Raw genomic sequence first — 57,671 nt, forward strand, 5'->3', positions numbered from 1 at the left:
TCCCGACGCAGCGGCCTGGCTTGCCCGGATTCGGGCCAAAGATGAATTTACCTACAAGCACTCGATGCGTGCTGGCATATGGGCGATTATTTTTGGCCGCCATATCGGCCTCGACCGTCACGAGCTGGTTTTGCTGGGACTTGCCTGCCTCCTGAAAGACGTGGGGAAGCTGCATCTTGATGACCGGGTCCTGCGGGCAGGGCGACGCAATGCCAAGGTCGAGCGTGAGTATCGCCGCTTCGTCGACCACAGCGTGAAACTCCTGTCTGCTGAGCCCCGCCTCGACCCGCAGGTGGTAAATATTGTCCACTGTCACTGCGAGCGCCACGATGGCAGTGGATACCCGCGCGGCCTGCGCGGCGACAATATCCCGGTGCTGGCCCGCATGTGCGGCATCGTCACTTTTTATGACGAAGCCACCAACCCGCGGGGTGAGGCTTTCCCGGTCGCCCCGTCCCGCGCGGTTGCACAGCTTTACGACCTGCGCGGAATAGCTTTTCATGAGCAGCTCGTAGTGGAGTTTATCCAGGCGATCGGCCTGTATCCCACCGGCACGCAAGTGGAGCTGTCCACAGGCGAGGTGGCCGTGGTCGTAGAACAGACTTACCACCATCGCCTGCGGCCGCGGGTAATGGTGGTACTGGATTGTGATGGACAGAAGCTGCCGAAGCCCCGCCTGGTGGACCTGGCTGTAGATGACGACCGCAAGCAGCGCCTGATTGAGCGTGGCAAACTGGGCCCGGGGGACAAGATTACCATCTTGCAGGACCTGGAGCCGAGCAAGTACCCCGATGTGGACGTGGCTGCGGTGCGGGATCGCTACCTGTTGCAAAACCGCGGGATTGGGGCAGCGCTTACCCGGCTGTTCTCACGCTAGGCGAATGCTGGCGGCGGTGTGGGGCAGGCGAGAGCTATCGCCGTGCCGCCGGGGCCAGCATTGCCAGTGCCATTGACCCCGCCACCGCAGTCCCAAGTGCGCCCGCCAGTGGCGCGACCCCGACCCCGGCATCCAGCAATATCCCCACCAGCAACGGCGAGATGGCAGTGGACAGGATCATTGCGCCCTGTGAAACAGCGCGGATCGCACCCAGGTGCCTGGTTCCATAACGCTCCGGCCACATGGCGCCAGCGGCGGTACCGGTTCCCGCCTGGGTGATACCGAGCAGTGTCAGGTAAGCCATGGGTACCCAGGATTTCTCGAAAAATGCCAGCAGCGCCAGCCCCGCTACCATCGGTAGCAGAGCCAGCGGCAGGCTGCGTTGTGCGCCGAACCGGTCCACGAGGCTGCCCGCCAGGAACAGCATCAGCAGGTGACCGGCAGCGTAACCTCCAAAGGCGGAGCCCAGCAGGGTCAGTGACCAGCCTCGCGCCTCGCCGATTGCGCCCTGGTGAAACAGCACTGCGGTGACCACCATCGGTGTCATCAAGGCCGCGGGCAGAAGCAGGTAAAAGCCCGGGTCACGCATCACCTGTCCACGGCTGAATCCCTCACCGGGGTCCCCGTCGCCGGTGCTGTCGCCGGGGGAGCGGCTTTCGGTCCGGGCCAGCCACAGCAGGGCGGGCAACGCGAGGCAGAGCAGGGCCAGCGCGGACGCGAGCCAGGCGCTGCGCCAGCCAAATGCCTCAATCAACCAGGCACCGCCAGTGGGCAGCAGGGCCTCGGCGAGCGGGAAGCCCAGCGCCGCCACGGCGATGACCTTGCCGCGGTTGCTGCTGAAGTAGCGCCCCGCCGTGGTCATGCCCAGGTGCGTCATGAAACCCTGGCCGGCGAAGCGCAGCAGGAAAAAACCCGGCAGCAGCATCAGGGCATGGCTGGCGCTTGCCATCAGTAGGCAGGCCAGCGCCAGCACGGTCACTACAACTGCCGTGATCCGGCGCAGGGGCCAGCGATCCACCAGGCTGCCGCAGGCCAGGAGGCCAATGGCGGAAACCAGGGTGGCAGCGCTGTAGGTGGCACCGTACCAGGCATTGCTGAGGCCGAACTCCTCGCGCAGGGCGCCGCCAAAAATGGAGATAAAGAATGTCTGTCCGAAGCCCGAAGCGGCCACGGCAAGCAGGGCAAAAAATACCAGGTGGGCGCGTTCGCGCATGAATGCGGGAAGCTGGACCATATTCAGTCAATTCTTCTGTGGAGGGATTGGGCCCCGAGTCTGGGCGGGGCCAGTGCGGCAGGTGTCAGACAATATTCCCGAAGTGTCCGCCCATGCGGACCTCGTCTTCCGCTGACAGCGACTCGAGCCAGTTCACCCGATCGGCGCCGAACAGCATGATCACGGTGGAACCCAGCTTGAAGCGCCCCATCTCCTCGCCTTTCTCGAGTTCGACCGGCTTGCTGTCGCGGTAGCTGATGGTTTGCACCCGGCGCTTCAGGGGGGCCACCAGGCCGGCCCAGGTGGTCTCGATACTGGCGACAATCATCGCTCCGACGAGAATCATGGCCATCGGTCCCGCCGCGGTGTCGAAAACACATACAACCCGCTCGTTGCGGGCGAACAGCCGCGGCACATTGTCTGCGGTCACGGTGTTCACGGAAAACAGCTGGCCCGGGACGTAGGTCATGCTGCGCAAGGTGCCGTCCACCGGCATATGCACGCGGTGATAATCCCTGGGCGACAGGTATACGGTGGCAAAGTGGCCGCCGGTAAACTCTGCCGCTAGCTGGGCATCGCCGCCCACCAGCTCCATGAGGCTGTAATCGTGACCCTTGGCCTGGAAGACGCGGCCATTATGGATTTCGCCCAGCTGGCTGATGGCGCCGTCAGCGGGACAGGCGATGCTGTTCTCCCCCTCGACCACCGGGCGTGCACCCTCTTTCAGTGCGCGGGTGAAGAAATCGTTGAAATTCGCATAAGCGGTGCAGTCCGGCTCCCGGGCCTCGCTCATATCGACGCCGTATTTCTCGACAAACCAGCGGGTAAACGGATCCTTGATTGCCTTGATGCGGGTCTCGGCCAGCCAGCCGGCGGCGCGGGACAGGGCGTGTTGCGGCGTCAGGTACTGCAGTGTGGTAAAAACTTTTGGATGCATACAAATTGCCTGAAGGCAGGCTCCTAGCTAAAAAACCCTAAAATAAAACCTGGAATGAGCCAGTGCGCTGGTCATTGCTCCACCGGTGTATCCGGCAGGTTGCCCCACTCGCTCCAGGAGCCGGGGTAGGCACGGATGTCCAGGCCCAGTGATTTGCCCACCAGCCAGGTGAAGCCGGAGCGATGATGGCTCTGGCAATGGGTCACTATCTCCTTGCTGTCATCGATCCCCAGTGCTGCCAGCAGCTCCCGGGCGTCGGTGCGAATCCGCAGGTCGCGCTGTGGGTCCATGAGCCGTGTCCATTCACAGTTGATCGCCCCGGGTATGTGCCCGCCTTTCATTGCCACCACTTTCTCACCACTGTATTCCTGCGGCGAGCGCGCATCCCAGATACAGAAAGCGGGTGAATCGAGATGCCGGAGGATTTCTTCTGCCTCCATGATTGGCGCGGAGTCGATATTGACCGTGACTTCGCTGGGGGTGATTTGCGGGGCATCTGTGGTGAGGGGCAGGCCGGCGCCACGCCATGCGTGCATGCCGCCATTGAGGTAGCTGTAATGCCGGTGGCCGATGACTTCCAGGGTCCACAGAAAGCGGCCGGCCCAGCCGCCGCCCTCGTCGTCAAACGCCACGACATGGTGCTCTGGGCGCAGGCCGATGGCGCTCAATACCTGTGCCAGTCGATCGACGCCCGGCAGTTTGCCCGGTGCCGGCGGCGTGCCCGCCAGCAGGGCCTGGAATGGCAGGTGTACGGCACCGGGAATATGGCCGCTGGCGTAGTTCTGTGGTGAACTCAGGTCCACCAGCAGCAGCTCATCGCGCTCGAGCTGGGCCGCGAGCTGCTCCGGTTCGATAATCAGTGGCAGTGTTGCGGACAAAGTACGTCTCCTCTCATACGGTTACCGGCGAGCCCCTGCCGAGAGGCGCTTCCATAGTGGCTGGCGATCACTCCTCCTGCAGGCTGTTGCGCAGGTGGATAAAGCTGTTCATGCGCCGCTCGCTGATATCGCCACGGGCCAGGGCGGCGTTGATGGCGCATCCGGGCTCTCCCTGGTGGCGACAGTCGCGAAAGCGACAGTGGCCGATAAAGGGGCGAAACTCGATGAAACCCTCGAGCAGGTCCGCCTCGCTCATGTGCCAGAGGCCGAATTCGCGAATGCCGGGGGAGTCTATCAGATCACCGCCGGTGGGCAGGTGAAAGAGTTCCGCTGCGGTGGTGGTATGGGTGCCTTTCTGGGTCGCCTGCGACAGCTCGCCGGTGCGCGCGCCCGCTTCGGGCAGCAGCGCGTTGACCAGGGACGACTTGCCCACGCCCGACTGCCCTACAAATACACTGGTGCCGCGCGCCAGGGTCTGCAGCAGTTCCGGCAGGCCTTCACCGGTCTTGGTGGACAGCCGCAGCACCGGATATCCCAGCTCCGGGTAGGGGGCCAGCAGGTCCTCGAGAGCGGCGCGGTTGCTGTCGTCGATCCGGTCAATCTTGTTGAGTACCAGCAGTGGCGGGATGCCGGTGGTCTCGGCGGCCACCAGGTAGCGGTCGATGGCGTTGGCAAAGGGTTCGGGGTAGGGCGCGACCACGATCAGGATGCGGTCGATATTCGCAGCCACGGTCTTCAGGTCGCCGTAGCGATCTGGTCGCTGCAGCTCTGACTGCCGTGCCAGGCGTGCACCGACGACACCGGTGCCGCCGCTGCCCTCGCCCAGGGCCGGGCGCCAGGCCACGCGATCACCGGTCACGAGGGTGTCGATATTGGCGCGCATATGGCAGCGCTGGCGCAACTCCGAGTCGCTGCTGCTTTCCACCAGTACCTGGGTGCCGTAGTTGGCGATCACCAGGCCGGTCTGCTCCGGTCCCAGGTCGCCCTCCTCGAGGGCGTGCTCGACACCTTCCGCGCGTCTGCGGGCGCGCTCTTCGCGTTCCTGCTGGATTTTTTCAACGCGCCACTTCTGGCGCCGGTTCAGTTTGCGTTTGCTCATCGTGGACAGTCGGGGCCATTGGCGATTCGTCGCGGATTATAGCCCGACTGTACTCGCCGGCGTGGTTTTCTCTGTATAGTTTGCATCCGTCGAGAGTTGCGGTAACTTTCAGCGAGGCAGAGGAGACCCGCATTGGACCAGAACAACCTGATCTGGATCGACCTGGAGATGACCGGACTCGATCCCGAAAAAGAGCGCATCATTGAAATTGCCACCATCGTCACTGATTCACGGCTGAACATACTGGCCGAGGGGCCGTCCATGGCCGTTCACCAGAGTAATGCGCTGCTGGACGCGATGGACGAATGGAATACAGAGCAACACGGCGGTTCCGGTCTGGTGAAGCGGGTGCGCGAGTCCTCCATCTCCGAGCGCGATGCGGAGCGGGAGACCATCGCTTTCCTCAGCCAGTGGGTACCCGAGGGGGCGTCCCCCATGTGCGGCAACTCCATCGGCCAGGACCGCCGCTTCCTGGTGCGCTATATGCCCCGGCTGGAAAGCTATTTTCACTACCGCAACCTGGATGTCAGTTCGGTCAAGGAGCTGGCGCGTCGCTGGCGTCCGGACGTGCTGGAGGGAGTGAAGAAGGAGAGCAGCCACCTGGCGCTGGATGATATTCGCGACTCCATTAACGAGCTGCGCCACTACCGCGATCATTTCTTTCGCATCTAGCACGCCAGCGGAGCTGCAGGCTTCTCCTCATGGGCCACGCCTGATTTTTCTTTTGCGCCGCCGGCCGCTGCGCAGCCGGGCCAGGGCCCACTCGATATGCTCTGCCACCAGGGGGGTGGCTGTCGCCAGCCCTTGTTCCAGTGCCGCGATGACCTCCGGGGACGGGTCGCCGTTACCCAGCGCCACCGCCAGGTTGCGCTGCCAGCGCTCGTAGCCGATGCGGCGAATGGCCGATCCAGCGGTGCGCTCCAGGAATTCCTGCTCGGTCCAGCCGAATAAGGTCAGCAGTCCACCGTCGTCGAGGCCGTGGCGCGGGTGGAAATCCGCCTCGGCGGTGGGGCTCGCGAACTTGTTCCAGGGGCAGATGATCTGGCAGTCGTCGCAGCCGAACACGCGGTTGCCCATGGGCTCGCGGAATTCCTCCGGAATCGATCCCTTGTTCTCGATGGTGAGATAGGAGATACAGCGGCGTGCGTCCAGCTGGTAGGGGCCGACAAAGGCATCCGTGGGGCAGACTTTCAGGCAGGCGGTGCATTCCCCGCACTGGTTCGCCTGGACGCTGTGATCCACCGGCAGGGCCAGGTTGGTGTAAATTTCACCGAGGAAAAACCAGGAGCCGGCACCGCTGTTCAGCACCATGCAATTCTTGCCGATCCAGCCCAGCCCGGCCTTTTCCGCCAGCGCCCGCTCCATTACCGGCGCACTGTCGGTAAAGGCGCGCCCGTGCGCGTCCAGCCCGTTTTCCGCGCAGAAGGCGTCGATCTGTGCCGCGAGCCTGGCCAGCCGCTTGCGGATAAGTTTGTGGTAGTCGCGACCGGTGGCATAGCGGGAAACATAGGCCTTGCCCGGGTCCTTGAGTACCCGTACGGGTTCGGTATCCGGGGGCAGGTAGTCCAGCCGCACGCTGATGGCGCGCAGGGTGCCCGGCTCCAGTAGCTCGGGCCGCCAGCGCTTGGCCCCATGGGCCGCCATCCAGTCCATGTCCCCATGGTGGCCGGCTTCCAGCCACTGTTGCAGGCGCTCGCCGTGGGTTTCCAGCTGGCAGTCGGTAATCCCCACCTGCTGGAAACCCAGCTCGCGCCCCCAGGCCTTGATCCGGGCGGCGAGGTCGGTGAGCAGTCTGTCGGTGGCGTGGTCTTGGCTCATGGGGCTCCGGTCAGCCGGTCCGCATACAGCGGCGAGGTCGTAGGACAAGGGACAAATTATACGCCCGGAAAGGTATACTGCGGGGTGTCCCACGGGGCCGGGAAACGCCCGGCGGCGGCTATTCTGCCACAGATTAAAAATTAACCACACCGGAGACTCCCAGGGAAGCTTAATGGAACTCCCACACCCTCTTTACAGTGCCGACTCGGTTCGTGACCTGGACCGGCGCACCATCGCTGCGCTCAGGATTCCCTCGATTACACTGATGAAACGCGCCGGACGCGCCGCCTTTGCGCAGTTGCTGGCCCGCTGGCCCGAGGCCAGCCGCGTGCAGGTGTTCTGCGGTGGTGGCAACAATGGCGGGGATGGCTATGTGATTGCGGCCCTGGCGGCCGAGAAGCAGATTCCCGTGACGGTCTATGCCTGCGTGGACCCACAGAAGCTCTCCGGCGATGCGCTGGAGGCCTGCCGTTACGCCGAGCGCGAGGGGGTGCATATCGTAACTTCGCTGGCGGAGCTGGACAGTGCCGACGCCAACACGGTGATCGTGGACGCGCTGCTGGGGACCGGTTTTTCCGGGGCGGTGCGCGAGCACATGGCACACGCCATCGAGCGCATCAACCACTCACCCGCGCCGGTACTGGCGGTGGATATGCCGTCGGGGGTGGAGTCTGATAGTGGTGCTGCCGGAACTGCGGTCCAGGCGGACATCACCGTGACATTTATCGGTCGCAAGTTCGGTCTTTTCTGTGGCCGTGGCGCGGCACTCAGCGGCGAAGTGCTATTCGCCGACCTGGGTGCGCCGGGTTCGGTCTATCGGGAGATTGATCCCCTGGCGCGGCGTTATGACGCCGCCAGTGTGCCGCGGTTGCCGCGCCGCCCGGTGGATGCCTACAAGAACCAGTTCGGCCACGTGCTGGTGGTGGGCGGCGACCGTGGATTCGGTGGCGCGGCGATGATGGCCGCGGAATCGGCGGCACGGACCGGGGCCGGACTGGTTTCCCTCGCCACGCGACCGGAGCACCTGCCGGCGGCGCTGACGCGCTGCCCCGAGGTGATGGCCCGCCCGGTGATTTCCGGCCAGGAGCTGGAGCCGTTGCTGGAGGCCCCCAGCGTGATTGCGGTGGGGCCGGGACTGGGGCAGGAGCCCTGGGGAGAACAGCTGCTGGCACGCGCCGCCCGCGCGGAGGTCCCGGTAGTGCTGGATGCGGATGCCCTGAATATCCTCGCCGGCGGCAGGGTGCTGGCAGGGTTCCGCCGCGACGACTGGGTGCTTACTCCCCATGTGGGTGAGGCCGCCCGCCTGCTGGGCTGTGACACGGCCGAGGTTCTCGCGGATCCCCGCGGCGCCGCGCTGGCAATTCAGCAGAAATTCAGCGGTGTGGTGATACTCAAGGGGGCGGGGACCCTGATAGCCCACGATGGCGGGGTCGACCTGGTCAACAGTGGCAACCCGGGTATGGCTTCCGGTGGCATGGGGGACCTGCTTACCGGTGTCGTGGCGGCGCTGGTGGGCCAGCATATGCCGTTGCCAAAAGCAGCGCAGCTGGCAGTCTGGCTCCATGGCGAGGCGGGTAACCGCGCGGCAGCAGACGGCCAGCGGGGGCTGCTCGCTACCGACCTGTTGCCGTGGGTCAGGAAACTGGTGGACTGATGGAACTGAACCGGGAGCTGGTTGACGAAGAAGCCACTGTGGCGGCGGGTGAGGCACTGGGCCGCGCCTGCCTGGCGGTGGGCATGCCTGCCGGGATGACGGTGCACCTGCACGGCCAGCTGGGTGCCGGCAAAACCACGTTCTGCCGTGGCGTGCTGCGTGCCTTCGGGCATCGCGGGGCGGTCAAGAGCCCCACGTACACCCTGGTAGAGCCATACGAAGCAGGGGCGCAGCGTGTATACCACTTTGACCTCTATCGCCTGGGCGATCCCGAGGAGCTGGAGTTTATGGGGGTGCGTGACTACTTCTCCCCCGGCAGCCTCAGCCTGGTGGAATGGCCGGAGCGGGGTGCGGGCGTGCTGCCGCCCGCGGACCTGGTAGTGGAGCTGTCGGTTCCGCAGCGCGGGCGGGCCCTGCATCTGTATACACAGTCAGGGCAGGGGGAGCGTGTGCTGAGCGCAATCGCTCCCCTGTTGGGATAAACTTACCGGCCAGCAAGGCAGGGAAAAGCAGCAACCACCAAGAATAACGTTAACGGGGCTGAACCATGAATCGAGTGTGGCGTCGACTTTGCGACCCGGCGCGTGTGCGGGCAGCGGCACTTTTCCAGCGGCTTTGCGGTTTGCCTCCCCTGCGAGGCGGCCGGCGAGCAGCCGCCCCGCTTGTATTGTCCCTCATCGCAATCATTCTGCTTACCGCCGGTCCTGTGCAGGCTGCGGAGGTGCAGGGGGTGCGCCTGTGGCGGGCCCCGGACCACACCCGTCTCGTGTTTGACCTGAGTGGCCCGGCGGAGCACAAGCTTTTTACCCTGAGTGACCCGCACCGTGTCGTGATCGACGTGAGCGATACCCGCCTGGCTGCGGCCTTTGGTGAGCTGGAACTGGAAAACACACCCATTGAGCAGGTGCGCCATGCCCAGCACAACAAGAAAGACCTGCGCGTGGTGCTGGACCTGAAGCAGGAAACCAAGCCCCGCAGCTTTGCCCTGCGGCGGCTGGAGGAGAAACCTGACCGCCTCGTGATTGATCTCTATGACCATGCCGAGCAGGAGGAGAAATCGCTGCTGGAGGTCAGTCGTGAGCGCGATGTAGTGATTGCCATTGATGCCGGCCACGGCGGCGAGGACCCGGGTGCGTCCGGTCCCGGTGGCCTGCGCGAAAAAGATGTGGTGCTGGCCATCAGCCGCCAGCTGCACAAGGCGATCGACAGCCGTCCGGGCTTTACCGCCAAGCTGGTGCGCACCGGTGATTACTATATTCCGCTGCGTGAGCGGGTGAACAGGGGGCGCAAGATGCGCGCCGACCTCTTTGTGTCCATTCATGCCGACGCCTTTACGCGCAAGGATGCCCGCGGGGCCGGTGTGTACGCGGTATCTTCCCGGGGTGCCACCAGTGAAACGGCGCGCTTCCTGGCGCAACGGGAGAATGAGTCGGACCTGATTGGCGGTGCGGGCAGCCTAAATCTTGGCGACAAGGATGACACCCTGGCCGGGGTGCTGCTGGACCTGTCCATGACAGCAACCATGAATGCCAGCCTGGATGTGGGGGCGAGTGTGTTGTCGCAACTGGGGCAGGTTACCCACCTGCACAAGAAGCAGGTGGAGCAGGCCAACTTTTCTGTGCTGCGTTCACCGGATGTCCCCTCGATCCTGGTGGAAACCGGGTTTATCACCAATCCCCACGAGGCCCGGCGCCTGCGTGACCCATCATTCCAGCGCAAGCTGGCACAAAAACTCAGTGCAGGTATAGTGGCGCACTTCAGCAGCCGCCCGCCTGCCGGTTCCTGGCTCGCGGCCAATATTGGCCCGCAGCGCCAGCACACCATCGCCCGCGGCGATACCCTGTCGGCGATAGCCCTGCGCTACAACGTCTCGGTGGCTGCGCTCAAGCGCGTCAACGGGATCAGAAATTCGGTGATCCGGGTGGGCCAGACGCTGACGATTCCCTCGGGCTGATGCCTCGACACACAACAGACTCTGAAGCACAGCCTGGCAACAGGCCGTCATTGCCGTATATGCACGATAAGATCCAGCAACTCTCACCGCGCCTCGCCAACCAGATCGCCGCCGGCGAGGTGGTGGAGCGCCCCGCGTCCGTGATCAAGGAGTTGCTGGAGAACAGCCTCGATGCGGGTGCCAGCCGCCTGGACGTGGAGATCGACAACGGCGGCATCAAGCGGATCAAGGTACGGGATAACGGCAAGGGCATCGGCAAGGATGACCTGCCCATGGCCCTTGCCCGCCATGCCACCTCCAAGATCCACGCCCTGGAGGACCTGGAGGCGGTGGCCACACTGGGTTTCCGTGGCGAGGCGCTCGCCAGTATCTCCTCGGTCGCGCGCCTGGCACTGACCAGCAGTCGCGACGACAGCGGCAAGGGCTGGCAGGTCAGTGCCGAGGGCCGCGACATGCAGGCGCAGGTGGCTCCGGCCGCGCACCCGCGCGGTACCACGGTCGATGTGCGCGATCTCTTCTTTAATACCCCTGCCCGCCGCAAGTTCCTGCGCACAGAAAAGACCGAGTTCAATCGGGTAGACGACACCATCAAGCGCCTGGCGCTGTCGCGCTTTGACGTTGCCATCACCCTGCGCCACAACGGCAAGGGCGTGCACAACCTGCGCGCGGGTAGTGGTCGGGTGGAGATGGAGCGGCGGGTGTCGCAGGTGTGCGGACCCGCGTTCATGCAAAATGCCCTGCATATCGATGTGGAGCGCAGTGGCCTGCGCCTGTGGGGGTGGGTGGCCGAGCCCGCTTTCTCCCGCTCCCAGGCCGACCTGCAGTTTTTCTACGTCAACGGCCGTGCCATCCGCGACAAGGTGGTCAGCCACGCCGTGCGGCGCGCTTTCGCCGATGTGCTCTACCATGGCCGCCACCCGGCGTTTGTCCTGTACCTGGAGCTGGATCCCGCATCGGTGGACGTCAACGTACACCCCACCAAGCACGAGGTGCGCTTCCGTGACAGCCGCCTGGTACACGATTTCCTCTTCGGCAGCCTGCACCGCGCACTGGCCTCGGTACGCCCGGGGGATCGTGGGGATGGCAATAATGCCGGGGACGCCACGGGGCAGCCCCTACAGCCAACCCCGGCGGCTGCGGTGTCCGGGACCGCGGCGGGGGAGTTTGCCGGCCAGCAGCGGATGCCGCTGTCGTCTGCCCCGTCGCCGGACCGGTTACAGGGGCAGATGCAGGGTTACGGGGCCCTGCACCAGCCATACGCAGGCTCCGCCGGGGTGGCCGAAGCGCCCGCCACCGGCGCGGCGCCGCTGCCACAGGAATTGAACCCGGGCCTGCCGCCTGAAGCTGCTGACAGCGAGGCACCGCCACTGGGCTTTGCCCTGGCGCAGTTGCACGGCATCTATATCCTGGCGCAGAACGAGCAGGGACTCATCGTGGTGGATATGCACGCGGCCCACGAGCGGATCGTCTACGAGCAGATGAAGTCATCGCACGCGGCGGGCGGTATCCAGGCGCAGCCACTGCTGGTGCCGGTGAGCCTGGCGGTGAGCCAGCGCGAGGCGGATTGCTTCGAGGAGCGCAGCGAGGTCTTTACCGCGCTAGGCTTTGTTCTGCAGCGCGCGGGTCCGGAGACCCTGCTGGTGCGCCAGGTGCCCACCATGCTGCACGGTGCCGAGGTGGAGCAGCTGGTGCGGGATGTGCTCTCCGACCTCCTGGCCCAGGGCGGCAGTGACCGGATTGGCGAGCGGGTCAACGAGGTGCTGTCCACCATGGCCTGCCATGGCTCGGTGCGGGCCAATCGCAAATTGACGGTACCGGAGATGAATGCCCTGTTGCGGGATATGGAGCGCACCGAGCGCAGCGGGCAGTGCAACCATGGCCGCCCCACCTGGACCCAGGTGAAGCTCGGGGATATGGACAAGTGGTTTATGCGCGGCCAGTGACGGCGCGACAGGATGACAGCAATTTGAGTGATGCAGCCGCAGGCGGGCGACCGCGCGCAATCTTCCTGATGGGACCGACAGCCTCGGGCAAGACCGACCTGGCCATGGCGATCAGCGACCAGCTACCCGTGGAGTTAATCAGTGTCGATTCGGCCCTGGTCTACCGGGGCCTGGACATCGGTTCCGCCAAGCCCGATGCCGGCGAGCTGGCACGCTATCCCCACCGCCTGATCGATATCTGTGATCCCGCCGAATCCTATTCCGCCGGTGACTTCCGCCGCGACGCCCTGGCAGCGATGGCCGAGATCAGCGCTGCCGGCCGTATCCCGCTACTGGTTGGCGGAACCATGCTCTATTTTCGGGCTCTATGGGAAGGAATGGCTGAGCTGCCGCCGGCGGACCCGGCAGTGCGTGCCGAGATCGAGGCACGTGCGGCGCGGGAGGGCTGGCCGGCCCTGCACGCGGAGCTCGCACAGGTGGACCCGGAGCTGGCTGCGCAGCTGCACCCGAATCACTCGGTACGCATCGAGCGCGGCCTGGAGGTCTACCGGCTTACGGGGCGCCCCCTGTCCGAGCTGCGGCGGGAGCAGGCGCGGGACCCGGTCAGGGATCATTACCGCGTGACCCAGCTGGCACTGCTGCCGCGGGACCGCGCCTTGCTGCACCGGCGTATCGAGCAGCGCTTCCGGCAGATGCTGGCGCGGGGGTTCGTGGATGAGGTGCGCGCCCTGCGGGCGCGGGGCGACCTGCACGGGGACCTGCCGGCGATTCGCGCGGTGGGCTACCGGCAGGTGTGGCAGTACCTGGCCGGTGAACTCGACTATGAGGAAATGGTCGAGGCGGGTATCGCCGCCACCCGGCAACTGGCCAAGCGCCAGCTTACCTGGCTGCGGCGCTGGCCGGACCTGTCGCGGGTTTACCTGCAGGCGCCGGATGGCACATTGCGCAAAAATGACGAAATCTTGGCGGAAGCCTTGAAATTTCTTGCCTGAGCAGCCATAACGTGAGGGTGCCGTCCTCAGGTCGGTATGGATCAGTCAGTCATTATCACAGAGTCCGGCGATTTCCGGCTCATTTTATACGCGTATTCAACCGTAACCGTTCTTTAGTTCGCGGCGTTCGCGAGCGCGATTATGGCCTGTTTACGGCTTCCAGCTTTTGACAAGGAGAAAAAAGATGTCAAAAGGGCACAGCTTACAAGACCCTTACCTCAATGTTCTGCGTAAAGAGCGTATCCCGGTTTCGATCTATCTCGTAAACGGCATCAAGCTTCAGGGGCAAATTGAATCTTTCGACCAGTTCGTGGTGTTGCTGAAGAACACCGTGAGCCAGATGGTATACAAGCACGCCATCTCTACCGTGGTGCCATCCCGCGCAGTGCGGGTGCCGCTGCTCAACCCGGCAGCCCAGGGCGGAGCCGGCGAGGGAGCTGGTGAAGGCGGTGAGCGCGACAGCTTCGCCTGATCCCGTTTCTCCCGAAACACAACGTGTGCCCCGGCCCGCCGGGGCTTTTGCGGTTATGTGCCAGGATAAATGGCGCCTCTGACAAGCCTTATTTTGCCGCGGGTGCGGTGATCGTACCCCTCGGGCAACAGTTGAGAATTCCCATTGTTTTTTGAACGACCGGAGTCCGGTGAGCTGGCGGTGCTGGTGCACCTGGAGCTGTCGGCAGTCGACAGCCCCGAAGATCCACGTGAATTTGAAGAGCTGGCCCTGTCCGCCGGTGCGGACCCGGTCACGTTCATTTTCGGCCAGCGCACCAAGCCTGATCCCCGCACCTTTGTCGGCCGGGGCAAGCTGGAGGAGATCCAGCGGGCAGTCAAGGAGCACGGCGCAGAGCTGGTGATGTTTGATCACAACCTGTCGCCGAGCCAGGAGCGCAATATCGAGCGCGAGCTGGGCTGCCGGGTGCTGGACCGCACCGGCCTGATCCTGGATATCTTCGCCCAGCGCGCCCGCACCCATGAGGGCAAACTGCAGGTGGAGTTGGCGCAGCTACGACATATGGCCACGCGGCTGGTGCGCGGCTGGACCCACCTCGAGCGCCAGAAAGGCGGTATCGGCCTGCGCGGCCCCGGTGAGACGCAGCTGGAGACGGACCGCCGCCTGTTGCGTGCCCGCATCGATTCAATTGAGAAACGGCTGGAAAAAGTCCGTCGGCAGCGCGACCAGGGGCGCCGCGCCCGCACCCGCGCCGAGGTGCCCACGGTGTCCCTGGTGGGCTACACCAATGCGGGCAAGTCAACCCTGTTCAACCGACTTACGGATGCGGGCGTATACGTGAGGGACCAGTTGTTTGCCACCCTTGACCCCACCATGCGGCGGGTTGAGCTGCCGAGTGTGGGCGCGATGATCCTGGCGGATACGGTAGGGTTTGTGTCGCACCTGCCGCACCGGCTGGTTGAGGCGTTTCGCGCCACCCTGGAGGAGGCGGCCAATGCCACACTGCTCTTGCATGTGGTGGATGCAGCTGCCGAGGATCGCCTGCACCTGATGGAGGAGGTGCAGCTGGTACTAGAGGAAATTGACGCCGCTGACTTGCCGCAACTGGTGGTGTACAACAAGATCGACCTGTTGGCGGCTAAAGAGCCGACTATCGATCGCGACGCCAATGGCGTGCCGCGGGCGGTCTGGGTGTCCGCCGCTACCGGTGCCGGTTGCGACCTGCTGGTAGAGGCGATTTCCGAGCGCATCGGTGAGCAGATGGTGCATGGGGAGTTGCTGGTGGCGCCGCGACATGGGCGCTTACGGGCGCAGCTGTATGAAATCAATGCTGTCAGGCATGAGGCCTATTGCGACAACGGTGATTTAAGGCTGGAACTGGTATTGCCCCGCAGCGACCTGCAGAGGCTGCTGGCACCCTACGCCGATGCGGGCGACGGACCGCAGTGGCGGGCGTCAGACTGACGGAAAACTGGTGGCGATCAATGCTAGAATCGCGCCGCTATAAACAAGATTCTCAGAGAGTTGGAGTAAGTCGATGGCCTGGAACGAGCCGGGTGGTAATAACAAGGACCCCTGGGGCGGCGGTGGTGGTAATAACCCCAACGGCGGTCCGCCGGATCTGGATGAGTTGCTGCGCAAGCTGCAGCGCAAGCTGAGCGGCCTGTTTGGTGGCGGTGGTCCCGCTGCCGGCGGGGAGGCCGGGCGCTTTCCGTGGGCGCTGGTGGCCATCGTGGTGGCCGTCCTGTACGGCCTGCTGGGTTTCTACCAGGTCAACGCCAACGAGTCTGCGGTGGTGCTGCGCCTGGGTAAGTACCACACCACCGAAACGTCCGGCCTGCACTGGAATCCGCCGCTGATCGACCACGTCACCAAGGTGAACATGACCGAGGTGCGCACCGAGCGCACCACCGGCCAGATGCTCACCGAGGATGCCAACATCGTCGAGGTGGTGCTTACCGTCCAGTGGCACATCGATGATGCGGAGTCCTATGTGCTGCGCGTTGCCGACCCGCTGAAGAGCCTGCAGGAAGCCACCGACAGTGCCCTGCGCCACGTGGTGGGCTCCGCTACCCTGAACGGGGTCATCTCCCAGAGCCGGACCGAGGTCTCTGCCGATACCCAGTCACGCCTGCAGGAGTACCTGGACCTGTACCAGACCGGTATTCGCGTCGACGTGGTCAACCTGACCGATGCCAAGGCGCCGCGCGAGGTGCAGGATGCCTTCGATGACGTCACCAAGGCCCGCGAGGACGAGGTGCGCTTCAAGAACGAGGCCCAGGCCTATGCCAACCAGGTCATCCCGGTGGCACGGGGTACAGCCCAGCGCAGGATCGAGGAGGCCGAGGCCTACAAGGCGCGTGTCGTAGAGCTGGCCCGTGGTGAGACGGTGCGCTTTGAAAAGCTGCTGGGGGAATACCAGCAGGCCCCGGAGGTGACCCGCGAGCGCCTGTACCTGGATACGATTCAGGAAGTGATGAGCAACACCTCCAAGGTGATGGTGGATGTCGAGGACGGCAATAGCATGATGTACCTGCCACTCGACAAGCTGGCGGAACGCAGCGCCGATGGCGCCACCCAGCGCAAGGGTGTTTCAACCAAGGTCGTGGACGAGGTCTACCAGCGTGTAGTCGATCGCCTGCGCACCGAGGCCGCCAACAATCGTCGCAATCGTGACGTCCGGTAAGGGGGGAGGATTATGAACAACAGAACTCTCGTTATCATTGCCGCGCTGCTGCTGGCCGTGCTGGCGATCTCCTCCAGTGCCTTTGTGGTCAAGGAAACCGAGAAAGCGGTGCTGCTGCGCTTCGGTGAACTGGTGCGTACGGACTATGAGCCGGGCATCTACTTCAAGATCCCGCTGGTTCACGAGCTGCGCAAGTTCGATGCCCGTATCCAGACGGTGGACTCGCAGCCGGTGCGCATGCTCAACTCGGAAAACAAGTTCATGATGGTGGACTCCTACGCGAAGTTCCGCATCTTTGACGTGGGCCGCTTCTACGTCGCCACCCGCGGTGACGAACGCAACGCGGTACGCCTGCTTTCCGAGCAGATCAATAACCGCTTGCGTAACCAGTTCGGTGTACGCGACCTGCACGAGGTGGTGAGTGGCCAGCGCGATGAGCTGATGTCCGAAATCACCACGAACCTCAATGAGGTGGCGCAGACCAACCTGGGCGTGGAGGTGATCGACGTGCGGGTGAAGCGCATCGACCTGCCGCCGGAAGTGTCGGAATCCGTGTTCCAGCGTATGCGCGCCGGCCGGGAGCTGGAGGCCCGCGACCACCGCGCCAAGGGCCAGGAAGCCAGCGAGCGTATCCGTGCGAACGCCGATCGCCAGGTGGTGGAGATCGAGGCTGAGGCCGAGCGCAGGGCCGAGGAGTTGCGCGGTGAGGGCGACGCCACAGCCGCCTCCATTTACGCGGCGGCCTTCAGCAAGGACCCTGAGTTCTATCGCTTTACCCGCAGCCTCAAGGCTTATCGGGAGTCCTTCAACGATCGCGCGGACATGCTGCTGATCGAGCCGGACAGCGAGTTCTTCCGTTATCTCAAGGACAAGGACGCCGGGGGCCGGGACTAGTCCTGTGGCGTCCCTGGCCGGAAAGGGGTAAAGGCAGGCACACAAGCCCGGCCTTTACCCCTACCTTCTGTGCGCCAGTTGATGGTAAAATCACGCAAACCGGGCGTCGCCCGGTTTTTTTGTGGGCTTCCGGCCTGTCAGGCCGGTTCCCGTCGCTTCACAATCAGCGCCTGTTGCAATCATGACCCAACCAGATCGCTGGATGCTGCCGGAAGGCATCGCCGAAATCCTGCCCGCGGACGCCAAGCGCATCGAGACCCTGCGCCGGCGCCTGCTGGACCTCTACCACAGCTGGGGCTACGAACTGGTGATCCCGCCGATGGTGGAGTTTACCGATTCCCTGCTGATCGGCATGGGCCGCGATATCGACCTCAGCACCTTCAAAGTGACCGACCAGTTGTCCGGGCGCACCCTGGGCATCCGCGCCGATATCACGCCCCAGGCCGCGCGCATCGACGCCCACAGTTTTCCGCGCGCCGGTGCCAACCGCCTGTGTTATGCCGGGCAGGTCCTCCACACTCGCCCCCGTACCGCCATGGGCTCGCGGGCGCCGATCCAGATCGGGGCCGAGCTCTACGGGGTGGAGAGCCTGCAGGCCGATATCGAGGTCATCTCACTGATGCTCGAGAGCCTGGTGGCGGCGGGCGTGGGGCAGATACACCTGGACCTGGGCCATGTCGCCATCTACCGCAGCCTGGCGGCGGCGGCGGGGCTGGATACCGAGCAGCAGGGTGAGCTGTTCGGGCTGCTGCAGAGCAAGGCCAGCGCGGATATCCAGGACTGGGTGGCAGGCAATGTCGCGGACAGCCGTATCGCCGGCTGGCTGCGGGCCCTGCCCGGCCTCGCCGGTGGCGACAGCTGCCTGGCCCGCGCACGGGAGCTTTTCGCGCAGGCGCCGCAGGCGCTGCGCGATGCGCTGGAGGACCTGCAGCAGGTGGCCGATGCCCTGGCCCGGCGCTACCCGGCCGTGGAGCTCTTCTTTGACCTGAGTGAGGTGCGTGGCTACGACTACGAGACCGGGCTGGTGTTCGCCGCCTACACGCCGGGACACGGCCAGGCGCTGGCCAACGGGGGCCGCTACAACGGTATCGGGGCGGTGTTCGGCCGCGAGCGCGCCGCCACGGGTTTCAGCACGGACCTGGTGGCCCTGAATACACTGGGCCGGGATTCGGAGCCGGAGCCGGGCGCAATCTTCGCGCCACATGACGAGGGTGACTCCCTATGGCGCAAGGTGGATGCCCTGCGCCGTGCAGGTGAGGTGGTGATTAGCGCCATGCCCGATGTTGGCGCAGGCGAGATGCTTGAGCGCTGCGACCGCGAGCTGGTGGAGCGCGACGGCGAATGGGTGGTGCAGCCGCGGAGCTGAACCGGACTAAGATTATTGAATTTGCAGGGGCGGCCCCCGGTCGTCACTGCGGTATCACGTTGACGCAGAGAATTAGGTAAATGGGCAAGAATGTAGTAGTGCTGGGCACCCAGTGGGGCGACGAGGGCAAAGGCAAGATCGTCGACCTGCTGACCGAGAAAGTCTCGCTGGTAGTGCGCTTCCAGGGCGGGCACAACGCCGGCCACACCCTGGTAATCGACGGTGAGAAAACCGTGCTGCACCTGATCCCCTCGGGCATCCTGCGCCCCAGTGTCACCTGCCTGATTGGCAATGGTGTTGTGCTGTCGCCGGAGGCACTGCTGAAGGAAATGACCGAGCTGGAAGACAAGAGCGTACCGGTGCGCGAGCGCCTGCGCCTGTCCCCGGCCTGTCCGTTGATCCTGCCGGTGCACGTGGCTCTTGACCAGGCCCGGGAAAAAGCGCGCGGTGACAATCCCATCGGCACCACCGGTCGCGGGATCGGTCCTGCCTACGAGGACAAGGTGGCCCGTCGCGGCCTGCGCCTCGGTGACCTGTGCAACTGGGACAGCTTCTGTGCGCAGCTGAAAGAACTGCTGGAGTATCACAACTTCGCCCTGACGCAGTACTACAAGGTCGACCCGGTCAGCTATGACGACATGGTGGCCCAGGCGAGGGAGTGGCGCGACCAGCTGGTGCCGATGATCACGGATGTGGCCGACTGGCTGCACTGCGCCCGGGAGCGGGGTGAGCACATCCTGTTTGAGGGCGCGCAGGGCTCCCTGCTGGATATCGACCACGGTACCTACCCGTTTGTCACCTCCTCCAACACTACCGCCGGCGGTACCGCAACTGGCTCTGGTTTCGGTCCCCTGTACCTGGACTACGTACTGGGTATCACCAAGGCCTATACCACCCGTGTGGGCGGCGGGCCTTTCCCCACCGAGCTGGGCTGCGATGTGGGTCGCCACCTGGGGGTAAAGGGGCATGAGTTCGGTGCCACTACCGGGCGCCAGCGCCGCACCGGCTGGTTCGACGCGGTGGCGGTGCGCCATGCCATCCGCATCAACAGCATCTCCGGCCTGTGCCTGACCAAGCTGGATGTGCTCGACGGCCTGGATGAGGTGAAGATCTGCACCGGCTACCGCAACAGCGCCGGCGAGGAAGTGCCGGTGCCCTTCGATGCCGCCGGCTGGCAGGGTGTCGAGCCGGTCTACGAGACCATGCCCGGCTGGAGCGAGACCACTTTCGGTGTGCGCCGCGAAGCGGAGCTGCCAGCCAATGCGCGCGCTTATATCGCCCGTATCGAGGAACTGGTGGGTGCGCCTATCGATATCGTCTCCACCGGCCCGGACCGCAGTGAGACCATCGTGCGTGAAACCTCGGCGCTGTGCGAGATGGGAATTCACAGCCCCAGCGTGTGATGGGCGGCGCTGGCGCGGCCGGGCCCTGTCCGGTCGCGCATGGCGCGAGCGTGTTTCCTCTCCACCCCCTTCCTGCCAGTTTTGTGGACAGTCGGTCCGGCGTGCCCCTTGCTTTCCCCTGCCTGTCTGTCGATGATGGAACCCGTTTTAAATTTTTGGTCACATCCGAGTGCCATATTCCGGACTTGAGTTTTCAGGGGAGCCCATGTCGTCCAGTACCGCCGTCTCGCGTTACAGTCTCGCCGAGGAAATCGCCAACAGTGTCACCCACGGAATCGGCGCCCTGCTCGCCATCGCCGGGCTCGGGGTCCTGTGTGGCTTTGCCGCTGTCTACGGTGATGCCTGGCATATCGTCAGCTGCAGCATCTACGCAGCGACACTGATTCTCTGTTTCGGTGCCTCGACCCTGTACCACAGTGTGACCCACGAGCGTGCCAAGGAAGTCTTGCGCACGATTGATCACGCCTCCATCTTCCTGCTCATAGCCGGCAGTTACACCCCCTTCACGCTGGTGACCCTGCGCGAGGCGTCCTCACCGGCGGGCTCCTGGGGGTGGTGGCTGTTCGGTATCATCTGGGGCCTGGCGCTGGCAGGGCTGTTGATCCAGTTCACGCCGCTGAAAAAAGTGCGCGCTCTGTCGATCACCCTCAGTGCATTGATGGGCTGGGTGGTGGTGGTGGCGGCCAAGCCACTGCTGGACAACCTGGCCCCCGGCGGCCTGTGGCTGTTGCTGCTGGGCGGGCTCTGCTACACCGGTGGGATCGCTTTTTACCTTTGGCGCAGCCTGCGCTTCCACCATGCAATCTGGCACCTGTTTGTGCTGGCCGGCGGTATCCTGCACTTCTTCGCGGTACTGATTTACGTCATTCCCTGACCGGGCACCCCGGGTGACAGAGTCCACGGTGTCCCGGTCGTTGCTTGACCGCTGTCACGCCTCGCGCGATTCGACTTTCCGTTTGTCGCGGCTGGCTCTACCCTTGGGCGAGGATCTGACTGTCTAAGGAGTTTGCATGTCCAGCCTGCTGTTATCGCGCCGCCGGTTTTTCCTTGCCCCGGTAGTGCTGCTTTCCTGCCTGTTGTTCTCCCTGCCGCTACTGGCCGCTGACGCGGGCTTCCAGCAATGGGTCAGGGAGTTTCGTCAGACCGCCCTGAAAAACGGTATCTCGCCCGAGGTGTTCGACCGTGCCTTCGAGGGCATCGATGCGCCGGACCAGTGGGTGCTGGACAAGGCGAGCTACCAGCCCGAATTCAAGGCACCGGTGTGGCAGTACTTTGACAACCGGGTGCAAAAGCGCGCGATCCGCATGGGGCGCGCCAAAAAAGAGGAGCTGCAGCCATGGCTGGACAAGATCGAGCAACGCTACGGGGTCAATCCCAATGTCCTGCTGGCGATCTGGTCCATCGAGTCAAGCTTCGGGGCCATCCTCGATAACGACAAGGTGATCCGCAGTGTGGTGCGCTCGCTGGCGACGCTGGCTTATGCTGATCCCAAGCGCAGCAGGTTCGGTCGGCAGCAACTGCTGGCGGCACTCAAGATCCTTGAGAGTGGTGATATCGACGAGAAGCACCTGGTCGGTTCATGGGCCGGTGCCATGGGGCATACCCAGTTTATTCCCACCAGTTACCAGGCCTATGCCGTGGATATTGATGGCGACGGCAAGCGTGATATCTGGAACTCCGTGCCCGATGCTCTGGCTACTGCGGCGAGCCTGCTGTCCAGCAACGGCTGGCGCCGTGGTGAAACCTGGGGCTATGAGGTCACGATTCCCGAGCGCAAGCTGCCGGCCGGTAAGCTGCCTCTGCGCAAGTGGGAGCAGTTGGGTGTAAAGCGTGTCAATGGAAAGTCCTTCCCGCGTCCCGGGGATATCGCCGAGCTGAAGCTGCCCGCCGGCCGCGAGGGCCCTGCCTTCCTGATGCTGAAGAATTTCTTTGTGCTCAAGCGCTACAACAACTCCGATCGCTATGCCACGGCGGTGGGCCTGCTTGCGGACCAGATTGGCGGGGGCAAGGGACTGGTGCGGGACTGGCCGCGCCCGTTTACCCCGCTGGATCCCGCGGAGGTGGAGGAAATGCAGAAGCTGTTGAAGGCCCGTGGCTATTACCAGGGCGAAATCGATGGCAAGGCCGGCTCCGGCACCCGCAAGGCGGTGCAGCAGTTCGAGGAAGAGATCGGCGTGGAAGTGCAGGGTTATCCGAGCAAGGAGGTCCTGGAGGCGCTGCGCGAGCGTCAGTAGGGCACTGCTGATGATGCTGACTGCATGAACAATGCCGGGCAGGGCCCGGCATTGTTCGTTGTGGCCTGCTCAGTAATTTTCATCGGGCAGCAGGCTGTCCTGCAGCAGTTCCAGGTTCTCGGCGACCTCGTGGGGCTCATGAAAATAAGCGATATGAAACACGGCATCGCCCTCCTGCACCAGTGGCAGGTTCTGGCGGCCGATAACGATCCCGTCCGTATTGCAGATCACCCGGTCCATTTCCTCACCGAACAGGTCGGAAATCGAGGCCAGCACCTCACCTTTGAGGACATGGTCACCCAGGTCCTTGCGATAGTTGACGATGCCGCTGCTGGTGGCGCGCAACCAGCCGCTGCGGCGCGCCACAAAGGGCTCAATATTGCCCTTTTTCTTGACCCGCGGCAGCATTTCCAGGTGCCGCATCACGTTGATGATGCCCTTGTAGCCGGCCCGGACACAGAACTCATCGAACCGCAGCGCCTCGCCGGCTTCGTACAGCAGGATACGCACGCCAAGGTCGGCCGCCGCCTGGCGCAGGGAACCATCGCGCAGGGTGCTGTTCAGCAATACGGGCACGCCAAATGCCCGGGCCATATCACGGGTGGGATGATCATCCAGGTTGGCGCGGATCTGTGGCAGGTTACTGCGATGGATGGCTCCGGTATGCAGGTCGATACCGTAGTCGCATTTGGAGACTATTTCCTCGAGGAAGACATGGGCCATGCGTGCGGCCAGGGAGCCCTTGGCCGATCCGGGAAATGAGCGGTTCAGGTCGCGGCGGTCCGGCAGGTAACGGGACTGCTCCAGCACGCCGTAGACATTGACCACGGGCACGGCAATCAGGGTGCCGCGCAGATTTTTGAGGCTGCGGCTGCCAATAAGGCGGCTGATGATTTCAATTCCATTCAGCTCGTCGCCGTGGATGGCTGCGCAGACAAACATGGTGGGTCCCGGTTTCTTGCCGCGCTGCACGTATACCGGTATCGCCATGTCTGTACCGGTATAGAGCCTTACCACGGGAAGTTCTATGCGGCGTGTTTCTCCGCGGGCGATACTCACGCCGCCAATCGTAAACTCATCTGCCATGACAGTCCGTAGCTTTCAGGGAGTAAGGCAGTGTAGCCCCGGGGGGCGCACCGGATGTGACGTTAGGTCATTTAACGCTCTCAATGTTAACTTGGTTGCCACAAGGCGTGGAAGAACCAATATCACTTGCCGTTAAACGAGGACATTCAGTAATGCCCGAGAGCGCGACGCTATTCCAGGCGCCTATCCGTCTCACCGCCGCCAGTGGTGAACAGCGGCGGGTGGGCTTTGAGCTGGAGTTTTCCGGCGTGACATTGCAGCAGGCGGGAGAAGCGGTGCAGTCGGCGATGGGCGGTGAGCTGCGGTCCGATTCCGTAGCCGAACTGTCGCTACACAGCGAGCTGGGCCGGTTCAATATTGAAATCGACTGGGATTTCCTCAAGCGCCAGGCTGCGGACGCCGGTACGGAGGAGCATAGCGACGGCTGGCTGGAATTGCTGAGCCAGGCGGCATCCCTGGTGGTGCCGATCGAGGTGGTATGCCCCCCATTGCCCCTCGACCAGCTGGCAGCCCTGGAGCCGTTGACCCGGGCACTGCGCGAAGCCGGTGCCACGGGTACCGAGGAATCGCTGATTGCTGCGTATGGGGTTCACATCAACGCCGAAGCGCCTCAGCTTAATGCCGATACCCTGAATGCTTACCTGCGCGCTTTCGCGCTGTTGCAGTGGTGGCTGGTACAGGAGCACCAGGTTGATCTCGCGCGGCGTGCCAGCCCGTATATCGACCTCTACCCCGAAACTTATGTCCGCCAGTTGCTGGAGCGGGAAAAGCCGACGCTCGACGATATCTTTCGCGACTACCTGCAGCATAATGCCACCCGCAACCGTGCCCTGGATATGCTGCCGTTGTTGGCGGAAATCGATGAAACGCGGGTGCGCCGTGCGGTAGACGACCCCAAGATCAAAGCGCGCCCGGCATTCCATTACCGTATGCCAAACTGCCAGGTTGAAAAACCGGGCTGGTCGCTGGCTTCATGCTGGAATACCTGGTGTGTGGTGGAGTCTCTCGCCGCGCGTCCGGAGGCGCTGGCGGAACTGGGGGAGGCCTATTTGGCAGAGAGCCAGCACTTGCTGGGCATCAATCGGGGAAAATGGACAGGATTTGTAGCGGAATGGCTGAGCGACCACGCATTGGTGTAACGGGTACTTCCAACCGCTGGTCTCCGGGCTGGTGGTGCGCCGCCCTGGCGCTGCGCCTGGCCGGCGCGATACCGGAGCGCATCAGCGTTCGCCACCAGCCGTCGGGCAGGCCCTTGCAGGGGCTGGTAATTGGTGGCGGTGATGATATCAGTCCGGAGCACTACCACGGCGACCTGCGGGAAAAGGTGAAGTCAGACCCAGAACGTGACCTGCTTGAAATTCATTGGATCAAATATGCGCTCCGGCACGACCTTCCGCTGCTCGGCATCTGCCGGGGAGCCCAGCTGATCAACGTGGTGCTGGGTGGCGACCTGCACCTGGATATCCGGCCGTTGCGCCGCAAGACGTACAACCGCCCCGGGCTGCTCCCAACAAAGCAGGTTTTCCTGGCGGAAGGTTCCAGTATCTCGAGTCTGACCCGCCGCCAGCGATTGCGGGTCAACAGCCTGCATCACCAGGCGATCAACCGCCTTGGCCGGGGCCTGCGCATCGTTGGCCAGGATCTCGACCGTTTTACCCAGGCGGTGGAAAGTGAATCAGGCCAGCCCGTCCTGGGGGTGCAATGGCACCCGGAATACCTGTTTTACCTGCCGTCACAGTTCGCGCTGTTTCGCTGGTTGCGGAGGCGCAGCGGGGGATGATCGAGTACCTGATTCTTTTCTTTTCCGCTCTCCTGGCGGCTACCATCCTGCCGTTTTACTCCGAGGTGATACTGTTTGCCTTGCTCCGCGATGGCGGTGACCCGGCGCTGCTGGTGGCTGTGGCTACGCTGGGTAACACGCTCGGCGCGGTAGTGAACTGGGTCCTGGGTCGTTACCTGTTGCATTTCCAGGATCGTCGCTGGTTTTATTTTTCGCGTAAGCAGATTGCGCGTGCCCAGGACTGGTTCCAGCGTTATGGCTTCTGGACCTTGCTGCTGGCATGGATGCCGGTGGGGGGTGATGCGCTGACGCTGATTGCCGGCATCATGCGAGTGCGACTATGGCTGTTTGTGGTGTTGGTGGGGATCGGCAAGGGACTGCGTTATATCTCGGTTGTCTACCTGCAACAGTGGTCAGCTATTTGAACCCTCGCGCCCGCAATACCGCCGGGACCGCCGGGGTGCCCGCGAGCTGGTATCACCCACCGATCCTTGCCACGCCCTTGTCGCCGCGCTGCTTTTCCCGCCGCGATTAAGGCAGTGCTCTCCCGGCGCTAGCGTAATAGCGGAACCTCCACTAGGCTGCGAATACAAGCGTTATTCCCTCAGTGCAGCTGAAACGGGGGCTGGGAGATCCGACCTGCCGGATCAAATGGGAGATTCCTGGGTCAGTTCCGATGGCGGCGACTGAAGAAAAGAAAAAAACCGGAGGAAGCCAGGGGCGTAAGCCGAGAAAGATGTGGCTGTTGCTGCTGGCTGCCGGGGTACTGGCGGTGATATTTCTTTTTCACCGCTACCAGGTGCGCCAGGAGTCTTTTCTCAATACTTATTATTTTCACACTCTTCAGAGAACCGTCAAGGAATTCAATAACAAGCTTAACCAGCTTGTACTCCTGCATACAAGCCAGGAAAATCTTGCCACTATCCGGTCGATATTCCCAAGCTATGCCTCCAAGGCCAATAGCGATAAACATGTGGCGCCAGATGATTCTGGGGCTGAGGAGCAGCGTGGCACGGCCGATAAGGTTCGGGAACCCCAGGCTGGCTTTGTCATCAGCCACTTTGTCCTTGCGGGTGACCAGGTGGATATATACCGGGGCGACGACACCACTTATCGGGTGGATATGGACGAGGTGCTTAGTGCGCCGGGGCGCGATTTTGTACTGTACCTGGTGGTCGACGGGCAGAATCGCGTTCTGGGAAGTGTAGGCGGGGCTGCGGGGCTGTCTCTGGTCGATACGCGGGCAATCAGTCGCAAGGTGCGCGAAATCGAAAGCCGCAGCTTGCTGAAACTGGTGTCGGAGAAGGGGGGAGGCGCAGAGAATAATGCCAGCACGCCACTACCCGGACACAGCCACTACCTGGACATCGAGCTCAGTGCCGGTCCTGCCCGACTATACATACAGCCATTTCTGCTACACAGCGATGTGGTTGTCAGGATAAGGATGCCAGCGGAAGGGAATGGCGAAACGCTACAGTCTGTTGGCATTCCGGGCGAGCCGCTCTACCTGATCGGTGTCCTTCCGGATAAGTTGCTGGATATCAAGGAAGACCGGCGTTGGAATCTCAGTCTGCTGATTCTCTCCCTGATGCTGTTGATGGCATTCTGGGTTGTTGCACGACTACTCCTGATCTCCCCCAATGAACCTCTGGGAAGGGCCTTCTACGGTGGGACACTGGCCTGTACTTTTGCTGCTTTTGTCATGCTGGTGGCCCTTTGGCTAGCCTATGGTGAGCGGGAAATTGCGACTGAGCAGAAACAGGCCAATGCGCGCACTCTGCTGGGTTCAATAAGTGCCAACCTGGAAACGGAACTCTTCTGGCTGTTCAGGGAGCTTGAGACCTTTCATGCTTATTATGCACGCTTGCTCGACTTGACTGCACAACTCGGGGAGGACCGTTCACAGGGCAATGGCGGGCTCGCCAGTGGCCAGCAGGAAGATTCAGCGCTCCTGACACTTCCCGATGGATGCCAGAATTTCGCCGGTGGGAGATGGCGGCGGGTCACTGCCATGGTAAGTCGGGATGGGAGTGGCAAGGAAAGGCCGGAGGACATTGAGTCCGGAGAAACCGGCAGCGCGCCTGGCTGGAAAACCTTCAGCGGTCCCGTGCACTGCCGCGGGTGTTCTGAGCCGGAAGCGGAATTGCCGCCCCTGTCACTGACCAATCTTTACGGGAATGGTGCCAGGCTGTTGAGGGAAAGGCCCGGAGAGCGCGCGGAACGATATTTGCCGGGAGAAATATGGCAGCGTGACGGCGGAGCCAAGCTGCTGACAGTCTTCCTCATGGATCATCGCGCCTGGCAGGTCTTGCCCACCTTTTACCTTATTGAAAGTAACAACTACCCGCGCAGCTTCAATCTCTCTCACCGGGAATACTTTCGCCGGGTTCGTGCACGGCAGGGCTGGTCCGAAAAGTTTCGGAATCGGGGTGTCGCTGCTCGCCCGGAAGAAAACGGACGGCACTGCATGCCGGCTCCCGTAACGGAAGCCGATGACAATGCAATTAGCGAGAAAAATTTCTATTTGCAGAGATTGCTGAATATCAATACCGGCACTCGTGGAACCACGCTGGGCGTACCCCTTAAGAAGAAAGCGGGTAACGGTAACGAGCCGGGGCCATCGACAGGAGATTATATCCTCGGTGCAGATGTCCTGCTGCCATCGCTCAGTCTGACCGAGTGGGCTGACCCACGGCTGATCCAGGACATGGTGTTCATGGTCGTGGACCGGGAAACCGGCGATGTACTGTTCCATATGGATCACCGGAGGTCCATGGTCGAAAACCTGTTCCTTTCGGGGCAGGGCACTGCGGCAGTGAGCCACCGGATTCGGGCGGGATTGTTTCGCTCTGCCAGTGCCGGCTACTACCGTGGCAGCTCTGGTGACTTTGTGCTGCAGAAGCTGCCGATCAGCCAATGGGTAGGAGTGGTCTTTATTCCAGATGACAGCACCGACAGCCTGATGACCAATTTCTTCCTGTCGATTACTGTAGGCATCGGATCTGTCCTCGTGCTGGCTGCCTTCCTGCTTTACCTGATTCCCATTTTTATGCCCAGTCACCGGATAAAGCAGTTGCTGGGAGTTCCTGCCTCACTAAACCGCCACAATGCGATGCTGTACACATCGATTTTGACTGCAGCCTTGTTTGTGGGTTTCAGGATCGGCTCCGTGGCCCAGCACGAATACGGAAATTCCCTGCTCTGGGGCCGGGCGGCAGAAGCTGGTGCAGCGCTGGCGCTGGTGGCTTGCCTGTTCTGGGGTTACCGGTGTTTCCTGCGCCTGGCGCGCATGCGGGATTCCGCTGTGCCCGGCAACCGGTTGTATGGTTGTGGCGCGGCGAACCTGCTGATTATCTACCTTTGTGGCGCCGTACTGGTGATTATTCAGCTGCAGCGGGTGGCAGATCTTCCCTTGCGAGGGATCTCGGGATGGTACTACGAACGCAACCTCTATCCGGCTCGCCTGAACCAGGAGCTGCGGGAATTACAGGAAATTGCGGTAACACGCTACCCCAATTCGATTGAGCGCTTTGGTGCCGATCCACTGGAATTGATGCCGCTGTCGGCGGAGTGGCGAGACTCACTGGCCTGCGCAAGGGAGGAACTGCGCGCTAACAAGAAAGGGGTCATGCCCGAGCATATCGGCACTTTCAGCCAGCTGACATTTACTACCGGTGTGGCTTCGTGGATTGAGCGCTACCTTCTGGGGACGGCGAGTGGTGGCAAGAAAAAAGGAGCCGGAAGCCAGGCTGGTGAGGAGAAGCAATCGGACGATTGCCGGTATCACGAGGCCGGGCTTCCTGGTGACAGTGAAAATTCCGGGGGGAAGAGCTGGTTGCAGCTTCTTGTCGACATAGTCGTGCTGACAGGTGTCTTCGTACTGATCTGTTGGCTGTGGCTGTTGTTTTACCGGCGGGTGATTACGCCGCGAATGGTGGGGACCGGGGCCATGCTGGCGCATCTGGAGCATCTTTCCCAACATGAACGAGGCGCTCCGGATATATGCCCCGATGAACGACTGGTGCTGGACTTACGCGGAAACCCGCCCCCGGCGAATGACCTGGATACCCTGCTGCAGCGGCTGCAACGGGATCCTGCCGGTTCCCTGCCGGCACTTGAGCGCCTGGTTTCCCTATGCCCGATATTGTCTCAAGAGCACTCCTCACCGGGGCGATTCCCGGGGGTCAGGATTGCGCTCCAGGAGGGTGCCGAGGGTATTTCAGTAGCGCTCTCGCAGCTGGACCCCTGCTTGCTGCGCGCGGGTGACCGGGCGCAGTTGCTGCAACTGATCCGCCAGTTGCGGGCTGTGCGAGGCGCTGGAGAACTTGCCGGGTTGCGACTGTATATGGAGTGCCACAGCTACGAGACCCTGTTGCTGAACAAGCGCAACCTGGCGTCCGGTCGTGAGCCGTTGGCAGCAATGGAGATGTCCCAGTGGTCTGAGGAGTTGATGGACTTCCGTGTCGTCCTGCCGGCCCGGCTCACTTCCAACCTGGATTTGCCATTCCTCAGGTATGAATGTTCGGCCACTCGACTGCTGTCCCCGCTGCTTGCAGACCTGTCACCATCCGGGCCGGCAGGGGGCGATGAACACTGTGATGAGTGGCGATGGCGAAAACTTTATGATCGGGATAAATCGGGGCAGGAATGGGCGACCATTCATTGTGTGTTGATCAAGGCTGGCGCTCTCTTCAGGTATCACTGGGAGGCCTGTTCGAAGGCGGAGAGACTGGCACTCTATTTTTTGGCGCGGGGGCGCCGGGTCAATCCCGCCAATACACAGGTCCTGGAGCAGCTGGCGGTGCAGGGTCTGATCCGGGTTGAACACGGTAAAGTCCACATCATTAATAACAGTTTTGCTTATTTTGTCCGCCACGCAGAAAGCCCGGAGGGGTTACAGCAATTGCTGGCGAGCGGTCGTGAAAGTGCCTGGATGATATATCGCCTGCCGGTGACGCTGCTCATACTTCTGCTGGTGGGAGTTATTGCGGTGACCTCGGGCAATTCACTCTATTTGATCGCCGCCTCCCTGTTGGGCCTGCTCGGTACCATTGGCAGTCTTGTCAGTAGCGCGCGGATGATCCACGAAAACCTCAAATAGCAACAATCCTGTTTCCCCAATTCCCGTAAGTGCCTCTCCGCCATCCTTTCGGTGCGTGTTTTGCGGTATGTGCGTCATAGCGGCCTCCATGTCCTTTTTGCTGAAATATGCGAACATGTTTATTCAATATCCCGTCAGCAACCAAGGAGTGACAGAAAAGGTGTCCGAGAATCCAGACCAGAATGCCCCCCTCAGGGAAGACGTCCGCCTGCTCGGTGAGGAACTCGGTGTAGTGCTGCGGGAGCAGGCCGGCGAGCCGTTATTCGATACGGTTGAAACCATCCGCCAGGCGGCGGTTGAAAGCCGCGGACAAGGGGAGATGCAGGCGGGGCGCCTGCGTGAATTGCTGGACCCCCTTGATGACGATACCTTGCTGGAGGTGGCGCGGGCATTTAGCCAGTTCCTCAACCTCGCCAATATTGCCGAACAGCGCCATCGCGAACGCCTGCACCGGCATCACCAGCGTTTTCCCGGCGACCCGGATACCGACCAGGGCCTGCGGCAGGTACTCGCGGAACTGAAAAAAGCCGATGTCGACCGGAATAAGGTGCGCTCGACACTGGAGCAGCTGTCTGTGGAGCTGGTGCTCACTGCGCACCCGACAGAAGTTACCCGTCGTACCCTGATTCGCAAGTACGACCGGATCGCCGACCTGCTCACCGACCAGGACCGGCCCGACCTCACCGAAGAGGAGGCGGAGAACCTGCGCCGCCACTTGCGCGAGCAGATCCTGTCCGCGTGGAGCACCGACGAGATCCGCCGCGAACGCCCTACGCCGGTGGATGAGGCCAAGTGGGGCTTCGCCACCATCGAGCAGTCCCTGTGGCGCGCGGTGCCGGGAGTCATGCGAGAGATTGAGGCGGAGCTGGAGCTGGCGGGCCTGGACCCGCTACCGGCGGACTGGGTACCGATCCGCTTTGCCTCCTGGATGGGCGGTGATCGCGACGGTAACCCCAATGTCACTGCCGGCGTCACCCGCCGGGTGCTGCAGCTGGCCCGCTGGATGGCCGCGGACCTTTACCTGCGCGACGTGGAAAACCTGCTGGCAGACCTGTCCATGCATCGCGCCAGTGATGAGTTGCTCGCGCGTACCGGGCCAAGCCATGAACCCTACCGATTGCTATTGCGACAGGTGCGCGACCGACTGCAGGTCACCCGGGCGCAAATGGAGTCCCGCGTCAACGGCAACCCGGAGCCGGCGGGGGAGGGCTATACCAACGGTGCACAGCTGGCTGGAGAGCTGCGCCTGATCGATCGCTCATTGCGCGAAGTAGGGCTGTCGGCCATCGCTGACGGCCAGCTGAAAGATACCCTGCGACGGCTCAACTGTTTCGGCATTACCTTGTTGCGCCTGGATATCCGCCAGGAATCCACCCGCCACAGTGATGCACTCGATGCAATAACCCGTTACCTCGGGCTCGGCAGTTACGCAGACTGGGACGAGCCGACCAGGCAGCGCTTCCTGCTGGCAGAGCTGGAGAATCGCCGGCCGCTGGTGGACAGTGCTTTCTACCAAAGTGAATTCTGTGATGATGAGGTTCGCCAGGTGCTGGAAACCTGCGGTGTGATTGCCGAGCAGGGGCCGGAAGGGCTGGGGGCCTATGTGATTTCCATGGCGCGGGCCTCGTCCGATGTGCTGGCGGTCATGCTGTTGCAGAAGATCGCCGGGGTGCAGGAGCCCATGCGTGTGGTGCCGCTGTTCGAGACCCTCGACGACCTCAATAACGCCGGGGATATCATGAGTGCCCTGCTGGAGATTCCGTCTTATCGCCAGCGTGTTGCCAGGGGGCAGGAAGTGATGATCGGCTACTCCGATTCCGCCAAGGACGCCGGTTTCCTGGGTGCTGCCTGGGCCCAGTTCCGGGCGCAGGAAGGGCTCACGGCGATTTTCCGCGAACACGGTATCCCGCTGACCCTGTTCCACGGCCGTGGCGGTTCGATTTCCCGTGGTGGCTCGCCTACCCGCATGGCGCTGCTGTCGCAGCCGCCGGGGTCTGTTGCCGGTCGTATCCGTGTCACCGAGCAAGGCGAGATGATTCGCTTCAAATATGGGCGGCCTTCCGTTGCAGCCTATAACCTGGAGCAGTATGTTGCCGCCACCCTGGAGGCAACCCTGCTGCCGCCGGCAGAGCCGCGCCCCGAGTGGCGGGAAGCCATGGACCGGCTTACCGAGGTGTCGGTCAACAGTTACCGGGAAGTGGTGCGTGACGACCCGGCGCTGGTGGGCTACCTGCGCACTGTCACACCGGAGACCGAGCTCAGTCGGCTGGCCCTGGGCAGCCGCCCGGCGCGACGCAAGCCCGGCGGCGGGGTCGAGACGCTGCGCGCGATTCCCTGGGTTTTCGCCTGGACGCAAATCCGGCTGATGCTGCCGGCCTGGCTGGGAACCGGCGCGGCGCTGGAGACTGCCCTGAAAAGTGACGAGGGTGCCGCTACGCTCCGAACCATGAGTGAGGCGTGGCCCTTTTTCCAGACAGCGGTGGATATGCTGGAGATGGTGCTGGCGAAATCCGATACCCGGGTGGCCTCCTGGTACGAGGAGCGACTCACCGACGACAGTGAGCTGGTGCGCCTCGGCGGCCTGCTGCGGGAGCGCCTGGCCCATACCGTAGCGGCATTGCACGAGCTGACCGGCCATGAAAGCCTGCTGGACAATAATCCGGTGATGCGCTGGTCGATCCGCGTACGCGATCCCTACACGGACCCGCTGCATCTGCTGCAGGCGGAGCTGATGGCGCGGTTGCGGGACCGAGACAGTGACCCGGTGCTGGAGAGCGCGTTAATGGTGACCATTGCCGGTATCGCCGCGGGAATGCGCAACACGGGTTGAGGTTGTGGCAATAAACGCCCGGCTGCCGAGCGCGGCGCCGGGTCATCAATCCGGATGGGCAGGCAATAAAAAAAGGCCGACTCTTGCGAGTCGGCCTTTTTTGGAATTGGTGCCCAGGAGAAGACTTGAACTTCCACGACCTTGCGGTCACTAGCACCTGAAGCTAGCGCGTCTACCAATTCCGCCACCTGGGCAGGTCAACGGCGTGTGCCGTTGAGGGTGCGCAATATAAAGAATTTCCCGGGCGTGTCAATCAGGCTCTGTGACCGGGTGGGCTGCCCCCGGATGGGAGGGGAATCGAAATAAAAAAAGGCCGACTCTTGCGAGTCGGCCTTTTCGGAATTGGTGCCCAGGAGAAGACTTGAACTTCCACGACCTTGCGGTCACTAGCACCTGAAGCTAGCGCGTCTACCAATTCCGCCACCTGGGCAATTCAACGGCGTGTTGCGTTGAGGTCGCGAACTATAGAGACTTGGCCGGGGGGTGTCAACGGCCTTTTTGCGTTTAATTCAACTTTTTCTGGTATGGTCGGGTATAGCGGGGAAAATCGCTTATAATGCCAGCAACGAGCGGCAACACCGATCGGCCGGGTCCCGGCCACATTCACAACTCCCCGCCGCCTGCAGATCCAGCCGGATGACCCCGGCGACCGCGGATGAGTCGCGGTTCCCCAACAACGGATGATGTTTTGACACGAGACAAACCAACAAATCATGCCGATCCCCACGCCCAGCGCGAGGCGGAGAAATACGACAAACCGGTGCCCAGTCGCGAGTACCTGCTGCAGCTACTGGAACAGCAGCACGAGCCAGTGTCCTGGGAAACGGTGGCAGAGCTGCTGGATATCCATGACGAGGATCGCCGCGAGGGTGTGCGGCGCCGCCTGATTGCCATGTCCCGTGACGGTCAGATCGCCAGTAACCGGGCCGGCGATTTCGGTGTGCTGGACAAGATGCACCTGGTGCGGGGGCGCGTGATTGGCCACCGCGATGGCTTCGGCTTCGTATCCCCCCGGGATGGCGGGGACGACCTGTTCCTGTCCCACCGGCAGATGCGCAAAGTATTCGACGGCGACGAGGTGCTGGTACGCGAGACTCCGGGTGGTTTCCGCGGCAAGCGCGAGGCCGCTGTGATCCGGGTGCTCAAGCACAACACCTACCAACTGGCCGGGCGCCTTTACCTGGAAAACGGCATTTGCTTCGTGCGTCCGGACAACCCCCGCATCAACCAGGACATCATGGTGGCGGCGGACAAGATCGCCGATGCGGAGCATGGCCAGTATGTGGTGGTGAATATCGTCACCCAGCCCAGCCGCGACAGCCTCCCCCAGGGTGAGGTAGAGGAGGTGCTGGGAGATCACCTCGCCCCGGGCATGGAAATCGATGTCGCCATCCGTAACTACGGCATTCCCCATACCTGGCCGGCAGCGGTGCAGGAAGAAGTGGACGCCATTGCCGACGAGGTCGAGGAAGAGGACAAGAAGGCGCGGGTGGACCTGCGGCAGTTGCCGCTGGTGACCATCGATGGCGAGGATGCCCGTGATTTCGATGATGCGGTGTTCTGTGAGCTATTGCCCGACAACAGCTGGAAGCTGCTGGTGGCCATCGCTGACGTGTCCCATTACGTGCATCCGGGCAGTGCCCTGGACGAGGAGGCACACAGCCGGGGCAATTCGGTCTATTTTCCCGATTTCGTGGTGCCGATGCTGCCGGAGAAGCTCTCCAACGGCCTCTGTTCGCTGAACCCGGAGGTCGATCGCCTGTGTATGGTGTGTGAAGTACAGATCGACCGGCGCGGCGAGATCCGTGACTTCCGTTTCTTCGAGGGCGTGATGCGCAGTCACGCACGCCTGACCTATACCCAGGTGGGCCAGATAATCGAGGAGCGGGACAGCCGTGACAGTGGCCTGCGCAAGCAGTTTGCCGCACTTACCCCGCACCTGGACAACCTGCACGACCTCTACCGGGCCCTGCGCGGCGCGCGGGACCGGCGCGGTGCCATCGATTTCGAAACCACCGAGACCCGCATCCTGTTCGACCAGCAGCGCAAGATCGAGCGCATCGTGCCGGTGCAGCGCAACGATGCCCACAAGCTGATTGAGGAATGCATGCTGGCGGCCAATGTCTGTGCGGCCAAGCTGGCGGAGCTGTCCGAATTACCGTCACTCTACCGGGTGCACGATACCCCGAAGGAGGAAAAGCTCAGTAACCTCCGGGAATACCTGGGGGAGCTGGGCCTGCGTCTGCCCGGCGGGGCCGAGCCCCAGCCGATGGACTTCCAGGTACTGATGGAGCAGGTAGAGGGGCGCGCCGATGCACACATTATCCAGATGATGATGCTGCGCTCGATGAACCAGGCGGTATATCAGCCGGAAAACCGCGGGCACTTTGGCCTGGATTACGAGGCCTATGCCCACTTTACCTCCCCCATCCGGCGCTACCCGGACCTGCTGCTGCACCGCGAGTTGCGCTGGCTGATCCGCAACGGCAGCGCCAATCCGGCGGCGGTCGCGAAAAAAGTTCACCCCGTGCCAGGGGCGGAGGCGATCCCGCGGGAAAATATCATTCCCTACGATATGGCCGCCATGGTCCAGCTGGGCGAGCACTGCTCGATGACCGAGCGCCGTGCCGATGATGCCACCCGCGATGTGGTCAGCTGGTTGAAGTGTGAATACCTGCAGGATCATGTGGGCGAGGTTTACCCGGGCGTGATCAGTGCGGTGACCGGTTTTGGCCTGTTTGTGGAACTGGACCAGCTCTATGTGGAGGGCCTGGTGCACGTTACCGCGCTGCCCAAGGATTACTACAACTTCGAGCAGGCCCACCAGCGACTGGTGGGCGAGCGCAGCGGCGTGCGCTATCACCTCGGGGATTCGGTAACCGTGCGGGTGGCCAGGGTTGACCTGGAGGAGCGCAAGGTGGATTTCACCCTGGAAGAGCTGTTGAAGAGCCCCAAGCGCAAGCTCCCGCCGAAGGAGAGCCGGGGTAAAAAGCAGGAAACACATGTCAGCCCGCGGGCCATGGAGCTGGCGGTGGAACACCAGGAGGAGCGCGGCCGGCGCAACGGTTCAGGGGGCGGCAAGTCTGCGGCACGGGGCGGGGAGAATAAAGCCTCACGCGCCGCCGGCAGTCCCTGGAAGAAGCTCCCGGAGACCCCCCCGGGCGAAACGCCCTTCCGCAAGCGCAAGGTAGGCTCGAAAGAGAGCGAGCCGGTTGCCCCGACCCCGCCGGCGACCGGAGCCCCCGCCCCCGCAGAAGATGAGGCGGGTGAAGAGGCGCCGCGCCGGCGCGGTCCGCGGCGCACCCCGCCCCGCAAGGGTGGCAAGCGCCCCGCGGTGGCGGCACGCAAGGCTGCACAGAAAGCAGCGAAGGCCAAGGCCGGTAACGGCAAGGGCAAAAAGAAAGTGCGCAAAAAGCATGTCGCCGCCCGCGGTAAAAAGAAAAAGTAGTCAGCGCTTACACGCTCCCGTTGACCCAACCAGTTGAATTGGATTTATGGCCACAGAGATCGTCTATGGTCTGCACGCGGTGCAGGCTCTCCTGAAAAGCGCCCCCCAGCAGGTACAGGAACTGCTGCTGCTCCGTGGGCGGCGGGATCAGAAATTACAAAAACTGGTCCGCCAGGCGGAAAAAAACGGCATTGCACTGCGCTACGCTGACCGCCGGGCCCTGGATGAAAAAGTGGGGGGCGAGGGCAATCACCAGGGCGTGGTGGCCGTATGTACCGGGGCCGCGAAGGTCTATGATGAGCGTTTCCTCAAGGAGTTGCTGGAAACCCTCGAACAAAATTCCGAGGCGCCCTTCCTGTTGATCCTCGACGGCGTCACCGATCCCCATAACCTGGGTGCCTGCCTGCGCTCCGCAGAAGCCGCCGGGGTGCACGCGGTCATTGTGCCCAAGGATAAGTCCGCCGGCCTCACGCCGACTGCGCGCAAGGTTGCCTGCGGTGCAGCCGAAGTCCTGCCGCTGGTGACGGTCACCAACCTGGCGCGCACCATGCAGCAACTGCAGCAGGCGGGCGTGTGGATTTTCGGGGCCGCCGGAGAGGGTGATCAGGATGTTTTTGCTGCCAGCCTCAGGGGCGGCATAGCCCTCGCCATGGGTGCCGAGGGGTCTGGCCTGCGTCGCCTGACCCGGGAGCACTGCGATCACCTGATCCGTATCCCCATGGCGGGAGAGGTGAGCAGTCTCAATGTCTCGGTGGCTACCGGTGTCTGCCTGTTTGAGGCGGTGCGCCAGCGCTCTAGCTGAATCCATCCGGTCGTAGAGTCCCCGCATCGCTCCCTAACCCCCCTTGTCCCTATCCCCCTTGCCCCGGGCAAGGGGTTTCTCGCCAGCCTATTGAAATCCCTCGCAAAACCCGGCGGTAATCAACGTCTTCGTCCCGTATTGCGCCTGAATAAACGCTCCCCCTGCTAAATTTCCCCTGCGGCAGAATTTTACGGAACCCTCTGTCCTGCCCGTTCGTGTAACAGCGACAGGCCGCCTCAGCAGTATGCCCTTCCCCCGACCGGGGCTTCGCATTGGGCCGGCGTTACCCCAAGTCCCAGCCAATCGGGAGTAGTGGTTTGAATACCTGGCTGACGCGTCTTTTCCATACCCCACAGTCCCGGGAGGACCGGTTTGTCTCCCTCGTTTCACCGCACCTCCGCCGGATGTACCGCATGGCGTACCGGTGGACCATGAATGCACACGAGGCCGAAGACCTGGTGCAGGATGTACTGGTGCGGCTCGTGCCGCGCGTGGCAGAGCTGGAGGCGGTTGAGCGGTTGGGTCCCTGGCTGGTCCGGGTTCTGTACCGGCGTTACGTGGATCTATACCGGCGTCGCTGTGCTTCTCCCATTGACGCGAACCTGTCACTGGAAAGCGATGACCTTGAACGTCGCGCTCCGGCCCGCGGCAATGATGACTTCCGGCGCGCCGAATTACAGCGCGCGCTACAGCGAGCCCTGTGGGCACTGGATGAGGAATGGCGCGATATCGTGCTACTTCATGATGTTGAAGGCTACACCGCCATCGAGGTGGCGGACATCCTGCAACTGAATGTGGGCACGGTGAAATCCCGTCTGCATCGCGCCCGGGCGAAACTGAAAAAAAGCCTCGCGCCCGGAACCCTCCAGATCTCTGAAGCGTGTTAGGGGGCAAAGGAGCAGCAGACCATGTCAACAAAGGAACCTCTAAGCCACTCCTGTCCCGGGCCGCTGGGCGACGACCGGTTGCAGCGCCTCCTGCGGGAAATGCCGGCCCCGGAACCGGAGGTGGGATTTGAGCGGCGGGTGTTGAGGGCGGCTCTGGCCATTCGGCATGAGCGAAGCGAATCCCGGATGTGGTGGTTCAGGCCGATGCGTTGGCCTGTGGCGGCAACCGCCTTCTGCCTACTGGGGCTTTTCCTGGCTAAAGGTGGCCTCCGTGTGAACGCGCCTGTCCCGGCGCTGGCTGACTGGGAAGCGGCGACCCCGCGAACGGTGCATATCGTACTGGATAGTCCGCGCCAGCTCCCGGGCGCAACGATTCGGGTCAGGCTGCCTGCCGGCGCGACACTCGAGGGTTACCGCGATATCGACACGTTGCAGTGGCAGGCAGATATTCCCGCCGGAGGCAACCGACTGTCATTGCCGGTGCTGGTAACAGGCGGTACACCCGAGGGGATTATCCGGGTGGAAATCGAGCACGAGGGCGCGCGCAAGGCGCTGGAGTTTTCAATCCCACCGCCATCAAAGGATGACGGCGGTGCGTCTATCACTACAACCTGATTGCAGGTTGGGTTTTCCAAAAGAGGTAAAGGAAGATGTTGCGGAAAAATCTACTGGTCCTGGGGCTCGCCGCCGGCGCCTGCATGGCCGTGCCGGGTTACGCCCAGGAAGTCGAAAGCCAGGCCGACCTGGATATCACCCTGTCTGTGGCCGAGAGTGCGCAGGATGCGCAGGATGTCCTGAACAATATTGACCTTCCGCCCGAGCTGCGGGAAGTGGCTGAACAGCAGCTGGCCGCCGTGATCGCGGCAATCGAGGCTGCCAATACCGGCGAATCCTCGGGAGAAGCCGGGGCGAAGGTTGATGCGGAGACCAGGGCGCGCTTTGCGGAGGCGCTGGCCCGCAGCCGCGAGTTGGCCAGCAGCAATACTGCGGCGGCCAATGCCGCGGTGGCGGATGCGCAGATGGCCGCAGAGGCAGCGCGGGAAGCGATCGAGGAGGCGGTCAAGAACGGTCTCACCGGCGCGGAGGTCGAGGGGATCATCGACCAGATGATGCAGGATATCCTCAACAGTCTGCCGGCTGACGTGCGCGAACAGATGCCGGCTGATATCGGCACCCTGATCCAGGATGCAAAGGATAGCGCTACCGATAGCCCGGATACGTGATACCGGAATGTAGGTGTGCCCGGCACCGGGGGGACTGCTCCCGTGCCGGGACTGCAATTGGCAATACGGGTACGGTAAACACGGGGTAAAGAAAGTGAAGGTAAAGGACTACCTGCAAAGGCTGGCACTATTGGCTGTGCTGGGTGTTACATCACAGTCGCCGGTTGCGGCCGAGTTCGAGGATGGCGTCAAAGCTTTCAGGGCCAGTGACTACCAGCGAGCACTGTTGGCTTTCTCATCGCTGGAAGCGCGCGGCAATAACAGCGCGCGACTGAAATATAATATTGGCGTCACGTTGGTGAAACTCGGGCGTTATCGTGAGGCGGCAAGTTATTTCTATCAGCTTCTCGACGATCCGGAATGGCGCGACCTGGCACGCTATAACCTGGCGCTGACAGCGGAAAAGCGCGATCGGCCGCTACTCGCTGCGAGGCACTACCGGAAGGTCACGGAGACTGCCGATTCAGAAAAGTTGCGCAAGCTCGCAAGCAGTCGCCTGAACGCGCTCGCAGCGGACGATCGCGGTGCAATCCACCGACAATGGTTGGGGCTGGCGAGTCTCTCTGCGGGTTACGACAACAATGCCTACGCATTGCAAAACGAACTGCTTGCCGATGTGGAAATGGGAGAGGATAGCTTTACCGAAGGTTTTGTGTGGGGGCAGTACCGCGTGCGGGGAACCCCCGCGGATGGATGGCGCCTGCATGGCTATGCTTTCAGCCGCCGCTACCGGGAACTGGAGAGCCTGAACCTTAACAGCGTGAGTGCAGCGCTTTCCCGCGACAAGCACTGGCAGGGATGGGACACCGAAGTGGGCCTGGCGGGCGAATTCATCTATCTGGGGGGCGACCAGGTCTCCCGCCAGGTGAACCTGGTGAGCAGGCTGACCCGTAACCTTGGCATTGGTAGCCTGTCCCTGTCATACCTTCCGGGCTACTATCTTGGCGGTGAAGGCTACGAATACCTGGATGGCTGGCGCCAGCGCGTGGCGCTCAAGTGGCGTCGTCCCCTGCTGGCCGGCGAGCTGCTGGCGTTTTACCAGTATGACAGTAACGACCGCGCAGACCTGGAGCGTGAAGCGCAGGACTATTACAGTTACTCCCCGGCCCGACATTCGCTGGGCAGCGAGCTGGAGTGGCCGATCCTGGGGCGTTGGACCCTGTCCGCCGGCATGGAGTTTCGGCAGAGCGTCTATGACGGCACAAACCGGATCACCCGTGATGACGGCTCGGTGATCAGCTACCAGCGTGAGTCCGACAGGCTGAAGTCCTGGATCGAGACGCGATACCGGCTCAGCCCCAGGTTCAGTCTCGATGGCAAGGTGGTCAATATCGATAACCGTGAGAACCGGGATATTTACACATTTGATAAAACCGAGTTCAGCCTGGGGGTCAGCTACGTTTTCTGAGGGCAGGTGGCAGATGGCGCCGGCTTGGGCCTGTCAGTCGCCCGTCTCCTGATTTCCTGGTGGCTTCATCGAAGCCTGTAGACCTCTCCCTTGTCTATATCGTGAAGCCACCATTTTTACCGAACATTTACTCCTGTGCTCAACCCTTCATTTTATGAATGCACGCCAAAGATAAATTCGGTACAGGGATCGAGTTAGTCAAGAATAATCTTTGTTGTCCAGCTGACGGGCTCCGTTACTTCTCCATATCCTTTATGTTTTGCATCCTAATGTTGCGGCATCAGGTGCTGGGCGTTTACAGGGCTGTGTAACTATCAGGCAGCAAAAGAAGTGCATGATTCCGATCGTGTATGAATGGTGTGCGGGCCAGGAGCTTGTGGGCATGCCTGTGTGTAGCAAAAGTCGGCAGGTCTTGCTGGTGAGCCAGCCCCTTCGGATGCGCGTATTGAATTGGCAGGTGCAAACCGGCCGGCTCCCCAATGGCTGTCTTCGCTGCTCCCCCAGGCAAGGGCTCCCTGCGGCATCGCGGCAACGCCTGTCCGTTCGGCAGTCTACATATGGCGATATCTGCCCGCGCACGGCGGGCCGGGTTACCGGCTATACCTCCGGGGGCGTTTAGCGCGGGGTTACGGCCCGGTGCCGTAAAGTTCGGCTGCCGGGCGGTACATTACCCAGGAGGTGAGCACGTACTTGTCGCCGGAAATCGGAACGTTGCCGCGATGGGTATGGGTAAAGCTGCAAGGGGAGAGTACCAGGCTGCCCTGGCGGGGCTTGAGCTTGATGTCCTGGTACTGGAACTCGGTTTCTCCCCCTTCCTTCACATCATTCAGGTACAGGAGCCAGAACAGGACCCGATGCAGGGATTTCTGTCCGGCGTCCGTGGGGTGAGGGTAATGTTCCGAATGCCAGTGGCGGAAGCCGCCGACTGATTGCCGGTAGTGCTGGAAGTTGATGCCGTCAAACCGGAATATGCCCGAAACCAGCATTTGCAGCTGCTCTTCAGGCAGCTGCCCAATATCGTCGCTGGTCAGGTTGCGGGGTGCCTGCAGTCCTTCATCATAAATGGTGGGGGAGAGTGCGCCGGTCAGCATGTGCGGGTAGCGCCGGCAATAGCCCATCAGGGCACGCAGTACTACCTGGTTGACAGTGCTGCACTCCTCGCGCCAGGACTCGAGCCCGGAGATATACAGGTCAGAGCTGTCCTTTTTGCTTCTGTCCACACCGGAGCCGATGCGGCCCGGCTGTTTATCCGGGGCTTCATCAAACTTGCGAATCAGCTGCTGGCAGGTCTCCGCCGATACAGCACGTTCGAAGAGCGTGACCAGAGAATCCATAGCATCACTACCATTGTTGTGATTGTTTTAGTGGTGGCGCAGGGCAAGGGCTACCGCACAGCCGGTAAACCGATACCGCAGGGTAAATATTCGCACGGGGCGCAGGAGTAGTGAAGGGCGGCGCTGCGCCCGCTCCGTTTTGGGGAGTTTGCCGGGCATGGATTGCGCGGTACAGCCCCTGGGTGAGGCGGTTGGGGATTGGGCCACCAACCCGCTATCCACACGGGCGAGGCCAGCGTATCTCCGGATCAGCAGCCGTGAAACTAGCCGATAGGTGGCCTGTCGAAGCCACTGCAGGCGGGAGGCCATTGCCGGCGCAGGGGCCCCGGATTTTCACAGCAAAAGGTTCCCGTTGCGGCTGCTGTTGGAAATTTTTCCTCGGAAGCCCGCGGGAGGTCTGGCCTGTGAAGCTGCGATTGGGGAAAGAAGTGAAAATAATTTCGCTGGTGCGGGAACCTTTTCGTGATGCCGTGCGTGTAAGAGTAAACAGATTGTTTGCAGGTTCGAGGGGGAGCGGGTAAGCCCGATGACGTTGTTACGCTGGCCGAAAAGACCGGAGGACCGGTTTACCGCCCTGGTGCGTCCGCACCTGCGCCTTCTGCACCGCATGGCCTACCGCTGGACGCAGCATGGCGACGAGGCGGAGGACCTGGTGCAGGATGTCCTCACCCGCCTATTCCCCAGAGTCGCCGAGCTGGAAAAGGTGGATAAGCTGGGCCCCTGGCTGGTCCGGGTGCTGTATCGACGCTTTGTCGACCTCTACCGCCGCAATGCCAATTCCCCGATTGACGATAATGCCGAGCCTTCCGCTGACGACGCGCTCTTTGATCAGCGCATGACCGGTGAGTGTGAGCAGCTGGAAAAATTGATCCTGCAGCGCGAGCTCAATCGCGCCCTGTTTTCAATCGATAGTGGCTGGCGGGATGTGGTGCTGCTCCACGATGTGGAAGGGTATGCGGTGCTGGAAGTGGCCGAAATACTAGACCTGAACGTCGGCACAGTGAAGTCGCGGCTGCATCGTGCGCGAAAAAAATTGCGTTTGGCACTGGAAGCGGGAACCAAAACCGTTCCCGAAACGTGTTAAGGGACAAACGGGAGGGAATGATGATGGATTGCAGACTGGCACAGCAGCAGCTCGAGCAGCTCAAGCCCGAAAATGAGCCGGGACTGCTGTTACACCTGCGTCGCTGTGGCGATTGCCGGGAATATGCCGAGGACCTGCGGATCGCCCGCCTGTTGCGCAGTATGCCGGCGCCCGAGCCGACAGCAGGCTTCGAGTCCCGCGTGCTGGATGGTGCAATCAGGCAGTCGCGCCCGGCACGACTGGTGGGGAATGCCACCGGCTGGAAGCTGGCCACGGCCGCGAGCCTGTTGCTGGCCGTCTTCCTGGCTTTGCCCCGGCAGTCACCCGCACCGGCCGGTCCAGTCGGGCAGTTGGCCGAAACAGCCAGGCCTGACGTGGTGCCGGTAACGCTGGCGTTGAACAGCGGGCGGGCGCTGGCTGGCGCGAAAATCCGTGTAGTAATGCCCGAGCACCTGGAGGTTCGGGGGTTCGAAAATCAGCGTGATTTGCAATGGCGTACGGACCTGAAAGCCGGAGCCAACCGTCTGACGCTTCCTGTGCAGCAGCGCACCGGTCGCGTCAATGACGTGATCCTGATTGAGATTGAGCACGACGGTGCCCGCCGGGAGTTCCGGGTGCCGGTCCCCGACGGTAATGGTGCCGAAGTGCGGGGGCAGGATGCACAGGGAATGCAAACAATTTAAATAGACGTTGAAGAGCGAACCACGATGAGGTGGATAATGAAAGCTTATAAAAAACTGCTGTTTACAGCCGTATTTTTTTCATCCCAGGCCGCGATGCCGGCCCTGGCCCAGGAAGAAACCGATAGCGGTGACCTGGATGTTGAAGTGACCGTGGTCGAGGCAAACGAGAACGCCGCCGACGCCGTCAACGATATCGAGCTGCCGGAAGAGGCCAGTGATGTCGCCCGCATGGCGATCGAGGACGGTGGCCTGGCGGTAGCCGAGGCCGCGCGCAACGGCGAACTCGGTGGTGATGAGGAAGAGCTTGAAGAGGCGGTCGAGGGCGCTGAAGAAGCGGCCATGAACGCCGAAAAAGCCCTGGCCGAAGCGGCTGCCAATGCCAATGAGGCCGCCCGGGAAGCCATTAACAATGCCCTGTCCGGGGGAGCCTCCGCTGAGGAAATCCTCGAGGATATCCCGGCGGACGTGATCGAGAGCCTGCCCGAGGATATCCAGGACCAGCTCAACGAGGTGCTGGAGAATATCCCGGACGTGGAGGCCCCCGAAGTTGAAACCCCTGAGGTGGATACCCCCACGGGTGGCTGAGGTCGCCTGACCGCAACCTGACTCCAGGCTGGGCAGCAATGCCCGGCCTTTTTGTGTATGTAAAAGAGGTGTTTTGTGCGCACGATAATAAATGCATTGGCCGCCTGTTGCCTCGCTTCCGGCGCGACCCTGGCAAGCGCCCAGCAGGATGCTTTCTCCCAGGGGACTTCCGCGTTCAAGCGCGGAGACTACGGCGTAGCCCTGGAGCGCTTCGAGACCGCCCGTGCGCGGGGCAACCGCAGTGACAACTTGTCGTACAACATGGGGGTGACCCTGTTCAAGCTGGGACGCTATGGCGAGGCCGGTGACTGGTTCGAATCCCTGCTCGACAGTCCACAATGGCGTGACCTGGCCTTGTTCCAGCTCGGGCTGGTAGCAGAAAAGCGCGGCGACCGGGACCTGGCGGGCCAGCGTTATGAAATGGTGGTGGCCTCCCGCTCGGAAAAGCTGCGCCGCCTGGCCAGCGCACGACTCGCCAGGCTGGAGGGCCTCGCCGAGTCCTCCAGGCCCGAGCCACAGACAGGCACCGCGCGCAGCGGGGGCAGGCGCGGTTCGGCGCTACTGAAGCTGGCCGCGGGCCACGATGACAACGTCTATGCCCTGCGGGATGAGCTCCTGGGGGGGGGGTCCGGGGGAGAGGACACCTACATGGATCTCTTCGCCTGGGGGCAGTACCGGCTGGCCGGCACAGCCACCGATGGCTGGCGCCTGCAGGGCTATGCGTTCCAGCGCGGATACTCGGAGTACAGCTCCCTCGATCTCAGCAGTGTCAGCACCGGCGTGGCCCGGGACATGCGCTGGGGCGCGTGGCAGCTGGAGCTGGGTGGCGCAGTGGAGCAGGTGGCTCTCGACGGGGAAGAAGTTTTCCAGCAACTGCGCCTCGAGGCCCGGGCCAGCCAGCGTATTGGTGACGGCGAGCTGGAGCTGGCATTTGTCCCCGCGCAGTTTTCCGGTGGCGATGGTTACGAGTACCTGGATGGCACTCGCCAGCGTTTCGAGGCCGAATGGGAGCAACCCCTTGGCCGAGCACAGCTCGAAGTGGGTTACCAGCTGGACCTGAACGATCGCGAAGATCTGCTGGTTGCCGGTGCTACCGGCGAGAACTTCTACAGCTACTCTCCGGTCCGGCATACCTTCGGCGCCGAGGCCCAGTGGCCGTTAGCGGGAAACTGGCTGCTGTCCACTGGCTCGGAGTACCGGTTGAGTACCTATGATGGTGAAAACCGGCTGGTTGACACCGATGGTGTTGTGCGGGTCCAGCAGCGGGAAGCCGACCGCCTGAAAGCCTGGCTGGGCTCCCAGTGGCTGGTGACGCCACGGCTGCGCCTGGCGGGCAAGCTGACGTACACCAACAACGATGAAAACTTCGAGGTGTACGACCACGACAAGACAGAGGCAAGCCTCGGCGTTACCTATACCTTCTGATTTTCCTCGGTGGCCCTGTCGACAGGCGGGGCCGGCAGTTTTTCCCGGCGCACAGGGACGCGTGCCGGTTTTATTGCAGCCAGCGTTGCAGTGCCGCAACGATGGCCTCAGGCTCCCGCAGCCAGTTCAGGTGCGGGTTGCCGGCGCTTCGCGGCAGTTCGACATGTTGAACCTCCCCTCCCAGCAGCGATGCCAGGCGGGCGGTTGCTGCCGGCGGGGCAAACTCATCGCCAGAGATGCCCAGGTGCAGGGAGGGCCCGCGCCCGGAGCGGACGGAGGGCCGGGCCTCGGGCGGGAAGTGTCCGCTGAGAACCGAGGTCGCCCAGTCCGCCATCACCCCGCGCGCCTCCCGCCCGCCAAAACCCAGTGCCCGGCCCGGGAAGTAGCCCAGCAGGTGGCCGCTGCACCAGGCCAGCCCTGCCAGGCCAAGCACTTTCAGGCGCATGTTGCCGCGCCAGCAGCGGTAATGGAGGTGCCCGGCCGCTACCGTGACAATGCGTGCCTCACCCGTCAGTCCCTCCCTCGCTGCCAGTGTCGCTACCTGGCCGCCAATACTGTGGCCGACGATGGCGGCCGGAGGGGCCAGCCGTTCCAGCAGCGATGGCAGGAACCGGTGGACCAGGTCGCTGTATCCGAGGTCGGCGCGGCGCGATGGGCGCGGCAGGCTGGCGCCGGTGCCCGGCAGCTCGGTCACTGCACTGCCGTAACCAGCCGCAGCCAGTCTGTCCTGCAGGCGTTGATAGCGGGAGGCGGGCACGCCCAGGGCCGGTAGCACCAGCAGCATTGGTGCGTCGGGGGCGGGCCGGCAGAGGCTGACCGGCACGCGGAACGGGCCGAACTGGTGGTCAAGTGTCTCGAGGGTTGGGGGCATGGAAGTTCCCGGGTTCCTGGAGGGATATCGTGGACGTTAACGGCCGGCGGTGGGGGCGGCCATGACCGGAACGATGAAACCGGTTGGCCACATTTCCCGGGCTGGTGGCAGCGGCGGCAAAACCATTGATCAACTTGCAACCAGGGGGGCAACTGCATAGAATACGCCGCCCGCGATGTGCCCCCGCAACTGGGGCCATTGCACTCCTTGCCTCACCGGATGTCCGGGAGGCTGTTTAACCCGTAAGGAGCGAAAATGCGTCATTACGAAATTGTATTCCTGGTTCACCCGGACCAGAGCGAACAGGTACCCGGCATGGTGGAGCGTTACACCGCCGCCATCAAGGACAACGGTGGCCAGGTTCACCGCCTGGAAGACTGGGGCCGTCGCCGTCTCGCCTACCCGATCAACAAGATCCACAAGGCGCACTACGTGCTGATGAACGTCGAGTGCACCGAAGAAGCTCTGGAAGAGCTGACCACCAACTTCCGTTACAACGATGCCGTGCTGCGCAACATGGTGATCCGCGAAGATGAAGCGATCACCGAAGAGAGCCCCATCATGAAGGCGGAAAAAGAGAGCCGCGAGCGCAAGGCCGCCCGCGCCGAGCGCAGCGAGCGCCGCGAGCGTACCGAGAAGGACGACAAGTCTTCCGGTGAATCCAAGCCCAAGGAAGAGGAATCTTCCGACAAGGCAAGCGAAGAGTAAGGGGGTTACCAGATGGCACGTTTTTTCCGTCGTCGTAAGTTCTGCCGTTTCACCGCAGAAGGTGTAAAGCGTATCGACTACAAAGATCTCGATACCCTGAAGGCCTACATCTCCGAAACCGGCAAGATCGTACCGAGCCGTATTACCGGAACCAAAGCCCGTTATCAGCGCCAGCTGGCCACTGCGGTCAAGCGCGCTCGTTACCTGGCACTGCTGCCGTACACGGACAGCCACGAATCCTAAGCAGCTGTTTTGCTTAGAAACGTAACAAGAGAAGCTATCTAAAGATGCGCGCCCTGGCTGAGTTTATTATGCGCGGGCGCGTGCGGGCGGTGCTCACTGCGATGGTGGGTATCCCCCTGATCAGCCCGGCGGCGCTGGCTCTGGTGAGCCTGCGCAAGGGGACCAACGACGGCCTGATGGTGCTGGCCTGGGCTCTGCTGCCGGTGGTTGCCGGGGGCATGAGCGGGGTTTTTTCGCCGCTGATGACCGGTCTGGGAGCCACGCACCTGGTGGCGGTTTTCTGCGGTGCCCTGGCGCTGCGCGGGACCCGCTCCTGGGCTTCGGCCCTGGTGGTGCTGACCGCGGTGGCCGCGGCAGGGATCCTGGCGACCTCGCATTTCAGCGGCGGTTTGCTGGAGACGCTGTTGCAGGCTGCGGCTGAATCCGGCGGTGCCCAGGCTGACCAGCTGCGCCAGGTCTTCGACAGTGAGGCCCTGGCGACCGGTTACCTGGCCCTGGTATCGGCGATTACGGCGACCCTGGCCCTGGTGCTGGGGCGGTGGTGGCAGGCGCTGCTGTACAACCCCGGCGGCCTCCGCCAGGAGTTCCACCAGCTGCGCATGCCGTTACCGCTGGCGGCCACCGCCATGTTGTTGTGGGTATTCTGCCTGCTGACCCCGGGACTTGCCTTCTGGGGTGCGGTGGTGGCCTTCCCGCTGGTGTTGGCTGGCATTGCGCTGATCCACTGGCTGGTGGCCCAGCGCGGCTGGGGCCGAGGCCCGCTGGTGGCGCTATATGTGGCGCTGGTCATTGCGGCCCTGCCGCTGGCCGGCTTCCTCTGTGGGCTGGCACTGATCGATAGCTGGATTGATATTCGCGGACGTTCCGCCAAGTAGGGGCGCGCCGCACAATACTGAAATTGAGGAAACCGAGATGGAAGTTATTCTGCTCGATAAAGTAGGCAAACTGGGCAACGTGGGTGACCGCGTTGAGGTCAAAGCCGGTTTCGGCCGCAACTTCCTGCTGCCCACTGGCAAGGCCATCCGCGCCACTGCCGCCAATATCGCCGAATTTGAAGCCAAGCGTGCTGAGCTGGAAGCCGCTGCCGCCGCGAAGGTCAAGGCTGCTGAAGAGCGTGCCGAGAAGCTGTCCGGCCTGGCCGTAACCATCGCTGCCAACGCTGGCGACGAAGGCAAGCTGTTCGGCTCCGTCGGTGCGGGTGACATCGCTGATGCCATCACTGCCGAGGGCGTAGAAGTGGCCAAGGCCGAGGTCAACCTGCCGGAAGGCACCCTGCGTGAGACCGGCGAGTACGACATCGACGTTCAGCTGCACGCTGACGTTGTTGCCACCGTCAAGGTAGTGATCGTCGCAGAATAAGCGCAACGCGCTTATCTGGCAGCCAGGGCGGGCCGAGGGTTCGCCCTGCCGGGCCGTTGGCGTCCCGCGGGTGAAACAGTTTCGCCCCCACGGGAGTGCCCACAAGCGGTCCAGTCGCGCTACAATCGGGCGCTGGATTCCCTGTGGATCCAGCGCCCGATCTGTTTCTGGTAGTCAATTATTGCAATGAACGAAGAATACGCCGCACCGGAAGAAGAGCTGCAGACCAACGAAACCTCCCCGCTGCCGCACTCGGTAGAGGCGGAGCAGTCGGTGCTGGGCGGCCTGATGCTGGATTCCAGCCGCATCGACAGTGTGGCGGAGCAGCTCGGCGAACAGGATTTCTTCGTTGCCAGCCACCGGGTGATCTTCGGTGTGATGACCCAGTTGGCGGACGCCGAACAGCCGCTGGATATCGTTACCCTGGCCGAGGCCCTGGCCAGCCGTGATCTGCTGGCAGATACCGGCGGACCCGCCTACCTGGCCGAGCTGGCCGAGAACACCCCCTCCGCGGCGAACATCGTCGCCTATGCCAAGATCGTGCGCGAGCGCTCGATGCTGCGCCAGCTGATCGCCGCCGCCGGCGAGATCAGCCGCACCAGCTTCAACCCCGGCGGACTGGCCTCCGCGGACCTGCTGCAGATGGCCGAGCGCCGTGTGGCCGAGATCGCTGAGGGCCGGGCCAAGGATGGCGGTTTTGTCGGCGTGGATGCGCTGCTGAAAAAGACCGTCGAGCGGATCGACGAGCTGTTCAAGACCGAGGGTGACCTGACCGGACTTGGCACCGGCCTCACCGAGCTGGACCAGCGCACCTCAGGCTGGCAGCCGGGCGAGCTGATTGTCCTCGCGGCGCGCCCGTCCATGGGCAAGACCGCGCTGGCGCTCAACTTCATCGAGACGGCGATGCTCAGCCAGGAGCGGCCTACCCTTGTGTTCAGCATGGAGATGCCCTCCGACTCGCTGGTAATGCGGATGCTGTCCTCCATCGGCCGTATCGACCAGGGCCGGATCCGCAATGGCAAGCTGCAGGAAGACGACTGGCCCAAGCTCTCCAGCGCGGTACAGAAAATGAAGGGCAAAGCCCTGTATATTGATGACACGCCGGCGCTGTCCCCCAGCGAGGTGCGCGCGCGGACCAAGCGCACCGTGCGCGATCACACCAACAAGTTGCTGCGGGAGAATCCGCAGATGAGCCGGGAGGAGGCCGAGGCGAAGAGCCAGCCGGCCCTGATCATGCTGGACTACCTGCAGCTGATGCAGGTGAAGGGGGCCACCGAGGGCCGTACCCAGGAGATCTCGGAAATTTCCCGATCCCTGAAAGGCCTGGCGAAAGAATACGAATGCCCGGTCATCGCCCTGTCACAGCTCAATCGCGGCGTGGAACAGCGGCCCAATAAGCGGCCGATGAACTCCGACCTGCGGGAATCGGGCGCCATCGAGCAGGACGCGGACGTGATCCTGTTTATCTACCGCGACGAGTACTACAACGAGGACAGCCCCGACAAGGGTATGGCGGAGCTGATTATCGGCAAGCAACGTAACGGTGAGATCGGCACCTGCCGCGCCGCATTTGTGGGCAAGTACACCCGTTTCGACAACCTGGCGCCGGAGTATTACCAGGGCGACGACTGACCAGGCGCTACCTCTCCAAAACATCAAGGGCGATCCAGGCGGATCGCCCTTGTCGCATCCCGCTACGGGGTTCTACTGGACCTGTAGACCTGCACCGCTACATAGACTTCGCGGCCGTCGCGCCGGGTGGGCATAAAGTACTGGTCACCGTAGCGGTAGTACTGCACACCGTTAATAATCTCCGCTGTATAGCCTGTAGGCAGGCTGTCCACCACTTCTCCAGGAGCGTAACCTGTGCCGGGGTCGACCGGACCGCTTGCCGGTGCCGGAGGCGTTGCCGGTGCCAACGGGGCTGCTGCGCCCACAGGCGGCGGTACCACCACATAAGCGTGGCGCGCGGGATGCCACTGGTAATAGGCGTCGGCGTACTGGTAGAAAATCGCGCCGCCAATCTCAACCCGCACCGCACTTCCCGGCAGGGAGGCCACCGCGGCCCCCAGGGGCGCGGATACCACAACATAGCCTGCCGGGCCGTGACGATAGAAATGGCCGCCATGGTAGAAAAAGGGCCGGTCGCCCACCCGCAGGTTGATGAAACCGTGGGGCAGGACCGGGAAGGCCAGTCCCAGCGAGATCCGCGGACCGCGATGGTGGCCCCAGTGGCGCGGGCCATGGTGGCCTTTGAAGTGATGGTGACCGGAGCCGTGGCGCTCGTAGCCGGCGCCGCGGGCGTCGGCGGCGGGCGCGAAGGCAAACGCGGTCAGGACGAGGACGGCGGCTACCCACAGCGTTGTTTTCAGCGATTTCATGGACTCTCCGGCGAAGCGAGCACTTACATCTGTATAAATTTTAACCTGCTTCTGTGGGCCGGCGCCATGGCCATTTGTTAAGAATTGTTGCCCGCTTTACCGGCGAACACCCGGTCACGGTCGGTTGCGCTGCACAATGCCCATCAGCTTGTAGAGTAGCTGGGCTGCGGCGAAGTCATAGGCGTGAAAACCCTCGATGGGGGCGAACTCGAGTAGGTCGAAACCGATGATTTGCCGCTGCCGGGCCACGGACTCGAACAGGTTGAGCGTCTGGTACCAGCCAAGGCCGCCCGGTACCGGGGTGCCGGTGGAGGGAAAGACCGACGGGTCGATGCCGTCCACATCCACGGTGAAGAACACTTTCGACGGGAAATCCTCCGGCAGCGCAAACTCCTGGACGTTGGTGGGTACCAGCTCGTGGGCGTCCAGGTGATGTACGCCGTATTTCTGCCTCGCTCCCATTTCCTCCTCGCAGTAGGCGCGGATGCCCAGCTGGAATAACGGGATACCGGCCTCCACCACCAGCCGCATGACACTGGCATGGCTGTGCTTCTGCCCTTCGTAGCGGTCGCGCAGGTCGGCATGGGCGTCGATCTGGACCACGCCGAAATCCTCAATCCCGGCATCCAGGTAACCCTTGATCACGCCCCAGGTGACCGAATGCTCACCGCCAATGCCCACCGGCATCTTGCCCAGCTCGAGCACCTCGCGGGTGGCGGCAGCGATATTCTCCATCACCTGCTCCGGCGCGCCACTCACATTGACTGGCGAGCGAGTGTGGATTCCCAGCTCGCTCGGGGAGGAGAAATTGTCGAAGGTCTCCAGCTGCCAGGAGGCTTCGAGGATGGCTGCCGGCCCCTTGCCGGTGCCCCCGCCGTAGGACACCGTCTCCTCGTAGGGAATCGGGATGATATGGAACAGAGCATCCTCAGCGCGGGGTTGCTCGATCTCGGAGCCCAGGAAAATCGGGTAGTCGTTGTCTGAGAGCATCTGTCATTTCCGTCTGTCTGTATAAGCTGGTGAGGAGGGGCTGCCGGCTCAGGAGAGGCGTTCCCGGAAATCCTCGTAACCGAATTCCTTCACGACCTCCAGGTCGTCAGTGGCAGAGTTCCACAGTGCAATGGAGGGCAGCGGGATCCCGTTGAACGTGTTGGTCTTGACCATGGTGTAGTACGCCATCTCCTCGAACACCAGCCGGTCGCCGACCTGCAGGGGCTCGGCAAAGCTGTATTCCCCGATACTGTCGCCGGCGAGGCAGCTCTGGCCGCCGAGCTTGTAGGTGTGCGGCAGTTCACCGGGTCGCGCAGCCCCCGTGATGTCCGGGCGGTAGGGCATTTCCAGCACATCGGGCATATGGCATGTGGCGGACACATCCAGGATGGCCTGGTCCACCCCGTTCCAGGTCAGGTCAATCACTTCACCTACCAGCACCCCGGCAAAGAGTGAAATGGCCTCACCGGGTTCCAGGTAAACCTGTACATCGTGGCGCGCGGAAAACTCTTTCACGGCCTCTACCAGTGCGTCCACCTGGTAGTCGCCGCGGGTGATGTGGTGGCCACCGCCGAAGTTTACCCACTCCATCTGCGCCAGCAGCTCGCCAAATTTATCCTCCACCGCCGCAATGGTGCGGGCCAGCGGCGCGAAATCCTGTTCGCACAGGGTGTGGAAATGCAATCCGCTGATACCGGTGAGGTCCTCGCCCTCAAACTGGGAGCGCAGGATGCCGAGGCGCGAGCAGGGTGCGCAAGGATCGTAGAGGGCTGTTGTGCCCTCGGAGTGCTCCGGGTTGATGCGCAGTCCAAAGCGCAATTCCGGGCGCTGCTGCTGGGCATCCAGGCACAAGGTCCGATAGCGCTTCCATTGGGAAAAGGAATTGAAAATTACGTGGTGGGCGAACCCCAGGATCTGCCGAAGCTCACTTTCCTTGTAACCGGCGCTGAAGACATGGACCTCCCTGCCCTGGTCGCGGCCGCCGTATTCCTCGTAGCCGAGCCGCGCCTCGTTAAGGCCACTGGCACAGGTGCCGCTGAGGTACTCGGCGATGATCGGCCCGGTGCGGAACATTGAGAAAGCCTTCAGGGCGGCGAGCACCTTCGCGCCACTGCGCTGCTGTACATCAGCCAGCACTGCCAGGTTGTCGCGCAGCGCGGCCTCATCCACCACAAAGCAGGGTGACGGCACCCGGGTGGGATCGAAGTTGCCGAAATAGTCTTTACGAGGGGTCAGGTCCATAGGTGGTCGTCGTCGAGATCTGCCGCCGGAACCTGAAGCCAGGCCCCGAAGGCGGCGGTGCAATATTAAAAGGTCGCGATTACTGGAACGGCTTGTCCAGCCAGGTCTCCTGCCACGGCAAGCCGTACTGGTTCAGGTCGTGCATGAACGGGTCCGGATCCAGCTGCTCCAGGTTCCATACGCCGGGCTTCATCCACTTGCCTTCCAGCATCATCTTGGCGCCGATCATCGCAGGCACACCGGTGGTGTAGGAGATGGCCTGGGATTTCACCTCCTTGTAGCATTCCTGGTGGTCACAGATGTTGTATACGTAGTAAACCTTGTCCTCACCATCCTTGGTGCCGTGCACGATATTGCCAATGCAGGTCTTGCCCTTGGTCAGCGGCCCCAGGCTGGCCGGGTCCGGCAGCAGCGCCTTGAGGAACTGGATGGGCACGATTTCCTGGCCCTGGAATTTCACCGGCTCGATGCTGGTCATGCCGACGTTCTGCAGGACTTCCAGGTGCTTGAGGTAGCTGGCTCCGAAGGTCATCCAGAAACGCGCGCGCTCGATCTCGGGGAAGTGCTTGGACAGGGACTCCAGCTCCTCGTGGTAGAGCAGGTAGATGTCCTTCTCCCCGATCCCGGCGGGGAAATCGAACTCGCGCTTTTCCTCCAGGGGCTTGGTGGTGATCCACTCGCCGTTTTCCCAGTAGCGCCCATTGGCAGTGATCTCGCGGATATTGATTTCCGGGTTGAAGTTGGTGGCGAACGGCAGGCCGTGATCACCGGCATTGCAGTCGATGATGTCCAGCGTCTTGATACGGTCGAAGTGGTGCTTCTTGGCGTAGGCGGTGAAGACACTGGTGACGCCGGGATCGAAACCGCTGCCGAGCAGTGCCATCAGGCCGGCTTTTTCGAACTTCTCCTGGTAGGCCCACTGCCACTTGTACTCGAACTTGGCTTCTTCCGGGGGCTCGTAGTTGGCGGTATCCAGGTAGTGCACGCCAGTCTCGAGGCAGGCGTCCATGATGTGCAGGTCCTGGTAGGGCAGGGCGACATTGATCACCATGTCCGGCTTGACCTTGTTGATCAGCGCCACCATTTCCTTCACGTTGTCGGCATCCACCTCGGCGGTGTTGATCTTGCGCGGCAGCATTGCGGCGATCTTGTCGCACTTGCTCTTGGTGCGGCTGGCCAGGGTGATGTTCTCGAAGACATCCTCCACCTGGGCACATTTATGGGCGACAACCTGGCCGACACCACCGGCGCCGACAATCAGTACATTGGCCATGAAAATCCTCCGTTAATTTTTTCACGCGGCCATTGGCCGTTATTCTTGCGGTAACGCAGCGGGAGGGGCCTGCGGGTTCTGGGTGGGCCCTCTCCCTGCTCTGCACTACTTTTCGAAATAGGTGTAACCACTCATGCTGGCGGTATAGGTGTGCAGGATCTGCTTGCGCTGCTGCGGGCTGATGCGTCCGCCTTTGACCGCACGCTCCGCCAGCTTGCGGAAACGCTCAAACATATCCTGCGGACGGTACTCCACATAGCTCAATACGTCCGCGATGCTGTCGCCGTGGATTTCGCGGTTGTAATCGACGCTACCGTCGTCGTTGATACGCACATTCACCACGTTGGTATCGCCGAACAGGTTATGCAGGTCCCCCAGGGTTTCCTGGTAGGCGCCAACAAGGAAAGTGCCAAGGATATAGTCCTCTCCCTCGCGCAGCGGGTGCAGTGGCAATGTCTTCTGCTCTTCCTGGCGACCGATAAAGCGGTCGATCTTGCCGTCGCAGTCGCAGGTGATATCCGCGATGATCGCCGAACGCGTGGGCGCCTCGTCGTGCCGGTGAATAGGCACCAGGGGGAACACCTGGTCGATAGCCCACATGTCCGGCAGCGACTGGAACACGCTGACGTTCGCATAGTAGATGTCCGACAGCACCTCCGGCAGGGCCTGCAGGTCCACCGGGATTTCCTCGGCTTCGTCGAGCAGGGTACGGATCTTCTGCGCTGCCTGCAAAAAGAGGTTCTCGGCGTTCGCGCGCTCGCGCAGGCTCACCTGGCCGTGCAGGTACAATGAGCGGACCTCATCCCGGTAATAGAGGGCGTCGTTGTAACTCTCCTGCAGGTTCTTGGCGGTGACATTGCTGGCCGCATCCTGCAGGTTGCGCAGCATCGGGTGATCATCGTCAGTGATTTTCGTGTGTTCCAGCTCCACCGGCTCGAAGCGGGTGGTGTCGAGGATATCGAACAGCAGTATCGAAGAGTAGGCTACGGTTGCCCGGCCCGACTCGGTAATGATCACCGGGTGTGCCACGCCCTCGCTGTCCAGTGTGCCCATGATCGCCTCGACCACGTCCACGCAGTACTCGTCCAGGGAGTAGTTCTTGCTGTGGGTGTAATTGGTCTTGGAACCGTCGTAGTCCACGGCCAGGCCGCCGCCCAGGTCCAGGTAGCCCATTGCGGCGCCTTCCTCAACGAGGTCGGCATAGTAGCGGCAGGCCTCCAGCACCCCGGTGCGGATGTCGCGGATGTTGGGCACCTGTGAGCCGAGGTGGTAGTGCAGCAGCTTCAGGCAGTCGAGCATATCGTGACGGCGCAACTGGTCCACCATGGCGATCAGGTCATTGCTGCCCAGGCCGAAAATACTGCGGTCGCCGCTGGTGGCGTTCCAGTAGCCACCCACCTTGGAGGCCAGCTTGATGCGCACGCCGATATTGGGGCGCACCTGCTCGCGTTCAGCGCAGGTGATGATGGTCTCCACTTCGGAGGGGGTTTCCACCACGAAAAATACCTGCACGCCCAGCCGCTGGGCCTGGAGGCCGAGATTGATGAACTCCTCGTCCTTGTAGCCATTGCAGATGATCAGCGACTCGGTATTGTCGAGCGTTGACAGGGCGGCGATCAGCTCAGCCTTGCTGCCTGCCTCAAGACCGTGATTGAACGGGTGACCCGCGCGGGCGATTTCCTCGATCACCTGGCACTGCTGGTTTACCTTGATTGGAAAGACGCCGCGAAAGACATTGTTGTAGCCGCAGCTCTCGATCGCGCGACCGAAAGACTGGTTGATCAGCGCCACCTGCGCATCCAGCAGGTTCTCGATGCGCAACAGCAGGGGCATGCCGAGGCCGCGCTCCATGGCGCCCCGGGCGATCTCCATCATGGAGACAGCGCGGGTCTCACCCTCGCCGACGGGGACTTTAACGGTGACCTCACCGCTGTCGTTCAGGTCGAAATAACCGGCACCCCAGTTGCGAATGCCGTACAGCTCGGCCGAGTCCTCACAGGTCCAGTCTTGTACTTGTTGCTGCTTCATGGCGCCTTATCAGTTGGGTTTGTTCGGGGCGCGAATCTTGGGCCCATCGCTTGCTGAAAGCAATAACTATAGATTCAAAAATCGCCCTGATTTCTGCGGAAAAAATTAAACTTTAATTCGGTTTTTGTCGTGGCGGCGGTCACACTGAAACGGCCGCCACCCTGATCCCACAGCCTACTCACTTTTTCTCACACTGCACGTGTTATGGCGCCATTTGAGATGCCTTTCAAGCGATTGCGTCTGTTTCTTGGGCGGGAGGAGGCCCGGCAGGTTCCGTGGCGAAGAAATGGGAGACCAGCGGTAGGGGGAGCGGGCCGACTCCGTCGGTATAAAAAAGGCGGCCCGGGGGCCGCCTGGAAGTTGGGGTTTAGGGGTTGCCAGCTGAGGGCCGCTCAGTAAAAGCCGGGGTTCTCGACTACCCGGTAGCCGCGGTGACGGTGATCCCACCGGTAGAAGGTGTCGTACGCCACGTAGTAGTCCAGGCCGCCGAAGCTCAGGGAC

General features: G+C 62.5%; 49 protein-coding genes and 2 tRNA genes (2 of these 51 cut by a window edge). 35 read left to right on the forward strand and 16 right to left on the reverse strand.

The genetic code is table 11. The annotated features are described in order from the left end of the window. Window positions 1-877: the 3' portion of a cyclic di-GMP phosphodiesterase gene (locus LVD11_RS11570; RefSeq protein ID WP_237059177.1), read on the forward strand. 497 nt of this gene lie to the left of the window's left edge; only the last 877 of its 1,374 coding nucleotides appear in the window; the start codon falls outside the window, past its left edge; its stop codon occupies window positions 875-877. Between the two features lie 34 nt (window positions 878-911). Here the strand turns inward: LVD11_RS11570 and LVD11_RS11575 are convergent, their stop codons facing one another. The 4 genes from LVD11_RS11575 to rsgA all read right to left on the reverse strand — a co-directional run bounded on the left by LVD11_RS11575 (window position 912) and on the right by rsgA (window position 5,004). Further along, the gene (locus tag LVD11_RS11575; protein WP_237059178.1) at window positions 912-2,111 is read right to left on the reverse strand and encodes an MFS transporter; all 1,200 of its coding nucleotides are present in this window, start codon (window positions 2,109-2,111) and stop codon (window positions 912-914) included. A 64-nt stretch (window positions 2,112-2,175) separates the two neighbouring features. Continuing rightward, window positions 2,176-3,027, reverse strand: coding sequence for an archaetidylserine decarboxylase (gene asd / locus LVD11_RS11580; RefSeq protein WP_237059179.1), 852 nt, complete (start codon window positions 3,025-3,027; stop codon window positions 2,176-2,178). Window positions 3,028-3,098: 71 nt separating this feature from the next. Further along, the gene (locus LVD11_RS11585; protein ID WP_237059180.1) at window positions 3,099-3,905 is read right to left on the reverse strand and encodes a sulfurtransferase; all 807 of its coding nucleotides are present in this window, start codon (window positions 3,903-3,905) and stop codon (window positions 3,099-3,101) included. Window positions 3,906-3,972: 67 nt separating this feature from the next. Beyond that, window positions 3,973-5,004 (reverse strand): small ribosomal subunit biogenesis GTPase RsgA, encoded by a 1,032-nt coding sequence (gene rsgA / locus LVD11_RS11590; protein WP_237059181.1) that lies wholly within the window; start codon window positions 5,002-5,004, stop codon window positions 3,973-3,975. A 132-nt stretch (window positions 5,005-5,136) separates the two neighbouring features. Between rsgA and orn the strand changes: the two genes are divergently transcribed. Beyond that, on the forward strand, window positions 5,137-5,676 hold the full coding sequence (gene orn / locus LVD11_RS11595) for an oligoribonuclease (RefSeq protein ID WP_255775620.1): 540 nt from the start codon (window positions 5,137-5,139) through the stop codon (window positions 5,674-5,676). 27 nt (window positions 5,677-5,703) lie between these two features. Here orn and queG read toward each other — a convergent pair whose 3' ends face one another. Next, window positions 5,704-6,822, reverse strand: a complete 1,119-nt coding sequence (gene queG / locus LVD11_RS11600; RefSeq protein WP_237059182.1) for a tRNA epoxyqueuosine(34) reductase QueG — start codon at window positions 6,820-6,822, stop codon at window positions 5,704-5,706. A 172-nt stretch (window positions 6,823-6,994) separates the two neighbouring features. Here queG and LVD11_RS11605 point away from each other — a divergent pair, with 172 nt between their 5' ends. From LVD11_RS11605 to LVD11_RS11665, 13 genes are all read left to right on the forward strand, one after another. Then, window positions 6,995-8,476, forward strand: coding sequence for an NAD(P)H-hydrate dehydratase (locus LVD11_RS11605; protein WP_237059184.1), 1,482 nt, complete (start codon window positions 6,995-6,997; stop codon window positions 8,474-8,476). Continuing rightward, window positions 8,476-8,958, forward strand: coding sequence for a tRNA (adenosine(37)-N6)-threonylcarbamoyltransferase complex ATPase subunit type 1 TsaE (tsaE, locus tag LVD11_RS11610; protein WP_237059192.1), 483 nt, complete (start codon window positions 8,476-8,478; stop codon window positions 8,956-8,958). The genes LVD11_RS11605 and tsaE overlap by 1 nt, the downstream gene beginning before the upstream one ends. A gap of 185 nt (window positions 8,959-9,143) precedes the next feature. After that, window positions 9,144-10,430 (forward strand): N-acetylmuramoyl-L-alanine amidase, encoded by a 1,287-nt coding sequence (locus tag LVD11_RS11615; protein WP_237059194.1) that lies wholly within the window; start codon window positions 9,144-9,146, stop codon window positions 10,428-10,430. Window positions 10,431-10,489: 59 nt separating this feature from the next. Continuing rightward, window positions 10,490-12,373 (forward strand): DNA mismatch repair endonuclease MutL, encoded by a 1,884-nt coding sequence (gene mutL, locus LVD11_RS11620; protein WP_237059197.1) that lies wholly within the window; start codon window positions 10,490-10,492, stop codon window positions 12,371-12,373. 68 nt (window positions 12,374-12,441) lie between these two features. Then, window positions 12,442-13,365 (forward strand): tRNA (adenosine(37)-N6)-dimethylallyltransferase MiaA, encoded by a 924-nt coding sequence (gene miaA / locus LVD11_RS11625; RefSeq protein WP_237059547.1) that lies wholly within the window; start codon window positions 12,442-12,444, stop codon window positions 13,363-13,365. 184 nt (window positions 13,366-13,549) lie between these two features. After that, window positions 13,550-13,837, forward strand: a complete 288-nt coding sequence (gene hfq / locus LVD11_RS11630; RefSeq protein WP_091515063.1) for an RNA chaperone Hfq — start codon at window positions 13,550-13,552, stop codon at window positions 13,835-13,837. Between the two features lie 144 nt (window positions 13,838-13,981). After that, the gene (gene hflX, locus LVD11_RS11635) at window positions 13,982-15,280 is read left to right on the forward strand and encodes a ribosome rescue GTPase HflX (protein WP_237059200.1); all 1,299 of its coding nucleotides are present in this window, start codon (window positions 13,982-13,984) and stop codon (window positions 15,278-15,280) included. A 73-nt stretch (window positions 15,281-15,353) separates the two neighbouring features. Next, window positions 15,354-16,502, forward strand: a complete 1,149-nt coding sequence (gene hflK, locus LVD11_RS11640) for an FtsH protease activity modulator HflK (RefSeq protein ID WP_237059201.1) — start codon at window positions 15,354-15,356, stop codon at window positions 16,500-16,502. A gap of 12 nt (window positions 16,503-16,514) precedes the next feature. Continuing rightward, on the forward strand, window positions 16,515-17,396 hold the full coding sequence (gene hflC / locus LVD11_RS11645) for a protease modulator HflC (RefSeq protein WP_237059202.1): 882 nt from the start codon (window positions 16,515-16,517) through the stop codon (window positions 17,394-17,396). Between the two features lie 181 nt (window positions 17,397-17,577). After that, window positions 17,578-18,762, forward strand: coding sequence for an ATP phosphoribosyltransferase regulatory subunit (locus LVD11_RS11650; RefSeq protein WP_237059204.1), 1,185 nt, complete (start codon window positions 17,578-17,580; stop codon window positions 18,760-18,762). An 80-nt stretch (window positions 18,763-18,842) separates the two neighbouring features. Next, entirely contained in the window at window positions 18,843-20,165 is a 1,323-nt protein-coding gene (locus tag LVD11_RS11655) for an adenylosuccinate synthase (RefSeq protein ID WP_237059206.1), read from the forward strand. Window positions 20,166-20,370: 205 nt separating this feature from the next. After that, window positions 20,371-21,039, forward strand: a complete 669-nt coding sequence (gene trhA / locus LVD11_RS11660) for a PAQR family membrane homeostasis protein TrhA (protein WP_237059208.1) — start codon at window positions 20,371-20,373, stop codon at window positions 21,037-21,039. A 136-nt stretch (window positions 21,040-21,175) separates the two neighbouring features. Continuing rightward, window positions 21,176-22,399 (forward strand): lytic murein transglycosylase, encoded by a 1,224-nt coding sequence (locus LVD11_RS11665; protein WP_237059210.1) that lies wholly within the window; start codon window positions 21,176-21,178, stop codon window positions 22,397-22,399. A gap of 69 nt (window positions 22,400-22,468) precedes the next feature. On the opposite strand, the gene LVD11_RS11670 is transcribed toward LVD11_RS11665, so the two are convergent. After that, on the reverse strand, window positions 22,469-23,485 hold the full coding sequence (locus LVD11_RS11670; protein WP_237059211.1) for a succinylglutamate desuccinylase/aspartoacylase family protein: 1,017 nt from the start codon (window positions 23,483-23,485) through the stop codon (window positions 22,469-22,471). Window positions 23,486-23,637: 152 nt separating this feature from the next. Between LVD11_RS11670 and LVD11_RS11675 the strand changes: the two genes are divergently transcribed. From LVD11_RS11675 to ppc, 5 genes are all read left to right on the forward strand, one after another. Continuing rightward, entirely contained in the window at window positions 23,638-24,624 is a 987-nt protein-coding gene (locus LVD11_RS11675) for an amidoligase family protein (RefSeq protein ID WP_237059213.1), read from the forward strand. Next, window positions 24,597-25,265, forward strand: a complete 669-nt coding sequence (locus LVD11_RS11680) for a gamma-glutamyl-gamma-aminobutyrate hydrolase family protein (protein WP_237059215.1) — start codon at window positions 24,597-24,599, stop codon at window positions 25,263-25,265. Before LVD11_RS11675 ends, LVD11_RS11680 begins: the two co-directional genes overlap by 28 nt. Beyond that, window positions 25,262-25,690, forward strand: coding sequence for a YqaA family protein (locus LVD11_RS11685; RefSeq protein WP_237059217.1), 429 nt, complete (start codon window positions 25,262-25,264; stop codon window positions 25,688-25,690). Before LVD11_RS11680 ends, LVD11_RS11685 begins: the two co-directional genes overlap by 4 nt. Before the next feature lie 251 nt (window positions 25,691-25,941). Then, entirely contained in the window at window positions 25,942-30,366 is a 4,425-nt protein-coding gene (locus LVD11_RS11690) for a hypothetical protein (RefSeq protein WP_237059219.1), read from the forward strand. Between the two features lie 115 nt (window positions 30,367-30,481). After that, window positions 30,482-33,196 carry a phosphoenolpyruvate carboxylase gene (gene ppc, locus LVD11_RS11695; RefSeq protein ID WP_237059221.1) on the forward strand — a complete coding sequence of 905 codons (2,715 nt, stop codon included), beginning with the start codon at window positions 30,482-30,484 and terminating at the stop codon, window positions 33,194-33,196. Between the two features lie 107 nt (window positions 33,197-33,303). Here the strand turns inward: ppc and LVD11_RS11700 are convergent. Both LVD11_RS11700 and LVD11_RS11705 read right to left on the reverse strand, forming a co-directional pair. Continuing rightward, a tRNA-Leu gene (locus tag LVD11_RS11700) sits at window positions 33,304-33,390 on the reverse strand. Between the two features lie 149 nt (window positions 33,391-33,539). Beyond that, window positions 33,540-33,626: transfer RNA gene (locus LVD11_RS11705), tRNA-Leu, on the reverse strand. 258 nt (window positions 33,627-33,884) lie between these two features. On the opposite strand from LVD11_RS11705, the gene rnr reads away from it, so the two are divergent. From rnr to LVD11_RS11735, 6 genes are all read left to right on the forward strand, one after another. Further along, window positions 33,885-36,644, forward strand: a complete 2,760-nt coding sequence (gene rnr, locus LVD11_RS11710; protein ID WP_237059223.1) for a ribonuclease R — start codon at window positions 33,885-33,887, stop codon at window positions 36,642-36,644. A gap of 46 nt (window positions 36,645-36,690) precedes the next feature. Then, on the forward strand, window positions 36,691-37,446 hold the full coding sequence (gene rlmB / locus LVD11_RS11715) for a 23S rRNA (guanosine(2251)-2'-O)-methyltransferase RlmB (RefSeq protein WP_237059225.1): 756 nt from the start codon (window positions 36,691-36,693) through the stop codon (window positions 37,444-37,446). 317 nt (window positions 37,447-37,763) lie between these two features. Continuing rightward, window positions 37,764-38,333 (forward strand): RNA polymerase sigma factor, encoded by a 570-nt coding sequence (locus LVD11_RS11720; protein ID WP_237059227.1) that lies wholly within the window; start codon window positions 37,764-37,766, stop codon window positions 38,331-38,333. 273 nt (window positions 38,334-38,606) lie between these two features. After that, window positions 38,607-38,948, forward strand: a complete 342-nt coding sequence (locus tag LVD11_RS11725) for a hypothetical protein (protein ID WP_237059229.1) — start codon at window positions 38,607-38,609, stop codon at window positions 38,946-38,948. Between the two features lie 35 nt (window positions 38,949-38,983). Continuing rightward, complete coding sequence (locus LVD11_RS11730; protein ID WP_237059231.1) at window positions 38,984-39,556, forward strand: hypothetical protein; 573 nt, start codon at window positions 38,984-38,986, stop codon at window positions 39,554-39,556. Window positions 39,557-39,650: 94 nt separating this feature from the next. Then, the gene (locus LVD11_RS11735; protein ID WP_237059233.1) at window positions 39,651-40,964 is read left to right on the forward strand and encodes a hypothetical protein; all 1,314 of its coding nucleotides are present in this window, start codon (window positions 39,651-39,653) and stop codon (window positions 40,962-40,964) included. Between the two features lie 626 nt (window positions 40,965-41,590). On the opposite strand, the gene LVD11_RS11740 is transcribed toward LVD11_RS11735, so the two are convergent. Then, entirely contained in the window at window positions 41,591-42,298 is a 708-nt protein-coding gene (locus tag LVD11_RS11740; protein WP_237059235.1) for a 2OG-Fe(II) oxygenase, read from the reverse strand. Window positions 42,299-42,824: 526 nt separating this feature from the next. Here LVD11_RS11740 and LVD11_RS11745 point away from each other — a divergent pair. The 4 genes from LVD11_RS11745 (at window position 42,825) to LVD11_RS11760 (ending at window position 46,075) form a co-directional block, all read left to right on the forward strand. Then, the gene (locus LVD11_RS11745) at window positions 42,825-43,382 is read left to right on the forward strand and encodes an RNA polymerase sigma factor (RefSeq protein WP_237059237.1); all 558 of its coding nucleotides are present in this window, start codon (window positions 42,825-42,827) and stop codon (window positions 43,380-43,382) included. A 23-nt stretch (window positions 43,383-43,405) separates the two neighbouring features. Further along, window positions 43,406-44,065: a hypothetical protein gene (locus tag LVD11_RS11750; protein WP_237059240.1), complete on the forward strand. Its 660-nt coding sequence runs from the start codon at window positions 43,406-43,408 to the stop codon at window positions 44,063-44,065. Between the two features lie 36 nt (window positions 44,066-44,101). Next, window positions 44,102-44,650, forward strand: coding sequence for a hypothetical protein (locus LVD11_RS11755; protein ID WP_237059242.1), 549 nt, complete (start codon window positions 44,102-44,104; stop codon window positions 44,648-44,650). Window positions 44,651-44,725: 75 nt separating this feature from the next. Then, on the forward strand, window positions 44,726-46,075 hold the full coding sequence (locus LVD11_RS11760; RefSeq protein ID WP_237059244.1) for a tetratricopeptide repeat protein: 1,350 nt from the start codon (window positions 44,726-44,728) through the stop codon (window positions 46,073-46,075). A gap of 70 nt (window positions 46,076-46,145) precedes the next feature. On the opposite strand, the gene LVD11_RS11765 is transcribed toward LVD11_RS11760, so the two are convergent. Further along, window positions 46,146-46,946 carry an alpha/beta fold hydrolase gene (locus tag LVD11_RS11765; protein ID WP_237059246.1) on the reverse strand — a complete coding sequence of 267 codons (801 nt, stop codon included), beginning with the start codon at window positions 46,944-46,946 and terminating at the stop codon, window positions 46,146-46,148. A 255-nt stretch (window positions 46,947-47,201) separates the two neighbouring features. Between LVD11_RS11765 and rpsF the strand changes: the two genes are divergently transcribed. From rpsF to dnaB, 5 genes are all read left to right on the forward strand, one after another. Next, complete coding sequence (rpsF, locus tag LVD11_RS11770) at window positions 47,202-47,654, forward strand: 30S ribosomal protein S6 (protein WP_237059248.1); 453 nt, start codon at window positions 47,202-47,204, stop codon at window positions 47,652-47,654. Between the two features lie 12 nt (window positions 47,655-47,666). Next, the gene (rpsR, locus tag LVD11_RS11775) at window positions 47,667-47,897 is read left to right on the forward strand and encodes a 30S ribosomal protein S18 (protein WP_237059249.1); all 231 of its coding nucleotides are present in this window, start codon (window positions 47,667-47,669) and stop codon (window positions 47,895-47,897) included. A gap of 44 nt (window positions 47,898-47,941) precedes the next feature. Beyond that, window positions 47,942-48,772, forward strand: a complete 831-nt coding sequence (locus LVD11_RS11780; RefSeq protein WP_237059251.1) for a hypothetical protein — start codon at window positions 47,942-47,944, stop codon at window positions 48,770-48,772. Window positions 48,773-48,809: 37 nt separating this feature from the next. Continuing rightward, window positions 48,810-49,256: a 50S ribosomal protein L9 gene (rplI, locus tag LVD11_RS11785; RefSeq protein WP_237059253.1), complete on the forward strand. Its 447-nt coding sequence runs from the start codon at window positions 48,810-48,812 to the stop codon at window positions 49,254-49,256. Between the two features lie 186 nt (window positions 49,257-49,442). Then, the gene (gene dnaB, locus LVD11_RS11790; RefSeq protein WP_237059256.1) at window positions 49,443-50,888 is read left to right on the forward strand and encodes a replicative DNA helicase; all 1,446 of its coding nucleotides are present in this window, start codon (window positions 49,443-49,445) and stop codon (window positions 50,886-50,888) included. Window positions 50,889-50,950: 62 nt separating this feature from the next. Here the strand turns inward: dnaB and LVD11_RS11795 are convergent, their stop codons facing one another. The 6 genes from LVD11_RS11795 to LVD11_RS11820 form a co-directional block, all read right to left on the reverse strand. Then, window positions 50,951-51,637, reverse strand: coding sequence for a DUF6515 family protein (locus LVD11_RS11795; RefSeq protein WP_237059257.1), 687 nt, complete (start codon window positions 51,635-51,637; stop codon window positions 50,951-50,953). Window positions 51,638-51,751: 114 nt separating this feature from the next. Then, entirely contained in the window at window positions 51,752-52,627 is an 876-nt protein-coding gene (gene speB / locus LVD11_RS11800) for an agmatinase (protein ID WP_237059259.1), read from the reverse strand. A gap of 48 nt (window positions 52,628-52,675) precedes the next feature. Then, the gene (gene nspC / locus LVD11_RS11805; protein ID WP_237059261.1) at window positions 52,676-53,869 is read right to left on the reverse strand and encodes a carboxynorspermidine decarboxylase; all 1,194 of its coding nucleotides are present in this window, start codon (window positions 53,867-53,869) and stop codon (window positions 52,676-52,678) included. Between the two features lie 79 nt (window positions 53,870-53,948). Further along, window positions 53,949-55,142, reverse strand: coding sequence for a saccharopine dehydrogenase family protein (locus LVD11_RS11810; RefSeq protein WP_237059263.1), 1,194 nt, complete (start codon window positions 55,140-55,142; stop codon window positions 53,949-53,951). A 105-nt stretch (window positions 55,143-55,247) separates the two neighbouring features. Next, on the reverse strand, window positions 55,248-57,170 hold the full coding sequence (speA, locus tag LVD11_RS11815) for a biosynthetic arginine decarboxylase (protein ID WP_237059265.1): 1,923 nt from the start codon (window positions 57,168-57,170) through the stop codon (window positions 55,248-55,250). 392 nt (window positions 57,171-57,562) lie between these two features. Further along, window positions 57,563-57,671, reverse strand: partial view of a DUF6515 family protein gene (locus tag LVD11_RS11820; protein ID WP_237059270.1) — the 3' end only. The gene runs 623 nt beyond the window's last position; 109 of the gene's 732 nt are visible here — the last part of the coding sequence; its start codon lies beyond the right edge, outside the window — the gene reads right to left on this strand; its stop codon occupies window positions 57,563-57,565.

It is taken from the genome of Microbulbifer sediminum (assembly GCF_021729035.1).
GTDB classification, from domain to species: domain Bacteria; phylum Pseudomonadota; class Gammaproteobacteria; order Pseudomonadales; family Cellvibrionaceae; genus Microbulbifer; species Microbulbifer sediminum.

Excerpts from the sequence above, each read along its gene's own strand:
- queG (WP_237059182.1), bottom strand. The coding sequence starts at position 6,822 with ATGAGCCAAGACCACGCCACCGACAGACTGCTCACCGACCTCGCCGCC.
- hflK (WP_237059201.1), top strand. The coding sequence starts at position 15,354 with ATGGCCTGGAACGAGCCGGGTGGTAATAACAAGGACCCCTGGGGCGGC.
- LVD11_RS11605 (WP_237059184.1), top strand. The coding sequence starts at position 6,995 with ATGGAACTCCCACACCCTCTTTACAGTGCCGACTCGGTTCGTGACCTG.
- rpsR (WP_237059249.1), top strand. The coding sequence starts at position 47,667 with ATGGCACGTTTTTTCCGTCGTCGTAAGTTCTGCCGTTTCACCGCAGAA.
- LVD11_RS11575 (WP_237059178.1), bottom strand. The coding sequence starts at position 2,111 with ATGGTCCAGCTTCCCGCATTCATGCGCGAACGCGCCCACCTGGTATTT.
- ppc (WP_237059221.1), top strand. The coding sequence starts at position 30,482 with ATGTTTATTCAATATCCCGTCAGCAACCAAGGAGTGACAGAAAAGGTG.
- LVD11_RS11675 (WP_237059213.1), top strand. The coding sequence starts at position 23,638 with ATGCCCGAGAGCGCGACGCTATTCCAGGCGCCTATCCGTCTCACCGCC.
- asd (WP_237059179.1), bottom strand. The coding sequence starts at position 3,027 with ATGCATCCAAAAGTTTTTACCACACTGCAGTACCTGACGCCGCAACAC.
- LVD11_RS11765 (WP_237059246.1), bottom strand. The coding sequence starts at position 46,946 with ATGCCCCCAACCCTCGAGACACTTGACCACCAGTTCGGCCCGTTCCGC.
- LVD11_RS11810 (WP_237059263.1), bottom strand. The coding sequence starts at position 55,142 with ATGGCCAATGTACTGATTGTCGGCGCCGGTGGTGTCGGCCAGGTTGTC.
- LVD11_RS11755 (WP_237059242.1), top strand. The coding sequence starts at position 44,102 with ATGAAAGCTTATAAAAAACTGCTGTTTACAGCCGTATTTTTTTCATCC.
- LVD11_RS11685 (WP_237059217.1), top strand. The coding sequence starts at position 25,262 with ATGATCGAGTACCTGATTCTTTTCTTTTCCGCTCTCCTGGCGGCTACC.
- LVD11_RS11655 (WP_237059206.1), top strand. The coding sequence starts at position 18,843 with ATGGGCAAGAATGTAGTAGTGCTGGGCACCCAGTGGGGCGACGAGGGC.
- tsaE (WP_237059192.1), top strand. The coding sequence starts at position 8,476 with ATGGAACTGAACCGGGAGCTGGTTGACGAAGAAGCCACTGTGGCGGCG.
- trhA (WP_237059208.1), top strand. The coding sequence starts at position 20,371 with ATGTCGTCCAGTACCGCCGTCTCGCGTTACAGTCTCGCCGAGGAAATC.
- mutL (WP_237059197.1), top strand. The coding sequence starts at position 10,490 with ATGCACGATAAGATCCAGCAACTCTCACCGCGCCTCGCCAACCAGATC.
- miaA (WP_237059547.1), top strand. The coding sequence starts at position 12,442 with ATGGGACCGACAGCCTCGGGCAAGACCGACCTGGCCATGGCGATCAGC.
- speA (WP_237059265.1), bottom strand. The coding sequence starts at position 57,170 with ATGAAGCAGCAACAAGTACAAGACTGGACCTGTGAGGACTCGGCCGAG.
- dnaB (WP_237059256.1), top strand. The coding sequence starts at position 49,443 with ATGAACGAAGAATACGCCGCACCGGAAGAAGAGCTGCAGACCAACGAA.
- rsgA (WP_237059181.1), bottom strand. The coding sequence starts at position 5,004 with ATGAGCAAACGCAAACTGAACCGGCGCCAGAAGTGGCGCGTTGAAAAA.
- nspC (WP_237059261.1), bottom strand. The coding sequence starts at position 53,869 with ATGGACCTGACCCCTCGTAAAGACTATTTCGGCAACTTCGATCCCACC.
- LVD11_RS11795 (WP_237059257.1), bottom strand. The coding sequence starts at position 51,637 with ATGAAATCGCTGAAAACAACGCTGTGGGTAGCCGCCGTCCTCGTCCTG.
- LVD11_RS11650 (WP_237059204.1), top strand. The coding sequence starts at position 17,578 with ATGACCCAACCAGATCGCTGGATGCTGCCGGAAGGCATCGCCGAAATC.
- LVD11_RS11670 (WP_237059211.1), bottom strand. The coding sequence starts at position 23,485 with ATGGCAGATGAGTTTACGATTGGCGGCGTGAGTATCGCCCGCGGAGAA.
- hfq (WP_091515063.1), top strand. The coding sequence starts at position 13,550 with ATGTCAAAAGGGCACAGCTTACAAGACCCTTACCTCAATGTTCTGCGT.
- LVD11_RS11730 (WP_237059231.1), top strand. The coding sequence starts at position 38,984 with ATGTTGCGGAAAAATCTACTGGTCCTGGGGCTCGCCGCCGGCGCCTGC.
- rplI (WP_237059253.1), top strand. The coding sequence starts at position 48,810 with ATGGAAGTTATTCTGCTCGATAAAGTAGGCAAACTGGGCAACGTGGGT.
- LVD11_RS11780 (WP_237059251.1), top strand. The coding sequence starts at position 47,942 with ATGCGCGCCCTGGCTGAGTTTATTATGCGCGGGCGCGTGCGGGCGGTG.
- speB (WP_237059259.1), bottom strand. The coding sequence starts at position 52,627 with ATGCTCTCAGACAACGACTACCCGATTTTCCTGGGCTCCGAGATCGAG.
- LVD11_RS11740 (WP_237059235.1), bottom strand. The coding sequence starts at position 42,298 with ATGGATTCTCTGGTCACGCTCTTCGAACGTGCTGTATCGGCGGAGACC.
- rlmB (WP_237059225.1), top strand. The coding sequence starts at position 36,691 with ATGGCCACAGAGATCGTCTATGGTCTGCACGCGGTGCAGGCTCTCCTG.
- LVD11_RS11745 (WP_237059237.1), top strand. The coding sequence starts at position 42,825 with ATGACGTTGTTACGCTGGCCGAAAAGACCGGAGGACCGGTTTACCGCC.
- LVD11_RS11750 (WP_237059240.1), top strand. The coding sequence starts at position 43,406 with ATGGATTGCAGACTGGCACAGCAGCAGCTCGAGCAGCTCAAGCCCGAA.
- LVD11_RS11680 (WP_237059215.1), top strand. The coding sequence starts at position 24,597 with ATGGCTGAGCGACCACGCATTGGTGTAACGGGTACTTCCAACCGCTGG.
- rpsF (WP_237059248.1), top strand. The coding sequence starts at position 47,202 with ATGCGTCATTACGAAATTGTATTCCTGGTTCACCCGGACCAGAGCGAA.
- hflC (WP_237059202.1), top strand. The coding sequence starts at position 16,515 with ATGAACAACAGAACTCTCGTTATCATTGCCGCGCTGCTGCTGGCCGTG.
- LVD11_RS11665 (WP_237059210.1), top strand. The coding sequence starts at position 21,176 with ATGTCCAGCCTGCTGTTATCGCGCCGCCGGTTTTTCCTTGCCCCGGTA.
- LVD11_RS11690 (WP_237059219.1), top strand. The coding sequence starts at position 25,942 with ATGGCGGCGACTGAAGAAAAGAAAAAAACCGGAGGAAGCCAGGGGCGT.